The sequence below is a fragment of the Micromonospora sp. DT53 genome, from assembly GCF_049841535.1.
Lineage (GTDB): Bacteria > Actinomycetota > Actinomycetes > Mycobacteriales > Micromonosporaceae > Micromonospora.
This window is the reverse complement of sequence record NZ_JBNCKM010000012.1, coordinates 221768-275875: the sequence shown is the minus strand read 5'-3', so window position 1 is coordinate 275875 and position 54108 is coordinate 221768. Positions and strand designations below refer to the sequence as shown.

Genomic DNA, 54108 nt, shown 5'->3' with positions numbered 1-54108 from the left:
GGCCACCGGGCGGAGGAGTTCGAAGCCGAGGAAACCGGGGGAGTTCTCCACAGTGCCGGCCCGGGCGGCGAACCGCTTCTCCAACTCCGCGCCGCCACCGGGCGGGACGTCGATTGCGTTGATTTTCACGACTGCCATCTGCCCACCCTAGCCAGCGGACGCGGCACCAGGACGGCAGCCCGCGGCACCAGGACGGCAGCCGGGACGACCGGGCGGGCTCAGAACGCCTCGACCGCCGGGACCAGGTCGGCGTCGACCACGATCGGCGCGTGGTCGGAGGGGCCCTTGCCCTTGCGGGCCTCGCGGTCCACGTACGCGGAGCGGACCGCTCGGGCGAACGGCGCGGACGCGTACACCAGGTCGATTCTCATGCCCTTGTTCTGGTGGAACATGCCGGCCCGGTAGTCCCAGTAGGTGAAGGGGTGCGGGCCCTTCATCGGGGTCGGTACGACGTCGCTGAGCCCCAGGTCGCGCAGCGCCGCGAGGGCCGCCCGCTCGGCCGGGGTGACGTGCGTGGAGTGGGTGAAGACCGCCGGGTCCCAGACGTCGGCGTCGGTCGGGGCGACGTTGAAGTCACCGCAGACCGCCAGCGGCAGACCGCCGGCCAGTTCGGCGTCCAGCGCGTCGCGCAGCGCCGCGAACCAGGCCAACTTGTACGCGTAGTGCGGGTCGTCAGGCGTTCGGCCGTTGGGCACGTACACCGACCAGACCCGCACCCCGTCGCAGGTGGCGGAGAGGGCGCGGGCCTCGGGCTCGGGAAAGCCGGGTTCGGCGGTGAAGCCGACCCGGACGTCGCCCAGCCCGACCCGGGACAGGATGGCGACCCCGTTCCACCGGCCGTCGCTGTGGCTGGCCACGGTGTAGCCCAACTCGCCCACCTCGGTCACCGGGAAGGCGCCGTCCGGGCATTTGGTCTCCTGTAGGCAGACGACGTCCGGCCCGGTGTCGGCCAGCCACTCCAGCAGCCGGGGTAGGCGGGCCTTCACCGAGTTGACGTTCCAGGTCGCCAGGCGCATGCCCCCAGCCTGCCGCATCCGCCGCCGCGACGCCGGGTCAGCTGCCCGGGGTGTCGCCGGGACGTGTCTGTTCGGCCAGGAACCGTTCCAGTTCCGCGCCGAGCTCGTCGGCCGTGGGCAGCGGGCCGGCGTCCGGGGCGAGCAGGCTCTTCTCGCCCCGACCCCGGGCGAACGCGTCGTACTGCTCCTCCAGGGCCTGGACCAGGGCTGCGGCGTCCTCGGTCTGCGCGACCTGCCTGTCGATCTCCACCCGGACCACCTCGGCGGCCGAACGGAGCCCGTCGCCGGGCAGCAGCAGCCCGGTGCTGCGCGACACCGAGGTGAGCAGCACCTCGGCGGCGGCCGGGTACTCGGTCTGCGCCACGTAGTGCGGCACGTGGGCGGCGAAGCCCAGCGCGTCGCGACCCTGCTCGCCGAGACGGAACTCCAGCAGGTGACCGACGCTGCCGGGAACCTGGACGCGTTGCAGCCAGGGCTCGTAGCCGCCGATCAGCTCGGGGCGGGTGGCGTGCGCGGTCACCCCGGTCGGTCGGGTGTGCGGGACCGCCATCGGGATCGAGTTGAGGCCCACGGTGAGCCGGACGTCCAACCGGGCGGCGAGCCCGGCGACGGCGGCCACGAAACGCTCCCACTGCAGGTCCGGTTCGGGGCCGGTGAGCAGCAGGAACGGGGTCTCGTCGTCGTCGTGCAGCAGGTGCAGCTCCAGCGTGGGCGCGTCGACGCTCTCCCAGTGGTCCTCGACGAAGGTCATCACCGGTCGTCGCGATCGGTAGTCGAAGAGCTGGTCGACGTCGAAGGTCGCGATCGGCCGACCCTCCAGCGAGGTGAGCAGCTGCTCACGCGCCAGTCGGCTGGCGTTTCCGGCGTCCACGAACCCGGTGAGGGCCTGGATCAGGACCGGCTGCCCGAGGTCGGGCAGATCGTCGGTGAGCTGGTAGAGCTCGTGTGGGTCGAGCACCGGTGCGGACCTCCCTGAAATGTGCCTGTGGGGCGCCGTCGCGACGGAGGGCACCCGTTCGGGCAACGTACCCGCCATCCTGGTGCATTCCTGCGCCGGGCGATCCGTTGGCCGGGCGGTGGGAGCGACCGGACTAATCGCCTGTTTACGCCACCAGGCCGAGCCCCCTGGCCGATCGACCGAGGGGCGGTTCGGCCCAAAGGCCGAGTTTGTCGATCATGTCAGGCTCGACGGTCGGATGTCCGGCCCTGTCACGGGCCGTGCCGGTCCGCGTGCGGCGCCAGCTTCATCCGGTACGCGAGGTCCGTTCCCCGGGCGGGTCGACCCGTCCAGGTCGTCCACCAGTCCGGGGTGAATCTGTGTCGATCACCACGTGATCACCGTGCGTGATCGGGGTTTTCACCTGCCTAGCCTCGGTTGATGCGTGACGACGGCACCCTCGACGACCCGTACGCCCCGAGCAGGCCCACGACCGATACGGAGGATGGCACCTCAACCGAACGGACAACCGCCGCGAGCCGGCTCCGGGCGTACGCCCGGGACCTGACCGGTCGACGTCGGGCGCAGCTCGCGCTGGCCACCGGTGTGGTGTGCTGCCTCGGTCTGGCCACGGTCGTCCAGGTGCGGAACGAGGACGCCGACGCGGCGACCCGAGGTGGATCGCTGTCCAGCTCCGAGCTGGCGCAGCGCGCCGAGCAGCAGCGCGCCTCCCGTGGCTTCGACCGCACGGCTGCCCCGAGTACGTCGGCCGCTGCCCCGTCCGCCGCGGCGAGCTCCGCCGACCCGGACACCACCGCGCCGGCCCGCAAGGTCGCCCCGGCGCGCCCGACCGACCCGGCACCGGTCGCCGGGCTGGACGACGACCAGATGGAGAACGCCGAGGCGATCGTCCGCACCGGCCGCAAGATGGGGGTGCCGCGCCGGGGTCTGGTGATCGCGGTGGCCACCGCCATGCAGGAGAGCAACCTCTACAACGTGGCCAGCGGCGTGCTGCCCGAGTCGCAGGACTATCCGCACCAGGGCGTCGGCTGGGACCATGACTCGGTCGGGTTGTTCCAGCAGCGTTCCAGCAGCGGCTGGGGCCCGGTGGGGCGGCTGATGGACCCCGAGTTCGCCACCCGGCAGTTCCTCAGCGCGCTGGAGCAGGTGCCCGGCTGGGAGCGGATGCGGCTCACCGACGCCGCTCAGGCGGTGCAGGTCTCGGCGTACCCCGAGCACTACCAGCAGCACGAGTGGCGGGCCACCCGGGTCGTTGACGCCATCGTGCCGGCGGGGCGGTAACCTTCCGCCCACTGTGGACGGTCAGGGTTGAGGCTGTCGCATCCCGGGTACATGTGTTGCGGGTTCCGGGTACACATGACTACGGGACCACCGACAGGAGGACGCCATGTCACTGATGCAGCGGATCACCACGTTCCTGAGATCGCCGAAGGGGCAGCAGTTGGTCGAGCGAGGTCGTCGCGAGATGGCCAAGCCGGGCAACCAGCAGAAGCTGAAGGGGTTGGCGGCCCGGCTGTCCAACCGCCGCCGCTGACCGCTCCATCGGCCGCCCTGTCCACCGTTCCCACCCCTGGGGAGACCTGGTGACCGACACTCCGCCCGCCGGCGGCCAGCCCGCCGCCCCTACTCCGCAGCCGTCCGTCGACCTGCCGGCAGGGCCGGTGGACGCCCCCGAGGGTCCGCCGGCCCGTCTCTGGGACCGGATGCGTGACGACCCGCAGTACGCGCCGGAGCACCTTGCCCTGGAGGCGGTGCGCCGCCTCGGGCCGGAGGCCGTGCAGTGGGCCGGCCGTGCCCGGGCCGAGCAGCCCGGGGTCTCCGCCGACGCCCTCGCCGACCAGGCGGCCCGCAAGTTCGTCAACCTGGCCCGACTGTCCGGCGCGGTCTCCGGCGCGGCCGGGCTGCCCGGCGCAGTGATCGACGTGGGCGTGCTGGCCTGGACCCAGGCGCGGATGGTGCTGCACGTCGCCGCCGCGTACGACGTCGACCCCCTGCACCACGATCGGGCCACCGACCTGCTGGTGCTCCAGCGGGTGCACAAGGTCGCCGAGAGCGCCCGGCTGGCGCTCGGTGTGGCCGCCGGCCGGGAACGTGCCGATGCGCTCTTCGGCCTGGGCGGCCAGCGTCCGCTCGGTCGGGTCATGCTGCAACTCGGCGTCCGGCTGGCCCAGATGGCCGGCGTCCGGGCCGCGAAGCGGCTGGTTGCCAAGATCGTTCCCGGTGCGGCCATCGTGCTCGGCACCTGGGCCAACTCGTCGGCCACAAAGGATCTCGCCCAGCGCTCCCGGGCTCTCTACCGTTCCCGGGGCAACGCCGTCCCGGAGCCGCGCCAGCCCTGACGGCCCGCCCTGTCCTCAGTTGGCCAAGCCGGAGGAGCGCCAGGTCACCTCGGCGATCCGGCCTTGGCCGGTGGCGTTGGGGTGGAACCAGTCCAGCGGGTTGAGCAGGTCCAGGGTGAACCGGACCTTGTGCAACGCGCCGCCGTCGTGCCGGCACCGTGATCCGTACGCCCGGCAGGCCGCCGTCAACTCGGCGTTGTAGGCGTCGATCCGGGCCCGGACGGCGGCCCGGCGGGCCCGGTCGGCGGGCGCGGTCGACGTCGCCTCGGCCAGCAGGGCCGGGCAGATGCCCCGCCGCCACGCGCGGGCCGCCCGGGCGTCGTCGTGCCCGACCTCCCAGAGCCGGTACAGGTCGGGGATGCTCACCACCAGCACCCGGGCCTTCGGCCGGCCGGTCCGCAGGACCCGCAGCCCCCGGTCGACGTCGGCCCGGAACTGCGCCACCGGCGTCATCGCGTCCACCCCGCCCCGACAGATGTCGTTGGCGCCGATCAGCACGGTGACGTAGTCGGCGCGGTCGCGTACCGCCGCCTGGGCCTGGCCAACGAGAGCGTCCGCGCGGGCGCCGGGACGGGCGTGGTTGTACGTCCGGCCGCGGATCGCCGAATTCTGTTCGAGCAGCCGTCGGTAGTGGCTCTGCACCCGCAGCCCGTCCCCGGTCGACCAGGAGTTGCGCTCGCAGGAGGTGAGCACCAGGCAGGAGGCGAAGCCGGTGCTTATCGAGTCGCCGAGGGCGGCGATACCGCCGGGCCCGCTCGACGGCGCGGCGCTCGTGGTGGGGCGGGGTGTCGCGGAGGTGCCACCCTCGCAGGCCAGCGCGACAAGCGCCGCGAGACAGGCCAGGGCGGCGACCCAGCGTCGAGGCATGACGTCTCCCGTTCCCGCAGCACAGAGCGACAGCGCGGTAACTCTATGCGTAGGACGGGGTTTGCCGGGAAGTTGCTGTCGGGTATGCGGCAGAACGCCGACGCGAGAGCCGCCGGGGTGCTATGCGTCGTCCCGCCAGGGCGCCGGGGTGCTACGCGTCCTGCCAGGGCGCCGGGCTGCTAGGCGTCCCGCCACGGCGCCGGGTGCTAGGCGTCCCGCCACGGCGCCGGGTGCTACGCGTCCCGCCACGGCGCCGGCTGGCCGTGCAGCCACCAGTGCAACGCCCGGGTGATCCGGGGCAGCACCAGATAGGTCATCAGCGGCGTCAGACAGAGCGTCATCAGCAGCACCCGGGCCGCCAGCGGCACCGCGTCGAGGAAGCGGCTCGTCAGCAGGGTGGCGGTCAGACTCAGTGGGAAGAACGCCAGCCAGATGGTCACCGCCTGCTTCCACCGAGGCGGCGACGTGGGTGGGACCGGCTCCACCGGGTCCACCGAGTGCTCCAGCGGCCTGTCGAACCAGCCCTCGATCCCGGTACGCCGCTCGACCCGGGTGTGCTCGACGATGCCCTGCGCCGAGCTGAGCCACCAGTGCCGCTGCGGCGACTCCTCCCACCGGCGCAGCGTCTCGGCGTCGGCGAAGCGATAGAGCATGTGCCACTCCGGCGAGCCGGGGCCGCTCTGCACCCAGCCGGCGCCGAGGAACCCGGGGAACGCCTCGGCCAGCGCGGTGCCGGCCCGCATCCAGGCCACCATCTCGCTGGCCCGGCCGGGGTCGACCCGGCGGGCGATGGAGACGGTCACCGGCACGGCGAGGGTCACTGACATGCGCCCATCCTGCGGTCGCCGGGGCCCCGGCGCGAACGGATGTGCCGGAGCACACCGGCGCGTCCGGGCGTGGAAGCGCGCCGTACCGGTTAACCGGGCCGATCGGGGGTAGGTCGGTGGGTATGACGAGATCGCAGCCCCGGCGCGCCCGTGGCACGGTCGGCCACGCGAACAGCGCGTTGAACCTTCGGCTCACCCTTGCCAGCTTCGGGCTGGTGATCATGGTGCTCTTCGCGGTGCTGGCGTTCTGGGCCGGCATCGCCTGGCTCGGCGTACTCTGCGCGATCCTCGCCGTGGTCGCCGTGGTCGACCTGGTCGTGATCCAGCGCCGCCGCGCCGCCCGCCGCCGCGAGGAGCCGGGCGTTCGACACTCGTTGTTCGAGTGACAGGAGGACGAGATGCCCCACATCGCCACCACCAACCCCGCCACCGGACAGGTGCTCAAGACCTATGAGGCGATGTCCACCGAGCAACTCGACGACGCCATCGAGCGCACCGACCTCGCGTTCCAGCAGTTGCGGGGGACGACCGTCGACCAGCGCGCCCGGTGGATGAACGCCGCGGCCGACCTGTTGGACGCCGAGCGCGACGAGATCGCCCGCATCATGACCACGGAGATGGGCAAGACGTACGTCGCGGCGCAGGCCGAGGTGACCAAGTGCGCCACGGCCGCCCGCTTCTACGCCGACAAGGCCCCCGCGTTCCTCGCCGACGAGCCGGCCGACGCCGCCGCCGTGAAGGCGATCCGGGCGTTCATCCGCTACCAGCCGATCGGCGTGGTGCTCGCGGTGATGCCGTGGAACTTCCCGCTCTGGCAGGTGATGCGCTTCGCCGCCCCGGCGCTGATGGCCGGCAACACCGGCCTGCTCAAGCACGCCTCGAACGTGCCGCAGACCGCGCTGCTGCTGGAGGACGTGTTCCGGCGGGCCGGCTTCCCCGAGGGTGCCTTCACCACAGTGCTCGTCGACTCGGAGGCCGTCGACCACATCCTCAGTGACCCCCGGGTCCGCGCCGCGACGCTCACCGGCAGCGAGCCCGCCGGTCGGTCCATCGCGCAGATCGCCGGGCGGGAGCTGAAGAAGACAGTCCTCGAACTCGGCGGCAGCGACCCCTTCGTGGTGATGCCCTCCGCCGACGTGGACCGGGCCGCCGAGGTGGCCACCACCGCCCGCTGCCAGAACAACGGCCAGTCCTGCATCGCCGCGAAGCGGTTCATCGTGCACACCGACGTGTTCGACGCCTTCGCCGAGAAGTTCGCCGCCAACATGGCCGCGCTGCGCGTCGGCGACCCGATGGACCCGAACACCGACGTCGGGCCGCTGGCCAGCGCGCGTGGCCGCGACGAGGTGCACGCCCAGGTCCGCGACGCGGTGGACCACGGCGCGACGGTCCTCTGCGGCGGCGAGCCGCCGACCGGCGACGGCTGGTTCTACCCGCCGACAGTGGTCACCGACCTCACACCGCAGATGCGGATGTGGTCCGAGGAGGTCTTCGGCCCGGTCGCCGGCCTGTTCCGGGTCTCGTCGTACGAGGAGGCCATCGAGGTGGCCAACGGCACCAGCTTCGGGCTCGGCTCGAACGCCTGGACGCGGGACCAGGCCGAGCAGGAGCGCTTCGCCACCGACCTGGACGCCGGCAACGTCTTCATCAACGGGATGACCACCTCCTACCCGGAGTTGCCGTTCGGCGGTGTGAAGAACTCCGGTTACGGACGGGAGTTGTCGGCGTTGGGCATGCGGGAGTTCTGCAACACCAAGACGGTCTGGGTGGGCGAGGGCGCCGCCTCGGCCGGCGCCGGCGCGCACGCCGAGTAGTCCGGGGCGCGGCACGCGTCAGCCGGTGCCGTCGTGGGTAGGAAGTGTGCCCATGACGTCGTTCGGTTTCCACGCCTCGCATGAGCAGATCGGTCCGCGCGCCCTGTTGGAGGCGGTGATGCACGCCGAGCGGGCCGGCTTCGACGCCGCCATGTGCTCCGACCACTTCTCCCCGTGGAGCGCCCGGCAGGGTGAGTCCGGCTTCGCCTGGTCCTGGCTGGGCTCGGCGTTGCAGGCCACCGGCATGCCGTTCGGCGTGGTCAACGCACCCGGCCAGCGGTACCACCCGGCGATCATCGCGCAGGCCATCGGCACGCTCGGCGCGATGTACCCGGGCCGGTTCTGGGCGGCCCTGGGCACCGGCGAGGCCAGCAACGAGCACATCACAGGTGATCCGTGGCCGCGCAAGGACGTGCGCACCGCTCGACTGCGCGAGTGCGTGGACGTGATCCGGGCCCTCCTCGCCGGCGAGGAGGTCAGTCACGACGGTCTGGTCCGGGTGGATCGCGCCCGGCTGTGGACCCGCCCCGAACAGCCGCCCGCGCTGGTCGGCGCCGCCGTCAGCGTGGCCACCGCCCGCTGGTGCGCCGAATGGGCGGACGGACTGATCACCGTGAACGCCCCGGTGGCGCACCTGCGCGAGATGATCGACGCGTACCGGGACGCGGGCGGGCGTGGGCCGCTGCACCTCCAGGTGCACGTCTCCTGGGCGCCGGAGCAGGCGCAGGCCGAGGCGCTCGCGTACGACCAGTGGCGCAGCAACGTCTTCGCCCCGCCGGTCTGCTGGGACCTGGAGACCGTCGAACACTTCGACGCGGTCTCCGCCGACGTGCCGGCGCAGCGGATCGCCGAGGTGGTGAACGTATCGGCGGACCTGGGCCGGCACGTCGGCTGGCTGGAGGGGTACGCGCAGCTCGGCTTCGACCAGATTGCCCTGCACCACGTCGGGCAGGAGCAGCGCGGCTTCATCGACGCGTTCGGCGCGGAGGTGCTGCCGAAGCTGCGCCCGGGCGGCTGATCGAGGCCGGATAGGCGTACCCCTAGGCTCGTACCCCATGGAAAGCCTGTTTCCGGTCGTCGTCTTCCTGGCGATCGCCACCCTGGGCGCCGCGTTGGCCCGCCGGCTCGGCCTGCTCGCCCCGATCGTGCTGGTCGTCCTCGGCCTGGCGCTCTCGTTCGTGCCGGGCTTCCCGCAGGTGGAACTCGACCCGGAGTTGGTGCTGGTCGGCATCCTGCCGCCGCTGCTCTACGTGGCCGCGCTGGAGACCTCGGTGCCGGCGTTCAAGAACAACATCCGGCCGATCCTGCTGCTCGCGGTCGGCCTGGTGTTGTTCACCGCGTTCGTGGTCGGGTTGGTGCTGCACCTACTGTTGCCGCAGCTGCCGTTCGCGATCTGCCTGGCCCTCGGCGCGGTGGTCGCCCCGCCGGACGCCGTGGCCGCCACGGCCGTCGCCCGCCGGGTCGGGCTGCCCCGCCAGGTCGTCACCATCCTGGAGGGCGAGAGCCTGGTCAACGACGCGACCGCGCTTGTGCTGCTGCGAGTCGCGACGATGGCCACCATCGGCTCGGCCGTCGGCACCGACAAGATCGCCATCGAGGTGCTGCGGTCCACCGGCGGCGGCATCCTGATCGGGGCGCTCGGGGCGCTGGTGTTCGGCTTCCTGCATCGACGGATCACCGACCCGCTGCTGGACAACGCGCTGTCGCTGATCATCCCGTTCGCTGTGGTGTTCACCGCCGAGCACCTGCACGCCTCCGGTGTGGTCGCGGTGGTCGTCACCGGTCTGGTGCTCGGGCACAAGCTGCCCCAACTGCTGTCGGCGGCGTCCCGACTGCAGATCGGCGCGTTCTGGCGGCTGGTCCGATTCCTGCTGGAGGGCCTGGTCTTCCTGCTGGTCGGGCTCCAACTGCGGGAGGTGCTCCGTGACCTCGACGAGCCGATCGGCTCGCTCATCCTGATCACCCTCGCAGTGCTCGCCACCGTCTTCGTGACCCGGTTCGTCTGGCTCTTCCCGGCCACCTACCTGGCTCGGTTGGTGCCCCGTGTCCGCCGACGTGACGCCCGACCCTCACCGAAGTTCCCGATCATCATCGGCTGGGCCGGAATGCGAGGCGTGGTGACCCTGGCCGCCGCGCTGGCCCTGCCGCTGACCCTGGCCGGCGACGAGCCGTACCCCCGGGCGTTGTTCATCTGGCTGGCCTTCGCCGTGATCGTTTTCACCCTGGTCGGCCAGGGCGCCACCCTGCCGCTGGTCGCCCGCCGGTTGAAGCTTCCGCAGGACGACCCGGTGCAGGACGCGCTCTCCGCCGCCGGGGTGCAGCAGCAGGCCAGCAAGGCCGCCCAGGACCGCCTCGACGAGTTGGCCGACAGCGCACCGGATACGGTGGTGGACCGGCTGCGCCGAGCGGTGGAGGACCGTACCAACATGGCGTGGGAACGACTCGGCGGCGACGAGCGGGAAACCCCGTCGCAGGCGTACGGTCGGCTGCGACAGAAGATGATCGACGCCGAGCGGGATGTGTTCCGGGCCGCCCGGGACTCCGGTCGGATTCCGGAGGAGGTCCTCGTGCGCGCCTATCGTGACCTGGACCTGGAAGAGTCGTTGCTGCGAGAGGTTGAGAAGTGAGCTGTCAGCACCTGACCGAGGCCGGTGCCGCCGAACCGCGCACCCCCGACGAGTGCGCGGACTGCGTCGCCACCGGCGACACCTACTGGGTGCACCTGCGCACCTGCCTGAGCTGCGGGCAGGTCGGCTGCTGTGACTCGTCGCCGAACCAGCACGCGAGCAAGCACTTCGCGTCCACCGGCCACCCGGTGATCCGCTCGGCGCAGCCCGGCGAAGCCTGGCGCTGGTGCTTCGTCGACGAGGAGATCGGGTGACGGTCAGCCCGGGTGCGGTGACCGGTGGGCGCGGTCGGCCAGGGCGCGTCGGGTGAGCGGTGGCACGGCGAGGCCGGTGAGCGCGAGCAGCCCCGCCAGCGCCAGCCAGCCGACTGGGCCGCCGTCGATGATCAACCAGGTCAGCAGGGCCGGGCCCGCCGCGCGGACCAGCCCGGCGAGCAGTCCGTCGACCCCCTGATAGGCGCCGAGGGCGTCCGGTGCGGCGAGGTCGTAGGCTAGCGTCGCCCCGGCCCCGGCGTGCCACAGGTCGCCCACGGTGTAGATCACCGTCGCGCCCAGCAGCAGGCCGACCGCCACAGTGCTGGGCACGACGGCGCTCGCGGCCCAGAGCAGCATCCCGGCCGCGAGCACCAGCCCGGCCCGGCGCATCGTCGTCGCCGCCGGCACCGCGTGCCGGGCCCTCCCGCTGAGCCGTACGGCGAGCAGCACGGTGAGCAGCGTGTTGACCAGCAGGAAAGCGGAGACCGTCACCAGCGGCGCGTCGGTGTGCGCCACCACCCACAGCGGCAGCACCAGCGTCAACGCCACGTGGTGCACGGAGAGCACCGCCGAGGCACCGACGACCGCGAGGAACGGCCCGTCGCGCAGCGCCCGGCCGGCTCTCTGCCGCAGGGGTCGCCGGGCCGGTGGGTACGCCGGGAGTCGCATGATCAGCGCCGCCGAAACCAGATAGGTGGCGACGTTGCCGAGCACCAACAGTCGGTACGCCCACCCGGTGTCCGCCACCAGCGCGAACGCGGCCAGCCCCGCACCGAGCGCCACGCCGAGGTTCGCCACCGCGCGCAGAGTGGCGAAGGCGTGCACCCTGCCCCGCGGGCCGCCCACCGCCGCGACCAGCGCGGCGCGGACGGCGAGGTTGCCGGAGATCAGCAGAGCGTCCAGTGTGGCCACGAGCAGAAAGACCGGGAAAGAGCCGACCAGCAGGTACGCGGCGGCGACAACCGCCTGCGCCAGTTGCAGGACGGCGCGCAGGCTCCGCGGGTCACGCTGGTCGGCGAGCCCGCCGAGCGGCACGCTGGCAGTGAGCCCGACCAGGCCGGCGAGAGTAAGACCGAGCCCCACCTCCGTCGGGGTCAGCCCCACGGCGCGGGTGAGGTAGAGCGCCGCACCCGCCACCCACAGCCCGGTGCCGACCGTGTTGGCGAGGGTGGCCAGCGACAGGGTGCGCAGCCGTCCGGGTGGCGGCAGCGGCGCCAGCGACCGCCGGCGGCCGCGAACCTCCGCTGTGGTGCCCATTCACCGACCCTAGAGCCGCCGTCTGCTCATCGATGCTCCGCGTGGTGTGGTGCCCGTCGCATTCCGGGTCCAGGCCGATCTCGGGTGGGCTCAGCACAAAGATCCACTCGTCTTGCCTGACCACAGCCATCACCTTGTTGCCGTGATCGGGTCGGCCGTCCTCCCCGGCCGCCCAAGCGGAACTGACGAACCGGACCTTTCCGCCAGTTGACCATGACCGTCCGCCCTGGCCGCGTGGCCTGTCACCTCCTGATCGGCAGGGCACGGTCTTGGGGAGGTCACGTCCTCCGGTGGTACTGGTTGCGGCGAGGGAGCCGGTCCGGGTCGAGCCAAGCCGGCGGAACGAATTCGGGGTGACCGTCGCCGTCGAGCCGGACGGTCCACTCACCATGGTGGACGTGTCGGTGATGGTGGCCGCAGAGCAACACGGCGTTGGACAGGCTGGTGCTGCCGCCGTCGGCCCAGTGGTGGATGTGGTGGGCGTCGCACCAGCGGGGCGGGCGGTCGCAGCCGGGAAAGGCGCAGCCTCGGTCGCGCAGGACCAGAGCGCGTCGCAGGGGACCGGTGATGAGCCGGCGTTGCCTGCCCACGTCGAGCGTCTGGCCGCTGCCGCCAAGGACGGCGGGCAGGATCGCGGCGTCGCAGGCGAGGCGGCGGACCGTCTCCGGGGTGAGGTGCAGGCCGGTGTCGAGAGTGCCGGCGCCGAGCCGCTGGGCCAACGTCTCGAAGCTGGTGGTGACGACGACCTGGGCGGGTTCGCCGCCGTGCTCGGGCAGCTCACCGGTGCGCAGGGCAAGCCGGCAGAGGTCGGCGAACGCGTCGTGCCGGCGTTGCCCGGGAGAACGCGGATCGTCTGGGCCGGACGGTGCGGTCAGCGGGTCGATCGCGGCGCGCAGCAGGCCGGCCGCCTCGCCGTCGAGGATGCCGGACAGTCGCAGTCGGCCGTCCCGGAGCTCGGACAGCGTCACATGGCGGTCTCGGCAGGTTCGGCGGGCTTCGGCCTCCATCGCGGCCTTGGCGGCGGCATCGGCGACCTCGGGGGCGACGTGGTCGAGGATCCGGGTGCTCAGCTTGCGCAGCAGGGTCGGCTCGAACTGCCGGGCCCACTCGACCAGGACACCGACCGCCTTCTCGGCCGCCTCGGCGCCAGCGGCCGTGTGCACAGTGCTGACCGTGTCGCCGATGACCCGGACCTGCTCCACGTCGACCGATCCACCGGCCAACGCATCCCGCACACCGACCGGGGCGGCATCGAGCGTCGCCCCCAGTTCGACCAGACGACGGGCGGCACCAACCCCGAGCCGCAACCGGTCCCGCAACCACACGGCAGTCGAGGACGCGCCCTGCGCGGTAGCGGTGCCTCGGCCGTCAAGCTCCCGGACGAGGGCCAGCTTGACCGCGGCCAGACGCTGCTCAAGCCGGTGCGCGGTGTCGAGTGCCGCGACGAGGTCGTGCTCCGGAAGAGCCCAGGTCGACGCGTCGAGGCAGTCGCCGACTGCCGCCTCCGCCCGCGCCAACCCTTCCAACATGGACCGACGATAGAACAGGTGTACGACAACTCCGGGCTCGGTTGGCAGGCCACGTTCGGTCGCTTCCGGCAGCGGCGACGGGCGCCCACTGTGGTCGTCGTCAAGCCCGACTCAGCGGCTCATGCCGTCCACAAGACGTTCGGTGGCGAGGCAGGAGACGAGACAGCGCTCCTTCGCGTCACCGCTCAATCGGGAGGTCCAGTCGGTGAGGCCGCCGTCGCCGACCTCCAGGCTGCCGTCGTGGACGGTGATCCTCAGGGCGCACCCCGTGTAGTAGCCGCGACCGCGAGACCTCTCGGGTTCGTCCACGAGCGGCACCACGTCCCCGTCGAGTGCCGGGCGGACGGTGTCGGCCAGCCGTTCCCGGACGAGCCGGTCGTCGAAGGTCGTGACGTGCAACTGAGGCGCGGCGGTGGGTGCCAACTCGGCGAGGACGGTCCGCCAGTAGGTGAGGTGCCGGACCAGCAGCCGGGCCTGCGTGCCGCCCGAGCCAGTGTCCCGAGCGCTGGACACCAGGGCGAAGAGCCGGAAGTGCGCCGACGCGCCGCTGCCGAAATCCTGCGCCCGCAGCACCCGATGGGCGGCGGCCAGGTGCACCTCGCTCTGTCGACGGCGACGCACGGACGCCTCGACGGCGAGGGCGTTGGTGGGGTCGCTCAGCACCTCGCTGGCGCGCGCGGTGGTGACGATCCTGTTCTGGCTGACCGGTGCGACCGCCGAGCAGGTGCCGAGCGGTACGACAGGTGACAGCTCCACTCCGGCGACGTCGGCGGGCAGCAGCTGCCACATCCGGGCCTCCACCCGTGCCAGCACACGGGGGTCGGCACGGGCCGGGCGGACGAAGCGATCCTCGCGCCAGCGGCGCGCCACCTCGGACGGGCGCACGGTCGCCGCCCGATCGCGGGCCACGCTCAACAGGAGACTGCGCAGGTCCGCGCCGGACAGCCCGGCAAGCGCCGCCCGCGTCCCCGCCGGCATCGCCGCCCACACCCGACGCTCCGCGCCGGCCAGTTCGCCGCCATCCATGGCGTCACCATGGCTCACCAGGCGCGTCCGAGCCATCGGTTTTGCGGGGCGTCCGGCCGCTCGTACCCCGTCTATGCTTCGCCGACGGTGCGAGCGTCGGCAGGGGACGGACATGATTGACACGATCTTCTTCGATGTTGGTGGGACGATTCTCGACGAGTCTCACGAGTTCGCCGCCTGGGCCGACTGGCTCGGGGTGCCGCGGCACACGTTCTCGGCGGTCTTCGGCGCGGTGATCGCCAGGGGTCTGGACTATCAGGAGACGTTCCGGGTCTTCCGGCCCGATTTCGATCTGACGGCCGAGCTGGAGCGTCGGGCGGCTGCCGGCCAGCCGGAGTCGTTCGCCGAGGAGGATCTCTACCCGGACGCGCGAGTTTGCCTGGAGTCCTTGAAGGACCAGGGTCTGTTCGTGGGCCTGGCCGGTAATCAGCCAGCTCATGCGGAGGCGACCCTGCGCGCTCTCGACCTCCCCGTGGACGTCATCGGCACGTCGCACGGCTGGGGCGTGGCGAAGCCGGCACCGGCGTTCTTCGAGCGGGTCGTCGACGCGGGTGGTGGTGTCGCGTCGTCGATCCTGTACGTCGGCGACCGGCCCGACAACGACGTACGCCCAGCCCTGGAGGCTGGCATGAAGACGTGCCTGATCCGGCGTGGCCCGTGGGGGCACATCCTCGACCCCTCGACCGTGGCCGAGCGGTGCTTGTTCCGGATCGACTCGCTGGACGAGCTTCCCGGCCTGGTCGCGAAGCACAACGCGGCCGGCGGTTGACCCGCCGGCCGCGTGTTCGTGCGGTCCTGGTGGCCGCCTTCCCCGGGCGGCCACCAGGACCTGGCTCAGCTCAGCGAGCAGGCCGCTCCGTTGACGGTGACCAGGCCGGGGCTCGGGTTGGCGCCCCCGCCGGTCGTCGCGTTGAAGCCGAACGTCACAGTGCCGCCGGGTGCGATCTTGGCGTTGTACGACTCGTTGCGGGCGGTCACCGTCGCGCCGGACTGGGCGACCTTCGCCAGCCACGCCTCGCGCACCCGCTGGTCACCGGTGAACGCGAAGCGCACGCTCCAGCCGTTGACCGCGGTGGCACCCGTGTTCTGGATGGTCAGCTGCCCGGTGAACCCGGTGCCGCCCTGCCAGGCGCCGTAGTTGACGTAGCGCGCCGTGCAGGTGGTGGCCGGGACCGCGCCGGCGTCACCCTGGTCGGCCAGGAACGAGGAGATCCAGGCCAGCGCCGAGTTCCAGTTGATCGCCACCTCGTTTGTCGAGTACGAGTTGATGTCGTCGACGTAGCAGAACATCGGCTCGCAGCCGGCTAGCAGTTGTGCCACGAACGGGTCCTGGAGGGCCGCGTTCGGGCCACCGGCGAGGGAGCCGGCGGGCGGTCGGGGCAGGTTCGGGTCGAGCTGGTGGCCGAAGATGCGGCTGTGCTGGTTCTGCGCGGCGTGCTCTCCCCACCCGGTCACGTAGGAGATGTTCAGGGCGTTGCGACCGAGGATGTAGTCCATGGCCTGTACGGCGCCGTCGCGGTAGGCCGGGTTGCGGGTCAGGTCGAACGCGGTGGCCAGCACCACGGCGTTGTTGATGACGTTGCTGTTGCCGCCCCAGAAGTAGCTGTTGGCGTCACCGGGCATCGGCAGCCCGTACGCCTGCCGGCGCAGCTCGGCCAGGTAGGTGTCGGCGGCGGCGGTGACCGAGGAGCGGACCCGGGCCAGATCGGCGGCGGGCAGCCCGTTCGGCACGGTGGCCAGGTCGAGGCGGCCCAGCGCGGCGACGCTCTGCCAGCCGAAGCCCCGCGCGTCGAACACGTTTCCGGTGTGGTGACTTGAGGCCGTCAGGTCGGCCAGGTAGTTCTGCGCCCCGGTGGTCAGGTACAGCTCGGCCGCCGCCCAGTAGAACTCGTCGGTGACGTTGCTGTCGTCGTACGCGCCGCCGCCGGTGCCGTCGGTCGGGCTGGCGTACAGCACCGGGTGGGTCTTGGCCGCAGCGTAGGCGGTCTTCGCGGCAGTGCCGCAACGGGTCGCGAACGCCGCGTCGTAGGGGGCGAAGAGCCGGGCGCACTGCGCGGCGGTGGCGGCGAGGTTGAGGGTGGCCGCGGTCGACGGCGGGTGCAGCTCGCGCGGCTGCGGGTCGTCCTGCGGGGCGAGGGGCAGCCCGGTCCAGTTCTGGTCGTGGATCTTGTGGTGGACCATGCCGGCGAGCGGCTTGCCGGCGGGCACCTGCATGCGCAGCAGGAACTCCAGCTCCCAGCGGGCCTCGTCGAGGATGTCCGGAACCCCGTTGTCGCGCTCGGGCACCCGCAGCGTGCCGTCGGCGAGTTCCGCGCCGCCGTTGGCGGTGGCCGCCGTCCTGGTCCGCTCGAAGGTGCTCAACAGCTGGTAGGTGGCGATGCCGCCGTTGACCACGTACTTGCCGTGGTCGCCGGCGTCGTACCAGCCGCCGCGCACATCAAGGGAGTAGTCGCAGATACCCGGCTGGCAGGGCACGTTGGTGTCGCCCTTGTTGGGTGCGACGTCGAGGTGGCCGGCGGGTCGGGCGTACTCGTCGCCGATCAGGTCGCCGTCGATGGCGATGCCGCTGCGCTGGGCGTAGAAGAACTGCAACGAGTCGGAGCGCAACTGGTCGTAGAGGGCGCCGGAGATGTCGAACGGGTGGCTGGTCTCGCCGTCCACGGTGAGCGTGAGCCCGGTGCCGGGGGTGCGGTAGCCGGAGAAGTCGACAGTCTGCACGTTCTGCCCGGAGGCGGCGTCGACACCGCGTGCGGTGGTGGTGCCGCTGGCCACGACGGCACCGGCGGCGCTGCGCAGCTGCCAGGGCAGCGGTTGGGTGGCCTCGGTGACGACCGTGGCGTTCTTCGGGCCGCTGGGAAGGTAGCCGACCTGGTTGACCCGCACCCGTGGCCCGGTGTCCGGCTCGTACGGCTCGGGTGGCTCGCCGCCGCGCAGCGAGACGTCGTCCAGGCAGATGGTCTGCGCCTGGGCCGAACCGCCGACCTGGAAGATCAGCTGCGCGTTGGGGTTGTCGTCCGGGACGGTGAAGGTCTGCTCGACCCGCTGGAGGGTGCCGGTCGCGGTGGCGTCCACTGCCGCGTACGTGGTGTACGGGGCGCTGCCGAGCTGCAGCACGGCCTTGACCGCGGCGCCGGGGGTGGCGGAGACCGCGAAGCCGAGGGTGTATTCGGCGCCGGCGGTCAGCGGTACGCCGTCCTGGCCGATGCCGGCGTCCCACGGGTTGGCCAGCCCACCGGCGACGGTGGTGCAGAGCTGGCCGTCGGTGACCGCCAGCGCGCCGGTGCCGAAGGAGAACCAGGGGCTCACTCCGGCGCTGAAGTCGCCGTTGTCGATCTGCTCGGGGGCGTCCGGTGGTGGGTCGGCGTGGGCCGCGCCGGCGCCCGCGCCGGTGAGGGCCAGAGTGGTCGCCGCAGCCAACAGGAGGCGGCGTCGGGATGACGTCACGGGGAGTCCTTCCGGGACGGAAAGTGGGACGGTGGCGGTGACAGGTGTGGTCGAGGAACCTGGGAGCGCTCCCAGGTGTCTGCTCGATGTTTCCAGTGCCGGTGCGCCATGTCAATTGATCTGGTTGGATGGGTTCTGGCGTCCGACGAGGGCGGTCAGCCCGGATGGCGCCCCCGGACGCGGCGCCACCCGAACGTGAGATTGGCCGCGCCACGCGCCGTCGTCCTGATCTCCTAGAGACAACTGCGCCCTTCGCCTGGCAGGCTGCCTCCCATGACCCTGAAGCTGCGTTCCGTGGGAACGAGCGACCGTGGGCTGATCCGCAGCGGAAACCAGGACGCCCTGCACGCCGGCACCTGGCTCGTCGCCGTCGCCGACGGCATGGGCGGGATGGCCGCCGGCGACCTGGCCAGCGCCCTCACCATCGACGCGGTCGCCCCGCTGGACGTGGAGACACCCGAGGACGCCCTGGTGGCCGCGCTCGAGGGTGGCATCGCGCTGGCCACCTCCCGGATCCGACAGGCGGTCGCCGAGGATCCCGAGCGCCAGGGCATGGGCACCACGCTGACCGCCCTGCTCTTCGCCCGCACCGGCAGCTGCCTGGCCCTCGCGCACGTCGGCGACTCCCGGGCCTACCTGTTCCGCGAGGGCGTGCTCAAGCAGGTCACCCGGGACGACACGTTCGTCCAGATGTTGGTGGACCAGGGTGTGATCACCGCGGACCAGGCCAGCAGCCACCCGCGCCGCGCCGTGGTCACCCAGGCGCTGCAGGGCGACGAGGTCTCCCCGTCGTACGCGACAATGGTGCCCCGGGCCGGCGACCGGTGGCTGTTGTGCAGCGACGGCCTCTCCAACGTGGTCCGCCCGGACACCCTCAACGAAGTGCTCACCGGCTATCCGGACCGGGACGCCTGCGCCGCCAAGCTGATCGACCTGGCGCTGCGCGCCGGCGCGCCGGACAACGTCACAGTCGTGGTGGCCGACGTCGTCGAGGAGTAGGCCGGCGCTCAGCGTCGGCGTGGCGTGGCGCGCCGGGTGGGTGTCGCCGTTCCCGGATCCTCCGGCCACGGGTGCCGAGGATAGCGTCCGCGCAGCTCGGAGCGGACCTGCGGATAGCCGGTACGCCAGAACGACGCCAGGTCGGCGGTGACCGCCACCGGCCGGCCGGCGGGGGAGAGCAGGTGCAGCAGCACCGGCACCCGACCGTCGGCGATGCGGGGGGCCGCAGCCCAGCCGAACGTCTCCTGGAGCTTCACGGCGAGCACCGGCGCGGCCGGGTCGCCATAGTCCAACCGGATCCGAGAACCACTCGGCACCTCGATCCGCTCCGGGGCCAACTCGTCGAGGCGGGCGGCCTGCGCCCAGGGCAGCAGCCGACGCAGCGCCGACGACACGTCCACTCGCGCCAGGTCCGCGCGGCGTCGCGCGGCGGCCAGCTCCGGGCCCAGCCAGCTCGGCGCGGCGTCGAGCAACGACTCGTCGCCGACCTGCGGCCACGGATCACCCAGGTGGTGCCGGAGGAACGCGAGCCGCTCGCGCAGCGCCCGCGCCGCCGGCGTCCAGGGCAGCAGCCCCAGCCCGTCCTGACGCAGGCCGGTCAGCAACGCGGCGGCCACCTCCGCGCGGTCCGGCCGGTCCAACCGCCGCTGGACCAGCTCGATCGCACCCAGCCGGGTGATCTCCCGGGCCACCACGTCCCCATCGGACCAGTGGACCTCGCGGCCGGTGCGCAGCAACGGACCGGCCGCCTCCCGGGCCGTCGCCTCGTCCACCGGGGAGGCCCGGCGGATGCGGGCCGACGGCGCGCCGGGGGTGCGGTCCGCGACGGCCACCGCCAGCCAGTCGGACCCGGTCAGCCCCGAGCCGGCCGCCAGCTCCGCGGCGGTCCCGCCGGTCATCAGGTACGCCGAACCGCCCGGCCGCCGCACCCGGGCCAACCGCTCCGGGTACGCCAGACCGACGAGCAGCCCGGCGGCGAGATCGTCGCTCAGCCCACCCGAGCCGCTGTGACCGGTGGCAGCGGCCCGGCCCTTCGACGGCGGGCCGGTGGGCAGCGCGGCGCGCAACCGGCGTACCTCCGTGCGCCAGCGGGCGGTCGCGCCCGCGTCCACGCCGGTGCGCAACCGACGCCACCCGGCGACCAGATCGTCACCGGGGCCGGCCGCGCTCTCCTCGGCGAGGAGGGCGACCACCTCGGCCGCGCGGTCGGCGCCGACCCGACCGGCGCCGTCGAGCAGCGCCCGTGCCAGCCGTGGGTGCGCCCCGGCGGCGGCGATCGACCGCCCCCGCGCCGTGATCCGACCGTCGGCGTCGACCGCGCCCAGGGTCGCCAGGGTGTCCCGGGCCACGGTCATCGCGGCGACCGGCGGCGCGTCGGGCAACGCGAGCCCGACGCCGTCCGGGCGGCCCCAGGCGGCCAGCTCCAGCGCGAAACCGGTCAGGTCGGCGGTGGCGATCTCCGGTGCGGCGCGGGCGGGCAGCCGCTCGTGGGTCGCCGCCGACCAGCAGCGGTAGACGAACCCGGGGGCCTCCCGGCCGGCCCGGCCAGCCCGCTGGGTGGCGGCCGCGCGGGAGACCGGCACGGTGACCAGCGCGCCCAGCCCACGGGCCAGGTCGATCCGGGGCACCCGGGAGAGCCCGGCGTCCACCACGATCCGCACGCCCGGGACGGTCAGGCTGGTCTCGGCCAGCGCGGTGGCCAGCACGACCCGCCGTCGGTCCGCGCGCCGCAGGGCGGCGTCCTGCTCGGCGCCGCGTTGACGGCCGTGCAGCGGCAGCAGGGCTACCGCGTCCCGCAGGTCGCTCAGGCGGCCGGTGACCGCCGCGATCTCGCCGGCCCCGGGCAGGAAGACCAGCACGTCGCCGTCGTGCTCGCGCAGCGCCCGCCGGACGGTGGCGGCCACGTGGTCGAGCAGGGCCCGGTCCACCGGCCCGGCCCCGGGCGGGGCGAGGGGGCGTGCCGGGGGCACCCAGATCCGCTGCACCGGGTGCAACGCCGAGTCGGCCCGTACCACCGGGGCCGGGGTGGACCCGCCCAGCAGCGTGGCGAACCGGTCGGTGTCCGGGGTCGCCGACATCGCCAGCAGCCACAGGTCCGGTCGGAGGGCGGCACGCGCCTCCACGGTGAAGGCCAGCGCGAGGTCGGCGTCGAGTTGGCGTTCGTGGCACTCGTCGAGCAGCACGGCACCCGTGCCGGGCAGCTCCGGGTCGTGGTGCAGCCGGCGGACCAGCAGGCCGGTGGTGACCACCTCGATCCGGGTCGCCGGGCCCACCTTGCGCTCGCCGCGCACCGCGTAGCCGACCCGCTCACCCACCCGTTCGCCGAGCAGCTCGGCCATTCGCCGGGCAGCGGCACGAGCCGCCACCCGGCGGGGTTGGGCGATCACCACCCGGCCGGTCACCCGGTCGGCCACGGCCAGCGGCGCGAGGGTGGTCTTGCCGGTGCCCGGCGGGGCCACCAGCACACCGGCGCCGGCCGCGTCGAGTGCCGCGACCAGCGCCGGCAGCACCGGGCGGACCGGCAGGTCAAGTGTTACGTCGGAGAGCACGGCCCAGTCTCGCACCGGCGCGGGTGCGTCAGGAGCGACGGACCTCGCCGACCCCGAGCACGAAGGCCCGCCAGGTCGCCGCGTGGAAGGCGAGCACCGGCCCGGAGCGGTCCTTGCTGTCCCGGACGGCGACCTGACCGTCGACTGTCGCGACCTCCACGCAGTTGCCGTTGCCGCTGCTGCGCGTACTGGTGCGCCAGTCCACTCGGGTCAGGTCGTACGCCGTCATCCGCGGTACCTCTCGTCTGCGTCGGCGTGCCGCAGAAGCGGTCACGCAAAGTTACGAGAAGCCTGCTCAAGACGGGTCATCGACGCCGTCGGATCGAGCGCCATCCGGCACAGCTCCTCGTGCAGAAGGCTATACCCGAGCACATGATCGGCATCCTCCAGAGCCAGTCCCATCGTGAGGTTATCCAGGTAAACCACGGACGCGTCGGCGGCATCGGCGAAGTTGAGGATCACGTACGGGGTGCTCATGGCCGGATGCCCGCCGACCGCGAAAGGAAGTACCTGAATTGTCACGTTGGGTAGTTGCGCGATCCGGCTCATGTGGACCAGCTGTTCGGCCATCACCGCGGGGCCGCCGACCGGGCGCAGGAGCACCGCCTCGTTGATGATCACCGACAGGTCCACCGGGTCCTCGCGGCGCAGCACCTCCTGCCGGTGCAGTCGGGCGGCGATCTTGCGCTCCAGGCCGTCCTCGCCGGCGGTGCGCCGGAAGATCTCCCGGGCGTACGCCTCGGTCTGCAACAGCCCGGGCACCGACTCGGCCTCGTAGGTGCGCAGCGTCGCCGCCTCGGCCTCCAGCCCGACGTAGAACTCGAACCACTCGGGGAGCACGTCGCTGTAGTTCTGCCACCAGCCGCGCTGCTGTGCCCCCCGGGCGATCTCGATAAGCGCCTCGGCATCCGAGCCGGTCACCTCGTAGAGCGCCAGTGCGGCCCGGACATCGCGCGGTTTGATGCCGATCTGGGCGGTCTCGATCCGGGAGAGGTTGCTCTTCGACATGTCGAGCTGACGGGCAGCCACATCGAGGGTCATGCCCGCGCGTTCCCGGAGTTGGCGGAGCTCCCGCGCGATGCGGCGCCGCCGCACGGTCGGGCTGGCGGCGGGTCGGATGGTGGGAGTGGCGGTCACCGTCCGAGTCTGCCACGACAAGATCCGCAGGTCGCGCCTGCACGGAGTGCAACTTTCGAATCTGGGAGTTGCGTTGCAGTAGCTGTCGGTGCATCCTTTCCCGGTCGCGATCACTGTGGACACACCTGTGCGGGAGGACCGTTGCTCATCGCCGACGAGTTCTTCCTGATCGCACACAACGACAGTCGCGGCAAGGCAAAGCTGCACCCGGCGGCGACCGGGCTCGGGCTCGCCGGTGGGCTGCTCGGCGAGTTGATCCTTTATGGACACATCACGGTGTCGGCCGGGCAGGTCACCGTCATCGACCGACGCCCACCAGCGGACGCGCTGGCACACACCGTGCTGGACCAGTTGATCGGCGAGTCCCAACACCGGGAGTTGCGCACCTGGCTGAGCTTCCTCGCGCAGAGCGCAACGGCCTCGGTGGGGGAGCGGCTGGCCCGCGCCGGCGTGCTGCGCCGCCAGGAGAGTCGCCGGTTGCTGCGTACCACGGTCAGCTACCTGCCGATCGACCTGAACGCGGTGGCCTGGCCGGCCACCCGGCTGCGAGCCCTACTGGACCGTCCCGACCCGCCGGGCGTGCCGGACGCCCTGCTGCTCGGCCTGGTCGTGGCCGCCGGGCTGACCCGCGAGGTGCTGTGGAGCGCCGGCCCTCGCGCGCACCACCGGCTGAACGTCCTCATCCCCGCGCTGCCGGCACCCCTCAAGGAACTCGTCGGGCACACCGAGGCCGCCGTCGGGGCCGCCGTGCTGCGCGGCATCCCCTGATCCCCCGGCAACCCCAACCCTCCCCTCGACCAATCGGAGTAGTCGCATGCCCCCGACATCGACAGTCGACCGACCCAGCAACGTCTCCGAGGCCCTGGCCCGAGGCCGCCTCGGCATCCCGTCGGTGATCTTTTTCGTCCTCTCCGCCGCCGCGCCGTTGACAGTGGTGGCCGGCGTCGTCACCACCGGCTACGGCGTCATCGGGGTGACCGGAATCCCGCTGGCCTTCCTGCTGATCGCCGCGGTGCTCGCCCTGTTCTCGGTGGGCTACGTGGCGATGTCCCGCCGGGTGGAGAACGCCGGCGCCTTCTACGCCTACGTCTCCCGGGGGCTCGGCCGACCGGCCGGCGTGGGCGCCGCCTGGGTGGCGCTGATCGCCTACAACGCGCTGCAGGTCGGGTTGTACGGCACGATCGGCGTGGCGGCCGAGCCGGTGCTCGACCGGATCTTCGGCGGGCACCCGCACTGGGCCGTCGTGGCCCTGGTGGCGTGGGCGTTGGTCGGCCTGCTCGGCCTGCTCCGGGTCGACCTCAACGGCATGGTCCTGGCCGCGCTGCTGGTCGCCGAGATCGTGGTGGTCCTCATCTTCGACCTGGGGCAGATCGGCAACCCGGCCGACGGTCAGGTCAGCTTCGCCTCGTTCTCGCCGGACAACCTCTTCGTGCCGGGCGTCGGCGCGGTGCTGGTGCTGGCCGTCCTCGGCTTCGTCGGCTTCGAGTCGGCGGTGGTCTTCAGCGAGGAGAGCAAGGACCCGAAGCGGACGGTGCCGCTGGCCACCTACCTCTCGGTGGCGATCATCGCCGGGCTGTACGCGCTGTCGTCCTGGACCATGACGGTCGCCGTGGGGCAGGACCGGATCGTCGCCGAGGCCGGCGAGCAGAGCGTCGGGCTGATCTTCAACCTGGCCGCCGCGCAGCTCGGCGACACCGCGGTCACCATCGGGCAGGTGCTCTTCCTGACCTCGGTGCTCGCCGCGATGATCTCGTTCCACAACACCACGGCCCGCTACACGTTCGCGCTCGGTCGGGAGCGGGTGCTGCCGGCGGTGTTCGGAAAGACCTCGGCCCGTACCGGGGCGCCGCGGGCCGCCTCGGTGGCCCAGAGCGTCCTCGGACTGCTGGTCATCCTGCTGTACGCGGTCAACGGCTGGGACCCGGTTGTCCAGCTGTTCTTCTGGGTCGGCACCACCGGCGGCTTCGGCGTCCTGCTGCTGATCGCGACCACCTCGGTGGCGGTGATCGCCTACTTCGCCCGCTCCGGCGGCGGCGAGAACCTGTGGCGGCGGGCCATCGCACCCGGACTGGCCACCATCGCGCTCTTTGTGATCATCTGGTTGGCCGTGTCGAACTTCGCCAACCTGCTCGGCGTCGCGCCGGACTCCACGTTGCGGTGGGCGCTGCCCGCCGCGTACCCGGTGGCTGCCCTGCTGGGTATCGGCTGGGCTCTGCTGCTGCGCAGCAACCGCCCGGACACGTACGCCCGGATCGGCCTGGGCGCGGCGAGCGCCGCCAGCGTCGTCAAGCCGGAGGCCCCGGCGGCCGTGGAGGTGACCCGATGAGCCTGGTCATCGAGCAACTCGGGCCGGAGGAAACCACCCTCGTGGCGGGCCGGATCGCCGAGGCGTTCACCGTCCTGGAGGTGACGTACTGGCTGGTCCCCGACCCGAGCAAGCGGGAGGCCGTGCTGGCCGGCGACTTCGAGATCCTGGTCGGGCACGCGATGCGGCACGGCATGGTCCACGCCACGGCGGACCGGGCCTCGGTCGCGGTCTGGTTTCCGTCGGTCGGCGAGCCGGCCCCGCCGCCGGCGGACTACGACGCCCGACTGGCCGCCGCCTGCGGCGAGTGGACCGACCGGTTCCAGTACCTGGACGAGCTGTTCGCGGCGAACCACCCGCATCCGGATCACCACCACCTCGCGTTCCTGGCGACCCGGCCCGACCGGCAGGGGCAGGGGTTGGGTAGCGCGCTGATGCGGCACCACCACGCCTGGCTGGACGCCAACGGGATGCCGGCGTACCTGGAGGCGAGCAGCCCGCGCAGCCGGGACCTGTACGCGAAGCACGGCTACCTGGCCGGTGAGCCGTTCCGGGTGCCCGACGGCACGCCGTTCTGGCCGATGTGGCGGGAGCCCAGCGGTCGCTGACGCGACAGCACTGGTACGTACTGCGGACGTGTTGTCACGCTCACGTGACAACACGGACAGAGGGAAGGGCCGGGTCCACGGACCCGGCCCTTCCCTCGTGAACTGGTCAGTACGTGCCGTCGAGCTGGCCGCGCAGCTTGGTCAGCGCCCGGGTCAGCAGTCGCGAGACGTGCATCTGCGAGACGCCGATCTGGTCGGCGATCTGCGACTGGGTCAGGTTGCCGTAGAAGCGCAGCGTGAGGATCTTCTGCTCGCGCTCGTCGAGGGTGGCCAGTGCCGGGCCGAGGGCGACCCGCAGCTCAGCCAGCTCGAACTCGCTGTCCTCGCCGCCGAGCATGTCGCCCAGCTCGGTGGCGCGCTCGCCGTCGCCGGTCGGGGTGGACAGCGACACCGCGTTGTACGCGCGGGCGCCTTCCAGGCCCTCCAGCACCTCTTCCTCGGTGAGCTTGAGGTGCGCGGCGATGTCGGCGACCGTCGGCGAGCGGCCGAGGGTCTGCAGGAGCGAGCTGTTGGCGTCGGAGATGGCCAGCCGCAGCTCCTGGAGCCGGCGGGGCACGCGGATGTCCCAGGTGCGGTCCCGGAAGTGGCGCTTGAGCTCGCCGATGATGGTGGGGATCGCGTAACCGGCGAAGTCGACGCCGCGCGAGGGGTCGAACTTGTCGATGGCCTTGATCAGGCCGATCGCGGCGGTCTGTGCCAGGTCGTCGTTCGGCTCGCCGCGCCCGCTGTAGCGGTGGGCCAGGTGGTTGGCGAGCGGCAGCCAGGCCTCGATCGCCCGGTCCCGCAGAGCGGCGCGCGACGGGTGGCTGGCGGGCAGCGCCGCCATCGCGTTGAGCAGGTCGGCGGCGCTGTCGGTGAGAGCGCGCGGGTCGAGCTTGGTGGTGGCCTTGACGGCGGCGCTCGGCTGCTCGGTGATCGTTGGCGCGGTCATGGGTGGTCCTCCCTGCACCTCGTCCGCGGACAAAAAGACGTGACGCTTTGGTTTAGCTTCCATTGGGCCGTTCGGGAGTCACCTTAACCTGATCGTCTCCCCGAAATCTAGCCGAAAGGTTGATGTACTTAAGGCGTGTCGCGCCACAAAGAGGGCAAATCACCCAGAAATTGGGATGGTTGTGAGGACCCTTACCCGGTTTACCGGCCGCAGCCCGCTGTCCGGTCGACCGATCGGTCCGACCGATCGGGTCCCCCGGTCGCGTCGACTGGTCAACATGAAATCCGACAAGTCGGCAGGAGTGTCGACTATCCGTCGTTGTCCCGCTGGCGGGACCGGCCGTAGCGTCGCGTGTACGACACCCGGTTCGGAGGCACCGTGCTCGATCCAGCCGCTCCCCAGCTCGTTGTGAACAGTCGCACCCTCTACTTCAGCTGGCTGCCGGCGGATCCCGACGCGGTCGCCGCGCTGGTCCCCCCGGGGCTCTGCCCCCGCCCCGACCGGCAGGTCTTCCTCAACCAGTACATCGTCGACGACGAGACGCAGACCTCCGGCTTCGGCGCGTACTCGCTGACCTACCTCGGCGTCTCGCTCCTCGGCGTCGACGCGCCCGGCGGCCTCAACGCGGGTGGCTGGTGGACCCACTACGTGGCCTCCAGCCGGCGGGTCCGTGAGTACGCTGTCGCCCGCGGCGCCCCGGTGCTCGCCGGGGGCACCCGGATCGACGTGAAGGGTGAGGACCTGCTCTCCGAGACGGAGATCGACGGCGCGACGTTGGTCCGGGCACGGTGTCGCGTGGGGGAGACCGGGCACGTGATCAGCAGCGGGCACCACCGCTACTTCACCCGGCGCGACGGCCAACTGCTCAGCTCGGCCTACCCGTTCGTCGCCGAGCCGGTCGCCCCGTTCGAGATCGAGTCGGTGGAGTTCCTCCAGCCCGGCCACCCGATGTACGCGCTGCGCCCGGCCAACCCACTGACCATCGGCTTCGGGTACTACTCACCGCGCTCGTCGTTCGCCTACCCCGGCGGGCTGAACGTGCACGCGGTCGCCGAGCCGGAGCCGGCCCGACCGCTTCACCAGGTGCCGGCCAGTCTCGCGCGCAGCGGTCTGCCGTCCGGGTCGTAGACCAGCCGGTACACCGGCAGCGCCCAGGCCCGGGTGTACCACGGCAGCCGCTCCGGGCGGTGCGGGCGCAGCCGCCCCGGCGGTCGCTCTCCCACCTGGCCCTCGTCGTACCACTGCTGTAGCGCGTCGGCGGCGGCCGTGACGGCCGCGACGGCGTCCACCGGGTCCAGCAGATCGGCGTCGTCCGCGCCGTCCGGGTCACGGTCCAGGTGCTCGCGCCACAGCCGCAGCCGCAGATCCCGGGCGAAGGTCCGCGCACCGTCGCCCCGCCCGGCGGGGTCGGTGGGCTCCCGCTGGTCCGCGGTGTCGTCGAGCACCGCGCAGGACAACTCGCTGTCGTGCGTCCAGGACCGCCGGTTGAAGTTGTCGCTGCCCACGCTGGCCCAGACGTCGTCGACCACACACACCTTCGCGTGCACGTAGACCGGATTTCCGGAGTGGTTCTCCACGTCGAACACGTGCACCCGGTCCGGTGCGGCCCGCTCACACAGCGACAGCGCCTGCTCGCGCCCGACCATGTTCGGCGGCAACGCCAGCTTGCCGTCCACGTCCGGGTGACGGGGGACGACGGCGATCAGGTGCAGGTCCGGGTTGTCCCGCAGCGCGTGCGCGAACAGGTCGGCGACCTCGGCCGACCAGAGGTACTGATCCTCCAGGTAGATGAGTCGGCGGGCGCGGCGTACCGCCTTGGTGTAACCCCGGGCCACGGTCCGCTCCCCGTCCGGTGCGAACGAGTAGCGGGGGCGGACGGCGGGGTACGTGCGCAGCACCTGGATCTGGTGCGGACCGCAGGGCGGCGGATCGGCGGGTTGCTCGGGCAGCGGGTCGGGGCGCAGGTCCGAGCCGCGCAGCCGATCCCGCAGGTAGGCCATCGGGTTCTCGGAGTCCAAAGGCATCGGGTCGGTCCAGCGTTCCCGGAACAGGGTGTCCAACGCGCCGACCACCGGCCCGCGCACCGCGAGCTGCACGTCGTGCCAGGGCGGATTGGGTCCGTACCGGGAGGACATCTGCACCGGCTGCGGATCGCCGTGGTGGGCGGCGTCGTCGCGGCGGCTGTGGCACAGGTCGATCCCGCCGGCGAAGGCGACGTCCCGCTCGGGCGCCCCCAGGTGCCGCAGCACCACGAGCTTCTGATGGTGCGAGCCGCCGCGCCGGACCCGTTGGTCCAGCAGCACCTCCCCACCGGCGGCCGAGATCGTCTCGCTGAGGTCGCGGTTCTCCGCCTCGCTGTAGGCCAGCACGTCGAGGTGCGAGCGCCAGATCAACCCCTTGACCACCACACCGCGCTGGGCCGCCTGGGCGAAGAGCTGGGCCACGGTCGGACCGTCCGGGCGCAGCCGCTGGTCCGGGTCGCCCCGCCAGTCGGTGAAGAACAGATGGTCGCCGGAGCCCAGAGCCTCGACCTCGTCGACCAGCCGGTCGAAGTACGCGGCACCGTGAATCAATGGCTCGGCGAGGTTTCCCGTGGTCCATACGGGTATGCCGGAGACCGGGTTGGCACGTTCCTCTGCGGTGAGAAACCAGTCCTGCAATGGCACCGTCCAGCCCCCCTGGAGGTCGGCAACGTCCTCACGGTAGGACCCCCGACGTGGGTCCGCACGCCAGGCCGACAGACCGGTGACCTGGCCAACGCCATCGGAAGCGACGCGACAACAGCCGAGGAGGCCACACCATGCCCCGCGACACGACGAATCCCGTGACCGAGAACCGCGAGCCGGCGGTGGAGAGCGAACGGGGTGCGCTGGTAGCGGTGTTGGTGATGGTGATTCTGGGAGTCGCCGGGATCTTCGCGGTTTCCTGAGGCGGCGCCGACGCCTTCGGGGTCAACCGGAGGCGTCGGCGCCGATCTCAGCGGTCGACCGTGGTCAGGGGCGGGCGCCCTGCCCGCCGGTGTGCGGGAGGCGCTCGGTGGGGATCACGCCGAGGCGACCGGCCTGGAAGTCCTCGAACGCCTTGAGCAGCTCGTCCCGGGTGTTCATCACGAACGGGCCGTATTGTGCCACCGGCTCCCGGATCGGCTGACCACCCATGATGTAGAGGTCCAGTGCCGGCGTGTTGCTGTCCTGGGCGGTGTCGGCGCTGAATCGCAGCGCGTCACCCGGGCCGTGCACCGCGAGCTGGCCGGTACGCACCGGCCGCCGGTCGCTGCCGACCGTGCCGCGACCGCCCAGCACGTACACCAGGGCGTTGAAGTCGGGCCGCCAGGGCAGGTCGACCTGCGCGCCCGGCTGCACGGTGACGTGCGTGATGGTGATCGGGGTGAATGTCGAACCCGGGCCGCGGTGCCCGGCGACCTCGCCCGCGATGACCCGGATCAGCGCCCCGCCGTCGGGCGTGGTGAGCAGCGCCGACTCCCGACCCCGGATGTCCTGGTAGCGGGGTGGGTTCATCTTGGCCGAGCGGGGCAGGTTGACCCACAGCTGGGTGCCGTGGAAGAGCCCGCCGCTCACCACCAGGTGCTCCGGCGGCGCCTCGATGTGCAGCAGGCCGCTGCCTGCCGTCATCCACTGGGTGTCGCCGTCGGTGATGGTGCCCCCACCGCCGTTGGAGTCCTGGTGGTCGAAGACGCCGTCGATGATGTACGTGACGGTCTCGAAGCCGCGGTGCGGGTGCCACGGGGTGCCCTTGGGCTCGCCCGGCGCGTAGTCGACCTCACCCATCTGGTCGAGGTGGATGAACGGGTCCAGGTCGGTGGTCGACACCCCGGCGAAGGCACGACGGACCGGGAAGCCCTCACCCTCGAAGCCGCTGGGCGCCGTGGTCACCGTGCGGACCGGGCGGATCGTGGTGGTCTCGTCGAGGAGGGGCAGGCGGGGCAGGACGAGAACGTTGTCGACGGTGATCGCGGGCATGTCGCGGCTCCTAGCGTGAGGCGGGGGTGGTCGAGCTGGCCCGCGATGCCCGCAGGCGCTCGCCGAGCCGGTCGAAGACCCGGGTGAGGCAGGCGACCTCGGCATCGTCGAGGTCGTCCATGAGATGGGTACGCACCGACGCCAGATGGTGGGGTGCGGCTTCCCGCAGGGCGAGCAGCCCGGCGGCGGTGAGCACCGCCTCGCTGCCGCGCCGGTCGTCCGGGCAGGGCTCCTTGCTGACCAGGCCACGACGCTGCATGGAGGAGACCTGGTAGGTGAGGCGGCTGGGCGAGAAGATCAACCCGCTGGCCAACTCGCCCATCCGTAGTCGCTGACCGGGTGCCTCGGAGAGCAGGACCAGCACGTGGTAGTCGGCGAAGCTGAGGTCGCTGTCGACCCGCAGGTCCTCCTCCAACTGGGTGTAGAGACGCTGGCTGGCCTCGATGTAGGTGCGCCAGGCGGCCTCTCGGGTGCTGTCCAGGCTCTCGGTCATGCCCACGACGATAGCACTATTTCAAAATTTAACTAACGTCGTTGAGCGTTGCCTGGGTCACTTATTCGCGCCCTCGCGGCCGAATCGTGCAGCTTTGAAGGAAGTCCGCGGTAATCCGGCGGCGCGGAGGCCGCCGGTTGTGCCAGACTCCGGCCTCGTGGAACACGTGGAGCTCGCCGCCGCCGACCTGTTGCTGCGCCCCTGGCGAGACGAGGACGCTCCGGCGGTGCGTGACGCCCTCCGGGACCCGGCGATCGCCCAGTGGAACCCGCAGGGCGGTGACCCGATCGACGACGAGGTCGCACTTCTCTGGGTGCGCCGCCGAGCCGACTGGTCCACCGGCGGCCATGCCTCGATGGCGGTCACCGCGGCGGCCGACGGCACACTGCTCGGCTCGGTGTCGCTGCACCGCATCCACGAGGGCGACGCGTCCATCGGCTACTGGACGGTGCCGGCGGCGCGGGGGCGTCAGGTGGCGGTGCGCGCCGTCGTCCGGCTCACCGCCTGGGCGTTCGCGGATCTCGGGCTGCACCGGGTGGAGCTGTGTCACGCCGTGGCCAACCCGGCGTCCTGCCGGGTCGCCGACCGTGCCGGCTACCCGGCCGAGGGGACCCTGCGCGAGTCGTACCGGTACGGCGACGGCCGCCGCTACGACGAGCACCTGCACGCCCGCCTCGCCACCGATCGCTAACCGGCGCGGACCGGGGTCCACACCTGCTTCGACGTCCCTGTAGAGCTGCCCCGGCAGTGGGGCAGTGGGGCAGTGGGGCAGTGGGGCAGGGGCGTCTCCGGGGCGGTCCGAGCGACGGGGCGGTCGGCCCAGATATGGGGCAGCTCTACAGGTTGAGATCAGGGCAGTCCCGGTCCCGCCGGTCGCGCCGGTCGCGTCGGTCGCGCCGAACCGTCACTCGGTGACCTTGCGCAGGAACGCCGCGAGGGCGGTCCTGACGCGGTCGATCCGCTCCGGCAGGGGCAGCGGTTCGGGCGCGGGGGGCCCGGCGTGCTTCTTCCCCCGCAGATACAGCGAGCAGGCCAGGTCGGAGCACAGGTACGTGCCCACGGAATCGCCCTGCCGTCCGCTCGGACCGGCCTTCGGGGCGGTCATCAGCGAGACGCCGCCGCCGAGGTGGGTGGTCAGGCAGAACGAGCACATGCTGTGCCGCACGCGCCCCGTCTGGTGCGCCGCGGCCCGCAGCACCACCCCGGTCAGCTTGCCGTCGGTCTCGGCGACCAGATAGGCCCGCTGCGGCGCGGAGGGATCCCGCCAGCCGAGGAAGTCGAGGTCGTCCCAGGGGCGCAGCTCAAGATCGTTCGGTACGGCCAGCCGCTTGGCCTCGCCCCGGCTGCAGTTGACGAAGGACGCGCGGATGACGGATTCGGTCAGGACCAACATAGGTAGTAGCCTAGCTCTCCTAGGCAAGCGATTATTACCGCTAGGTTGGGAGTGTGCCGCATGGCACGTGCCGGGTTGACCATCGAGCGCCTGACGCTGGCCGCCGCCGACCTGGCCGACCAGGTGGGCGTGGAGAACGTCACAGTTGCCGCGCTCGCGCGCCACTTCGGGGTGAAGGACGCCAGCCTGTACTTCCACCTGAAGAACGCGTACGACCTGCGGGTCCGGATCGCGCTGCTGGCGCTGGCGGAGCTGGCCGACCGGGTCGCCGCCGCGCTCGCCGGCCGGGCCGGCAAGGACGCGCTGGTGGCCTTCGCCGACGCGTACCGCGACTACGCGCGGGAGCACCCGGGCCGCTACGCCGCCATGCAGATCGACCTCGACCCGGAGACCGCCGCCGCCAGCGCTGGGCTCCGGCACGCCGAGATGACCCGGGCGATCCTGCGCGGCTACCGGCTCTCCGAGCCCGACCAGACCGACGCGGTGCGGATGATGCACAGCACGTTCCACGGGTTCGTGAGCCTGGAGCGGACCGGCGGCTTCCGGCACACCCAGCGCCCCACCGACGACTCGTGGTCGCGCACCCTGGACGCTCTCGACGCCGTCCTCACCAACTGGCCGTCGCGCTGAGGTGCCGCAGCGCCACCGCATAGGCTCGGTGGCGTGGATGATCTGGAGTTGGCCGACTGGCGGGAGCGGGTCGCCCGGCTGTACCTGTCCGACGTCGACCTGGCCGGCTTCCGCGCCGGCCGCGACGAACTCTTCGCCACCCACCCGCAGAGCCCGATCCCGCCGACAGAGCGGGCCGGTTTTGCCGGGGTGCGCTACTTCCCGCCGAATCCCGAGGCCGTGGTCGAGGCGCCCCTGCGAGCGGCCAGCGGCGAGCTGCGCATCGACACCGGCGGGCCGGACGGGGTGGTCGCGTACCGGCGGGTCGCGGTGGCCGATTCGCCGTGGGGGCCGCTGACCCTGTGGTGGATCGAGGCGTACGGGGGCGGGCTGTTCGTTCCGCTGCGCGACGGCACCTGCGGGCAGGAGAGCTACGGGGGAGGGCGGTACCTCACCGACACGGTGAAGGGCACCTTCGGCCGGGGCGTCGAGCTGCTGCCCGGCGACCGGGTCCGGCTGGACGCCAACTACCTCTACAACCCGAGCTGCGCCTACGACGACCGCTGGGCCTGCCCGCTGGCACCCCCGGAGAACCGGGTCGACGTGCCGCTACGGGCCGGTGAGCTGGCGTACCACGACTGAACGACCGCCCGCCCCGAGTGTTGCCGGGACGGGCGGTCGATCGTCGTCGCTCAGCGGGCGTTCGCCGCCGGGCTGGGCATCTGCATCCGACCGAGCAGCTGTCGCGCCTGGTCGGCGAGCTGTGCGTCGACGGTCACCGCGTACTGGCCGGCGCGCAGTGAGCTGGCTGAGGTGAAGTCGCGCTGCCCGCCCGTCATCGCGTGCGCGACGGCGCCGAACACGGCGCCCCAGATCGCACCGATGACCAGCCCGACCAGGATCACCGCCAGCCAGTTGCCGACGGTGAAGATGCCGAACAACAGGCCGATGAAGAGCCCGAACCAGGCGCCGGTGCCCGCGCCGAGCAGGCCGGCTCGACCGGTGGTCATCCGCCCGAGCACCGTCTCCACCAGGGTGAGGTTGGTGCCGACGATGGCGCTGTGCTCCACCGGAAAGCGGTTGTCGGCCAGGTAGTCGACCACCCGCTGCGCGGTCGGATAGTCCGGATACGAGCCGATCGTCACGGTCGGCGGGCCGCTCTCCGGCCCGTGGCCGTCCCCGGCCGGTGTCGCAAGGCGGCCGGCCGGCCCGGATGGAAGCAGGTCGCCACCCTGTGTGCCGGACCGCCAGGCGGCGGTCGGCCCCGAAGCTGACGTCATGAGCATCCTCCCTCGTCAGCTCCCGGCGTTCCCCTCCAGGCCGGCCGGTAACGCGTGCCCGTCGTCGGGCAGGAGGGGAATGGGCCCTGACTCCCCGGGTAGGCAGTCAGGTGGAGAGCGGACAGATCAGCGACTACGGGTTCCTCGCCGACGGACGCAGCGCGGCGTTGGTGGACGTGTCTGGCTCGGTGAACTGGTGGTGCCCGGGCCGGTTCGACGCCCCGTCGGTGTTCGGGCGGCTGCTCGACGACAACGCCGGGCACTGGTCGATCCAGCCCGAGGGCGACTACCGCGTCGAACGCTGCTACCTCGAGGACACCCTGGTGCTGCGGACGGTCTTCCACACCGCGCAGGGGGAGGTCGCGTTGACCGACGCGCTCGCCTTCGAGCCCGGCTCACGCGGTCACGACATCGGTCTGCACTCGCCGCAGGTGTTGGTCCGTTCGGTGGAGGGGCTGTCCGGCTCGGTGCCGATGCGGGTGCACTACCGGCCGCGTTTCGAGTACGGCCGCACCATCGCGTACCTGATCGAGCGGGAGGACATGCTGGAGGCCATCGCCGGGGCCGCCCGACTCACCCTGCGCGGCAGCGTGCGGTTGACCCCCGGCGACGGCGAGGCCACCGGGGCGTTCACCGCCCGCGCCGGCACGAAACACAACTTCACCCTCGGGTACGCCCCGACCTACGACGCCCCGCTGCCCGAGGTGCCGGACGCCGACCAGACCATCGCCGACACCGTCGCCGGCTGGCGGTCCTGGTCGGCCGGACACCCCTACGACGGGCTCTACCCCGAGCAGGTGCGGCTCAGCCGGCTGGTGGTGCAGGGCATGACGTACCGGCCCAGCGGCGCGGTGGTGGCCTCGGTGACCACCTCGCTGCCGGAGAAACTCGGCGGGGACCGCAACTACGACTACCGCTACGTCTGGGTGCGCGACTTCAGCCTGACCCTGCGGGCGCTGTGGCGGACGGCGTGCCTGGACGAGGTGCAGCGGCAGTTCGCCTGGTTGGGTCGGGCGATGGGCCGCGTCGACGACAAGCCGGTGCCCATCATGTACGGGGTGCTGGGGGAGCGGGACCTCACCGAGCACCGCCTGGAACAGCTCGGCGGCTACCGCGACAGCCCACCTGTGGTGATCGGCAACGACGCCTGGCAGCAGCGGCAGACCGACATCTTCGGCGAGGCGATGGATGCCGCCTGGCTGATGCGCGACAAGCTGGAGCCGCTGGACCCGGAGGTGCGGCACGTCCTCCGGGTGCTCGCCGACCAGGCCGAGCGGGACTGGGCGTTGCCCGACGCGGGCATGTGGGAGGAGCGCGGCGCCCAGCACCACCACGTGTCCTCGAAGGTGCAGTGCTGGGTCGCCCTGGATCGGGCGGTCCGCTTCGGTGACAACCTCGGCGAGCCGCAGGACGTGGCCCGGTGGGCGGCCGCCCGCGACGCGGTGCGCGCGGAGGTGCTCGAGCGGGGCTGGAACGAGCGGCTCCAGTCGTACACCGGGAGTTTCGAGTCCGACGACCTGGACGCCTCGGTGTTGGTGATGCCGCTTGTCGGCTTCCTGCGGGCCGACGACCCACGGATGCGCTCGACGACCCGCGCGGTGGAGGATCGGCTCTCCCACGACGGCCTGCTGCGGCGCTGGGACGGCGACCCGGCGGGGTTTCTCATCTGCTCGTTCTGGCTGGTGTGTTGCCTGGCGCTGGCCGGTGAGCGGGACCGGGCGCACGAGATGTTCCGGGGTTTGGCGGAGCGGGTCAACGACCTCGGCCTGTTCGCCGAGCAGATCGACCCGCTGACCGGGGAGCAGTTGGGCAACTTCCCCCAGGCGTTCTCGCACATCGGCCTGATCAACGCCGCCGGTGTGCTGACCGACGTCGAGCGGGACCCGACGCTGCGTCAGTGCGGAATGCCGCCGGCGTACTTCTCTCCGGTGGTGCGTTCCTGAGCGGACTTCCGTGTAGACCGTCACGACTGTTCGGCCCCGACGGCCACCCACCGACTGCGATCTTGCACTTGCTGTCGCTGTTCTGTGCCTTGTGCGCACTTATGTCGCAACCGAAAGTGCAAGATCGCGGAGGGATTACTGGCCCCGGCCGGTTTTGGCCTGCAACTCGTCGATCTGCTTGGACGCCTCGGCCTTGGTGAGGTCGTCCGGGAGGTCGGCATGGGCTTCCCGGGCCAGCGTGCTCAGGTAGGACTCCTGAGCGGCGGTCGGCGGCTCGTCGCCGGTGACCCACTCGTCCGGGTCCTTGATCGCGGCGTTCTGGTCGGCCTGCTCGCTGCGGTGGTCCGTCATCATCATCACCCTCTCCTTCGAACAGGTGTGCCAGTACCCCGATCATTGGTGGTTCATGCCCGCTCGCCGCCACCTACGATCACCGGATGAGAGTGGACCGGTCGAGGGTCGTGGTGGTCGGGGCGGGCATCGCCGGGGTGGCCTGCGCGGTCGAGTTGACCCGGGCCGGGGTGCCGGTGCGGGTCCGGGAGCGCGGGCACGTCTGTGGCGGCCGGATGGCCAGCAAACGCTTCCGGGGCCGGCCCGCGGACATCGGCGCCGCCTACTTCACCGCCAGCGACCCGGACTTCGCCGCTCTGGTCGAACAGTGGCGCGCCGCCGGCCTGGTCCGCGAGTGGACCGACACCTTCCAGGCGTACGACCGGAGCGGGAACCGCGAGGTGCCCGGGCCGATGCGCTTCGCCGCACCCCGTGGGCTGCGCTCGTTGGTCGAGCACCTGGCCGGCGCGGTGCCGGTGACCGTCGACCGGCTGGTGCTCACCGTGGAGCCCGGGCCGGTCGCGGACGGGGAACCGTGTGCGGCCGTCGCCCTGGCCATGCCGGGCCCGCAGGCCGCCCTGCTGCTCGACCCGGCCCTGACCGACGCCACCCGGGTCGTGCAGGCGCAGCACTGGTCGCCGTCTCTGGCCGCGGTGCTGCGCTTCCCGACCCGGCGCTGGGCGGATTTCCGGGGCGCGTTCGTCAACGAGCACCCGGTCCTCAACCTTGTCTGCGACGACGGCGACCGGCGTGGTGACGGCGCGCCGGTGCTGGTGGCGCACACCGTGCCGGAGTTCGCGGCCGGGCACCTGGCCCAACCCACCATGGCCGGCCCGGCGATCGAGCAGGCCGTCCGGGACCTGCTCGGGCTGCCCGAGCAGGCCGTCGACGTGCACGTGCACCGCTGGACGTACGCGAAGCCGACAAGCGACGCCGGCGGCGCCACGCACCACCTCGACGCCGACGGGATCGGCCTGGCCGGCGACGCGTTCGGCAAACCCCGGGTGCAGAGCGCCTGGCGCTCCGGCCGGGACCTGGGCCGTGCCCTGGCCGCACGGCTGGCCTGAGCTCAGGCGCTCAGGCGCTCAGGCGCTCAGGCGTGCCCGGCTGCGGCGACGGGCCGAGCCTCGGCGTCCCGCTCGGCCGGGTCGGAGCTCCGCTCGCCCTCCCGGTCCAGCAGCTGCATGACCGGGGTCGCCGTGATGCCGTGCACCACGACGGAGACGAGCACCACCAGCCCGACGGTCGCCCAGAGCAGCTCGGCCTGCGGGAAGTCGGCCTTGGTGGTGGCGTACGCCAGGTAGTAGAACGAGCCGACGCCGCGAATGCCGAACAACGAGATGACCCAGTGCTCGGCCGGGCGTCCCGGGGCCCCGCGCAGCGACAACCAACCGATAAGCGGCCGCACCAGGAACACCAGCGCCAGCCCGACGGCGGCCGCCGGCCAGGTCAGCGGAGCCAGCAGACCACCCACGATCGCGCCGCCGAGCAGCAGCAACAGCACCAGGGTGAGTAGCCGTTCGACCTGCTCGGCGAAGTCGTGCAGCACCGAGTGGAACTCGTGGGTTCGCTCGGCGGCACGGATGGCCCGGGCGGCCACGAACACCGCCAGGAAGCCGTACCCACCGACCACTTCCACCAGCCCGTACGCCAGGAACGTGGCGGCCAGCGCCAGGAAACCCTCGGCGTGCCGGGCCAGCCGAAGCTCGCTGGGTGCGCGGAAGAACAGCTTGCCGAGCAGCCAGCCGATGAGCAGGCCTCCGCCGACGCCGACGCCGATCTTCCAGAGCACGTCCACGGTGAACCACTCGGCCAACCAGTCGCCCGGGGCGAGGCTGGTCGAGGCGATGGCGATGGCGGCGTAGACGAACGGGAACGCCAGCCCGTCGTTGAGACCGGCCTCGGAGGTCAACGCGAAGCGGACCTCGTCCTCGGAATCCTCCACGTCGGTCGGCTCGCCCACCTGCACGTCGGCGGCGAGCACCGGATCGGTGGGCGCCAGCGCGGCACCCAACAACAACGCCGCGGCCGGCACGAGCCCCGCCCACCACCAGCCGAGCAGGGCCACCGCCGCGATGCACAGGGGCATCGCGATCGCCAGCAACCGCCAGGTGGACGACCACCGCCGCCAACTCAACGGCCGGTCGATCTTCAGCCCGGCGCCCATCAGCGCGACGATCACCCCGATCTCGGTGAGGTGGGTGGTCAGCTCCGGGTGGGCCAGGGGGTCCGGTGACGGCAGCCCCACCGGCAGGAGGAACACCACCATGCCGAGGGCGAGAAAGGCGATCGGCATGGACAGCGGGCGCTGCTCCAGCACCCGCGGCAGGATGCCCGCGAGCAGAGCGCCCAGGCCCACAAGCGCGAACGCCACATCTACCGGCTCCACGACACCACCCTCCAGCCGCACCCGCGCGGCGCGGGCAGGTGGTGACAGACCTTGCCCCGCAAGGGTCCCGGCTATGCGCGTACGTGCCGGTGGACCCGAGTGATCCTCATCGGGGCCGGGAGAGCGGCGAGTCCGCCAGCTCGTTCAACAGCGCGGCCGGGTCGTCGTACACCGACACGGCCCCCGCGCCGGCGAGCTCGCCGCGGCTGGTGCCGCCGCAGGTCAGGCCCACGCAGGGAATGTTCAACGCCCCGGCCGCGACGACGTCCCACACCGAGTCGCCGACGAAGACCACCCGCTCGGCGGCCAACCCGGACTGCTGCAGCGCGGCGACCAGGATGTCCGGTGCAGGTTTGCTCTGCTGGGCGTCCGCGGAGGAGGTGATCGTGTCGATCACGTCGTCGGCGGCCAGCGCCGCACGCAGCGCGGCCACCTCGGGTTCCGAGGCGGAGGTGGCGAGGACCACCCGCAACCCCCGCTCGGCGCAGGCACGCAGCAGGTCGGCCGCCCGGGGCAGCGGCGTGAGCCGTTCCCAGTACTCGGCGTAGAGGGTGTCGTGCGCGTCGCGCAGCTTCGAGTCGGCGTCGCGGTCCCGCTCCGGGCCGAGGAGGTGGTCCAGGAGTTTGTCCGAGCCCATCCCGATCGAGCGGTGCACCACCGCCATCGGCACCGGCTGATCGGTCTGCCGTAACGCCTCCCACCAACTCACGGTGTGCAGGTAGGTGGTGTCGACCAGGGTGCCGTCGACGTCGAAGAGGACTCCGGCGGGCCGGTCGGTAGCCATGAGCGTCCTCCACACCGTTGCGGTGGTCTCAGGGGTGCGCGGCCGGCGGCGTGAGGATCTCGAACCAGACCGTCGAGCCGCGCACCGACGGGTCGGTGCCCCAGGCGTCACTCAACTCCTCGATCAGGCCGAGGCCGCGCCCACGACTGCTCAACGTGTCGGTACGGGCCCGGGTCACGGTGCCCCGGGTGCCGGAATCCGCGACCGAGACGAGCAGCCGCTCGGCGCTGAGGTCGATCTCCACCCGGGCGGCCGTGCCGGCGTGCAGCAACGCGTTGGTGGTCAGCTCGCTGGTGCAGAGCACCGCCGCCCCGATCACCGACTCGGGCACCTGCCACTCGGTGAGCTGGCCGGTCAGCCAGTGCCGGACCCGGCTGGGCGCGGTCGGCTCGGCGGGCACCTCCATGCTCGCCGACCGACTCGGTTTGAGCGCGTGCTCGACCGCGAGCACGGCCACGTCGTCCTCCGTGCCGCCCGGGACCGCCGCGGTGGCCACCGCGCAGAGCGCGCGCGGGTCGCCACTGCCGGCCTTGGCGACGGCGTCGCTCAGGGTGGCCAGCCCGGCGCTCAGGCTCTGCCGGCGACGCTCCACCACCCCGTCGCTGAACAGCAGCAGCGTGTCGCCGGGACGGAACGCGACAGTCGTGGTGCCCGGTCGAACGCCCAGCCCCAGCGGCGGTCCGGGCGGGACGTCGACGTACTCGGCGTGGAACCGGCCGTCCGGGTCGCCACGGCGGATCAGCGGCGCGGGATGACCGGCGCTGGACAGGGTCAGCTCCCGCCGCTTCGCGTCGATCACCCCGAACGCCACGGTGACGAACAACTCGTGTGTGCCGGCCTCCGCGCCGAGGCTGGTCACCAGTCGGTCCAGGCCGGCCAGGACGGCGTCGGGCGTCGGGTCGGCCAGGGCCAGGGCGCGCAGCGCGGCCCGGACCTGCCCCATCCGCGCGGCGGCCTGTACGTCGTGCCCGGCGACGTCGCCCAGCACCACCCCGAGCGAGCCGTTGGGCAGCAGGAACGCGTCGTAGAAGTCACCGCCGGCAGCGTTGCCGTCCACGCCCGGGTCGTACCGGGCCGCGATCCGCAACCGGGGCAGATCCGGCAGGTGCTCCGGCAACATGCTGCGTTGCAACAGTTGGGCCGTGCCGTGCTGGGTCTCGAACCGGCGGGCCCGTTCCGCGGCCTGGCCGATCAGCTCGGCCGAAGCGGCCAGCAGCGCCCGCTCGGCGGGCGACCAGGTGTGCGGGGCCTGGTAGCCGACCGCCAGCCCGCCGCGTACCACAGAGGTGCCCAGGGGCAGGGCCGCCATCGCCTGGACCTTCTGGTCGTGGCGGTCCACGGCGGTGTCCCGCAGTGGTTGCCCGTCCCGGATGAACGACGGGCCGCCGGAGCGGGCCGCCTGCACCACGGGGGCCGCCCAGTCCGCCGGCGCGCGCCGCCAGAGCGGGGGAAGCCGCTCGTCGGCCTCGTCCAGCAACTCGCCACGAACCCGACGCACCATGCGCCAGCCGCCGCCGCCCTCGTCGACCGCGAACGAGGCCTGGTCGGGGTCGAACGTGGTGATCGCGTACCGCAGCGCCACCCGGGCCACGTCGTCGAGGGTGAGGGTGCCGGCGAGCGCCGCGGCCACCTCGCTGAGGCTCTGCAACTGCTCGGTGACGTGGGTGGTCTCGGCCGCGACCGTCAACACGCCGACGATCTGCCCGGCGCTGTCGCGCACCGGCGAGTAGCCCCGGGTGAAGACCGCCTGCTCCACCGTCGAGGAGTGCCCACGGACCAGCGGCAGGGTGGACTCCTTCTCCAGGAAGGGAACGCCCTGCCGGTAACAGCGCTCGATCACCGCGCCGACGCCCGGCAGCGCCCAGATCTCCGCGAACACCTCGGCGGCCGGGCGGCCGAGGGCGCTCGGGTGTTTGGTGCCGAGCAGTTCGGCGTAGCCGGTGTTGTAGAGCAGGACGAGGTCGTCGCCGTACGCCAGGGCCATCGGCATGGGCGAGGCGACGATCAGCTCCACCACGGCGCGGAGGGCGACGTCCCACCCGTCGGCGGGCCCCAGCGGCGTGTCCGCCCAGTCGTGGGCCCGCACGCCGACGGCCGGGCCGGACCCGGTGGGTGCGCCCGGGCCCGGAGTTGCTGGCGTGGGGACCCGCCCGACCATTCCTGGCATGTTCGCAGCCTAGTCGGCCGATCGGAAAAGGCATCCGACCACGGCGGCAGGCCGGCGCCGCGGCGGCCGTTCGGGCAGTTCAGACCGCCTGTCCGGAGGTCAGTCGCGAAAAACGCCGCACGCTGCGCGGACTGCCGGACCGGTTGCCGGGTATGCGCCCGGCGCAGTCCATGCGACAGGAGGGACATCATGCTGAAAACCCTCGCGGTCCGGCAGGCCGACATCGGCGATGCCATCGCCGACACCTGGAGGTCGGTGCTGCTCTTCATCCCGAAGGCAGTGGCCTTCATCGTCATCCTCGTGGTCGGCTGGCTCATCGCCAGAGCCGTCCTCAAGATCGTGGATACGGTGCTGGAACGGGTGCGTTTCGACCAGGCGGTCGAACGCGGCGGCATCAAACGGGCCCTGGAGAGAACGAAGTACGACGCCAGCGACATTCTGGCCAGACTGGCGTACTACGCCGTACTGCTGTTCACGCTGCAGTTCGCCTTCGGAGTCTGGGGGCCCAACGCGATCAGTGACCTGATCAGCGGCGTGGTGTCCTGGTTGCCGCGCGCGTTCATCGCGATCGTCATCGTGGTGGTGGCGGCCGCGATCGCCAACGCTGTGCGGGATCTGGTCACCGGGGCGCTGGGAGGGCTCTCGTACGGCAAGGTCCTGGCCGACCTGGCGGCGATCTTCGTCATCGCGCTCGGTGTGATCGCCGCCCTGAACCAGGTGGGTATCGCCACCACGGTGACCACTCCGGTGCTGATCGCGGTGCTCGCCACGGTGGCCGGCATCCTGATCGTCGGCGTCGGCGGTGGTCTCGTGAAGCCGATGCAGAACCGCTGGGACGGCTGGCTGGACCGGGCGGCCCGGGAGGCCCGGGCTGTGCAGCAGCAGCGTCAGGCCAACGCGGCCGGGCGTAGCGACGTGGAACGGCAGATGGCCGACCGCGGGGGTGACCGCACCCAGGCCATGCCTCGGGTGGACGAAGCCCAGCAGTACCGCTCGTAGCGGGGCGTAACGGCACGACGGGTGGGGAGGGTGTTCCGCGTACGGCGCGGGGTGCCCTCCCCTCGCGTGTCAGTCCCGGTCGAGCGCGCGAGCCAGCGCGCAGACCGCGACCAGGCGGGTGAGCAGCCACTCGGGTTCGCTCCAGTCCACCGGCGCGCTGGGCGGTGTCCACCCGTGCTCCAGGGCGGCGGCGCGCACCCCCTCGGCATAGCCGGCGAGCGCGGCGGAGGTCAGCGGCGTGCGGTCCCCGTCGAGGCTGTCCCGGACGGCCGCCGCGTGCTGGTCGACGAGGGCCAGCAGCCCCGGTCGCGCGGCGGCGGCGGTGAGCCCCACGGTGCCCACGGAGACGGTGAGGGCGGCCAGGCTGGACCGCGCCGAGTCGACGGCGGTACGGGGGGCGACCCGGTTGAACGGCACACGCATGGTGACCGAGGCTATCCGACAGGTGACCGCGTCGACCTCGTCCGCTCGGTGGATGTCGGCTGCGCCACTGGGGCGATCGCCGCTGGCCGCGGGGGTTGATCCGGCACAGACGGGGCAGCAGGAGAACCGGCCACGGACGACAGCACCCGGCACGGAGGCAGGGATGGGACAGCAGGCGGACGGACCCGACGAGCGGCACCGGCGGCCGGACGGGGTCAGTGACGCGACGGTCGCCGCGCTCGGCAAGCTCAGCGAGGCGCTGGAGTGTGTGGAGCGGGCCCGGGGGCACCTCTACTCGATGCACCAGTTGATCGGCCATGCCGACCTGATGCTCGACGACGCGGTGGAGCAGTTTCGCGCCGCCGGGCATCCGCGCCTCGCCGACCGGATCGGCACGGAGCTGCGGGGCCGCAACGTCATCGCCGGACGGTGGACGTTCCAGATCGTCGAGGACTTCGACGACGGCTACCACGCGCTGTTCCGGGAGTTGGACCAGCAGGCCCGCGACGAGCTGGTGGGCGGGCGGCGTCACCTCTACGAGGCGGAGATGAAGGAACGCCGGCGGAGCCGGGGCCGGCCGGGTCACGAGGCCCGGCCGGACGGCGGAGGCTAGTCGCTTGTCGCGTCGGCCGGGCGTCGCCGTGCCGCGTCGTCAGCGATGATCACGGTGGCCACCATCAGCGCGACGCACAGGCTGAACAGCCACGACTCGTCGGCGACGAGCCAGGCGGACACGGGTGCCTGGAGCGCGGCGAGCAGGAAGCCGAGCCAGGCGAACCGGCGCTGACGCGGGGAGAGGATTCCGGAGCCTTGATGCATCCCGAAATTCTTACGCGAACGCGCCGGCTTGCCGTCCTCCGATCGGCCGATTCTGGATGAGCTGTCCGTTTTCTCGACCGTACGGACACCACTTCTTCGCGCGGCGAGCGAGCGGGTGCCGACGCCGCTAGGGTGCGTTGCGGCAGGATGGTGCCTCGTGTCCACCGCGCCCGCGCGTCCCCGCGCCTCGCTGCTCCTGCTGGCCTACCTCGGGTTCGTCAGTCTCGGCCTGCCCGACGGCCTGCTCGGCGTGGGCTGGCCGTCGATCCGGGGCGACTTCGACGTACCGACCGAGGCCGTCGGGTGGGTGCTCACCGCCGGCACCGTCGGCTACCTCACCTCCAGCGTGCTGGCCGGCTTCACCCTGGCCCGGGTCGGTGTGGGCGCCCTCCTCGCCGGCAGCACCCTGCTGGCCAGTCTGGCCCTGACCGGCTACTCGGTGAGCCCGGTGCTGGCGGTGCTGGTGGGCTGTGCGCTGCTGCTCGGGCTCGGCTCCGGCGCGGTCGACTCCGGGCTCAACGCGTACGCCGCCGGGGCCTTCGGGCCCCGCCACATGAACTGGCTGCACGCCTTCTTCGGTCTCGGCGTGGCCATCGGTCCACTGATCATGACCGCGGTGCTCAGCGCCGGTCTCGCCTGGCGCTGGGGGTACGGCATCATCGCCGCCGCCCAACTCGTCCTCGCCACCGCGTTCGCGCTCACCGCGCGGGCCTGGCACCGCAGCGCCCCGGCCAGCGCCGAGGCGGGTGCCGCCGTCGAGGCCGCGCCCGCCGCCCCGGGTGCCGCTGTCCGGATTCCGGTCCTGGACACGCTGCGGCTGCCGGCGGTCTGGTCGGGGACGCTCGCCTTCGCGCTGTACGTGGCCATCGAGGTGTCCGCCGGCCTGTGGGCGTTCCTGCTGCTGACCGAGGGGCGTGGGGTGAGCGCGGCGGCGGCCGGTGGCTGCGTGTCCGCGTACTGGGGCAGTCTCTTCGTCGGCCGGATCGTGCAGGGTCTGGTGGCAGAGCGCCTGGGGGCGGGTCTGGTGCTGCGCGCCAGCCTGGCCGGAATGGCCGCGGGCGCGACGCTGATCGCCGTTCCCGGGCCGGCCGTGCTGGCGGTGCTCGGTCTGGTGGTGGTCGGCTTCGCCGCCGCACCGGTGTTCCCGCTGCTCACCCTGACCACCGCCGAACGGGTCGGCGCGGCGCACGCCGACCGGGCCATCGGGCTGCAGATCGGCGCTTCGGGCGTCGGCGCGGCGCTCGTCCCGGCCGGACTGGGCGTGCTGATCGGCAACACGTCGGTGCAGGTGCTGGGCTCGGCCCTGCTGGCGCTCGCGCTGGGGCTGATCGCGCTCTACGAGTGGGGCGCGGGTCGACCCACCGCCGGGCCCGCCGTGCCGGTGTCACCCGCCCAGCCCGGGAGCGAGGGTCAGACGTCAGGCCCGGTGCGCCCGGTGGTGGACGGGCGGTAGGCGCGCTGCGGGTCGGTGGCCTCCCGGCTGTTGCCCCGGGCCTTCCCGTCGCGGTCCGAAGCGGCCGGCCCGTGCCCGAACGTGGCCTCCTCGCCAGCGTCGTTGCCCGTCACGTCGTCGGCCTGCCCGTCGAGGCTGGAGCCGGACACGGCGCGCTCCAACTCCCCCAACGGAAGCCGTTCCTCGTCCCGCCACACCCTGATGTTGTCGTCGGTCATACCTTCAGCCGTACCCGGGCCCGATGATCGCAAACGGGCTCGGACACGGCGATGGCCGCCGGGATTCCGGCGGCCATCTCAGGTCACTGCTCAGGGTCACGGCTGCGGACGGTCCACCTGCCCGCGCCACGCGCCGGTCTCCTGGCCACGCCGCTCGATGTAGGTCTTGAACCGTTCCAGGTCGCCCTTGGCCCGCCGGTCGACGATGCCGAGCTTGTCGCCGGCCTGCTCGACCACACCGTGCGGCTCGAACTCGAGCTGTAGGGTGACCCGGGTCTTGTCCGGGTCCAGTCGGTGGAAGGTCACCACGCCGGCCTGCTGGGTGCCGTCGGTCGAGCGCCAGGCGACCCGCTCGTCGGGAAGCTGTTCGGTGATCTCGGCGTCGAACTCGCGCTTCACCCCGGCGATGTCCACCGTCCAGTGGGTCATCGTGTCGGAGAGCTGCCGGACCTCGCGCACGCCCTCCATGAACTCGGGGAACTCCTCGAACTGCGTCCACTGGTCGTACGCCGTGCGTACGGGCACGGAAACGTCCACGTGTTCGGTAACGCCACTCATCGGGGAACCTCCTTCAGCCGGTGGTGGATTGCCGGATCGGGGGCGATCCTGCTCACCAGCGAGTTGTCTCGTTCTTGTTGCCCAGCGCGGCCCACACCTCGGACACCGTCTGGTAGACGGTGCCCTCGGGCAGCCGTTCCAGCGCCCGAACGATGTCGTCCGGCGCCTCGTTCTCACGGGCGCTGGCGATGAGCACCAGACGGTCGCCCGGCAGCGCGCTCATCGAGATGAACCGGCCGAGCCGGCTGCGCTGCTCGACATCGGTGGAGCTCATGCCCTGTGGGGTGCCGGTGCGCAGGTCGCCGGCCGGGGCAGTCGTCGTCTCCGGCTGGTCCTCGCCAGCCGGTTCCGGCACCCGCGACTCGTCGACCCGAGAGCCACCGGTCCCCGGCCCCTGTACGAGGCCGCTGACCTCCTGACTCATCTGTTCGTCGATCCTCGGTCCGTGCTTGCTGTTGCCACGCTCCATGCCTTCTGCGCTACCCGGCACCCCACCCGATAAACCGGCACCGGGCCACGAACCGGCCCTCGGTCCGACTCTCGTTGCGGCTCTCGTCCCGACCAGTGACCGGACATCAGGGCCGAAAACGGAGGCTCAGTCGTCGGCGGGCCGGCGCGGCGGCAGCACCGGCTCCTCCGGGTCCGGGTCGCCGGCCTGCAACTGCCGCCCGCGCTGCACCTCGGCGTTGATCTGCACACCCAGCATCAGCGCCGAGTTGGACAGGTAGAGCCAGACCAGGAACGCGATGGCCGCCCCGAGGCTGCCGTAGGTGGTGTCGTACGAGCCGAAGTTGGCCACGTAGATGCCGAAGCCGAAGGAGGCCGCCGCCCAGGAGACCAGGGCCACCGCGCCGCCAGGGGTGAGCCAGCGGAACCGGGGCTGGCGCACGTTCGGCGCGATCCAGAACAGCAGGGACAGCAGCACCATCATGATCATGGCGAGGATCGGCCACTTCGCCACGCTCCAGGTGGTGCGGGCCAGGCCGCCGGCGTTGATCAGGTCACCGACCGCGTCGGTGACCGGCCCGCTGACGATCAGGCCGAGAGCGACCACCGCGAGCAGCACCAACGTGATCGCCGCCAGGCCGATCTGCAGCGGCCGCAGCTTCCAGACCGCGCGGCCCTCGGTCACCCCGTAGATGGCGTTGGAGGCCCGGGTGAACGCGCCGATGAAGCCCGACGCGGACCACAGCGCGCCGAGCAGGCCGAAACTCAGCAGCAGCTTGGGGTTGCTCTGCTGGAGCACCACGCCGCGGATCACCCCGACCACGCCGTTCTCGTCGTCGGTCAGCACCGCCCCGGCGCCCACCTGGTTGGCGAGGTCGACCACGGTGTCGACGGTCCGCTCGCCGCTGGAGACCAGGCCGACCAGGGCCACCACCACGATGGCTGACGGAAAGAGCGCCAGGACCCCGTAGTAGGTAAGCGCCGCGGCCCAGTCGGAACAGTTGTCGTTGACGAAGTTCTGCACGCTGCGGACCAGCACCCCGCGCCAGGTCCGCCAGCTCAGCTGCCGCATCCGCCGGGGCACCCGGGCGCCCGGTGTGCCGTCGAGCGTCGTACCGGGCTCCGTGGTCGTCATGCCCGCTCCCTGCGCCCCGGCCGCCGGATGACCGGTCGTCCGGTCTGGCCTGGCCCGGCGGTACCCGGATGGTGAAATCGACAAACCCACCCCGTCCCCGACCGCCGCCGCTATGGTTTGCGGCCCGGTCACCGGGGAACGGTCACAGTGACCCTGTCGACACGGAGGAGGACGAGATGCCCGGGCGCGAAGACCTGCCCAGCACGCTGCGGCGCTCCCCGGATAAGGCGCAGCGCACGTGGGAGAAGACACACGACTCAGCGGTGGAGACCTACGGCGAGGGGGAGCGGTCACACCGCACCGCCTTCGCCGCGGTGAAGCATCAGTTCGAGAAGGTGGGCGACCACTGGGAGCCGAAGGGCCGCAAGGGCCCCAGCGACCAGCAGGCCGCCGGTGGCGGGCCGGAACGACGGGCACCCACGGCGGGCGGCGTGGACGCCAACGCCACAAAGGACCACCTGATGTCGGTGGCCCGCAAACTCGACGTACCCGGCCGGTCCGGCATGACCAAACCGGAGTTGGTCACGGCCATCGAGAAGGCCAACGACCGCGCCACCCGTAAGGCCCGCGGCGACTGATCGCCGCCGCACCGGAACACCACCGACGCGGTACGGGCGGACGCGCCACCCCTGCGTCCGCCCGCGCCGTTCACCAGTGCCCGCCGCCCGGCGCCTCGATGTGCACCGCCTTCGTGGCGGTGAACTCGTCCAGCAGCTCCGGGCCGTACCCGAAGCCCTGTCCGCTGGCCCGGCGCGGATGCGCGGCTCCGCCCGGCGCGCCCCCGAACACCGCGTTGACCTTGACGGTGCCGACCGGCAACTCCCGCCAGGCCCGCTGCGCGTGACTCATCGACGGGGTCAACACGGTGGCGGACAGCCCGTACGGGGAGTCCGCCGCGCAGCGCAGCGCCTCGTCGAACGAGTCGACCACCACCACCGGGGCGACCGGCCCGAACGTCTCCTCCCGGACCAGCGGCGTGTCGTGGCGGCAGTCCGTGACGACTGTGGCCGGGTAGAACGCTCCCGGCCCGTCCGGCACCGCACCGCCCACCCGCACCCGAGCGCCGTCCGCCACCGCGGCCGTCACCTGCCCGTGCACGTGGTCCCGGTGCCGGCGGTCGACAAGCGGGCCCAACTCGGTGCCCGGGTCCCGGCCCGGCCCGAGCCGCAGCGCCTCGGCGCGTCGTACCAGCGCGGCCACGAAGTCGTCGGCCACCTCCCGGTGCACGTAGAGCCGCTCCACCGCCACGCAGATCTGCCCGGCGTTGGCGAACGCGCCGAGCGCGGCCTGCTCCGCCGCCCACTCCGGGTCGACGCCCGCGTCCACGATCAACGGGTCACTGCCCCCGTTCTCCAGGAGCACCTTGGCGCCGGTGCGGGCCGCGGCGGCGGCGATCGCCCGCCCGGTCGCGGTGGAGCCCACGTGCGCCACCACGTCGACCTCCTGCGCGGCCAGCGCCGCGCCCACCTCGGGGCCGCCGGTGAGCAGTGACAACACGCCGGCCGGCAGTGCCTGATCCAGGGCCCGGGCCAGCAGCCAGCCCGTCGCCGGTGTCCGTTCGCTCGGCTTGTAGAGCACCACGTTGCCGGTCACCAGGGCGGCGCCGAGCAGCCCGCAGGAGACCGCCACCGGGTCGTTCCAGGGGGTGATCGCCGCGACCACGCCGCGTGGTTGCGGGGTCAGGAAGTCCAGCGCGTCGGTTCCGCCGTTCAGCGTGCGCCCACCACGCAGCGGCGCCAGCTCCGCATACTGTCGCAGGGTGCCGATCCCCGCCTCGACGCCGCCACGGGCGTCCGCCAACGGCTTGCCCATCTCCGCGGTGACCGCCGCCGCCAACTCGTTGACGACCGCCGCCACCGCGTCCGCGGCCCGGTGCAGCGCCGCCGCCCGTTCGGCCGGTGCGGTCGCCGCCCACTGGGCCGCCGCGTTGCGGGCCGCCTGGGTCGCCTTGCCCACCTCGTCGGCCGTGGCCACCGGCGTCGTGCTCACCGGCGTGTCGTCCGCCGGATCACGCACGACCAGTTCGCCGCCGTCGCCGCCCGCACCCCACACCCCGCCCACCAGCTGCGCAACCGTGTACATGCGGCGCTGGATGCCCCGGCCCCGGCGAGGCAAACGCGTTTCGCCCGGTTGCGCGCCGGGTAGGCGGATCCGATGACAACCACCGTCGCGCAGAGCGCGGACGCCGTCATCGTCGGCGCCGGGCACAACGGCCTGGTGGCGGCGAACCTGCTGGCGGACGCCGGCTGGGACGTGGTGGTGCTGGAGGCGACCGCGGTGCCCGGCGGCGCGGTCCGCTCCGCCGAGGTCACCGCGCCCGGCTACCTGAGTGACCTCTACAGCTCGTTCTACCCCCTGGGGTACGCCTCGCCGGTGCTGGGCGGCCTCGACCTGGGTCGGCACGGGTTGTCCTGGCGGCACTCGCCGGACGTGTTGGCGCACCTGCTGCCGGATGGTCGAGCCGCGGTGATCAATCGGGATCCGGACGTCACCGCCGCGTCGCTGGAGCAGTTCGCGCCCGGGGACGGCAAGCGGTGGCTCAACGCGTACACCGACTGGCTCGACGTGGCCGAGCCGATGCTGGAGGCCATCACCTCCCCGTTCCCGCCGGTACGCGGAGGGCTGGGCCTGCTGCGTCGGTTGCGCGTCGCCGGCGCGCTGCGACTCGCGCGGCGGCTCGTCGTGCCGGTCCGCAAACTTGGCGACGAACTCTTCGACGGTGCCGGTGGGCCGGCCCTGCTGGCCGGCTGCGCCCTGCACACCGACCTCTCCCCGGAGGAGGCCGGCTCCGGGGTGTACGGCTGGCTGCTGGCCATGCTCGGCCAGCAGGTCGGCTGGCCGGTGCCCAACGGCGGCGCCCAGCAGATCACCAACGCGCTCGTGGATCGGCTACAGGCGCGCGGCGGAACGATCGTCTACGGCGCCCGGGCCGACCGGGTGCTCACCGCCCGGGGTCGGGCGATGGGGGTCCGGACCGTCGGCGGCACGCTGTGGCGGGCCCGGCGGGCCGTGCTCGCCGACGTCCCGGCGCCGGCGCTCTACCTCGACCTGGTCGGCGCGGCGGCACTGCCGTCCCGGTTGGTGGAGGACCTGGCGCACTTCCGGTGGGACGGCTCGACGCTGAAGGTGGACTGGGCGCTCTCCGCGCCGGTGCCGTGGACCAACCGGCAGCTCGCCGGCGCCGGCACGGTGCACCTCGGCGCGGACCTCGACGGGCTCACCCACTACGCCAGTGAGCTGGCCCGTGGCGAGCTGCCCCGCGACCCGTTCCTGCTGGTCGGGCAGATGTCGGTGGCGGACCCGAGCCACTCCCCGCCGGGCACCGAGTCGCTCTGGTCGTACACCCACCTGCCGTTCCGAAGGAACTGGCGGGCCGAGGAGGTCGCCGGGCACGTGCAGCGGATGGAGGACGTGCTGGAGGCGGCGGCCCCGGGCTTCCGCCGCCTGATCGTGGGCCGGCACGTGGCCGGGCCGGCCGACCTGGAGAAGGGCAACCCGAGCCTGGTCGGTGGCGCGCTCGGCGGCGGGACCGCCGCCGCGTACCAGCAGCTCTTCCTGCGCCCGATCCCCGGCCTGGGGCGGGCGGACACCCCGGTGGACCGGCTCTTCCTGGCCAGCGCGTCGGCGCACCCGGGCGGCGGTGTGCACGGCGCGCCCGGTGCGAACGCGGCCCGTGCGGCGCTGGCCCGTGACCGCGCGCTCACCGGTCGCGCCTACGCCGCAGCCATCGCCACCGCCCACCGCGCCATCTACCCCACCTAACACCCACCCACCCCACCCACCACCCACCCCGCCCAACCCCACCACCCACCCCACCCCACCACCCCGTCCGGTCGATCAAGGAGTTGTGGTGGGTGACAAAGCGCTCGCTGGGGCTCCAAACGGGCACCACAAGTCCATGATCGACCGGAGCGGGGGCGGGGGCGGGGTGGGGTGGGGTGGGGTGGGGGGTTAGCTGGTTATGTTGCGGTGTTTGCTGCGGAGGCGGAAGGGCATGAGCGCGCTCTCCACCTTTGTCGCGGTGGTCATCTTGGAGACGCCGTCGCGCCGCTCCTCGAAGCGGATCGGCACCTCCAGGATGGTGTGCCCCAGCTTGGTGGCGAGATAGTGCATCTCCACCTGGAAGCTGTACCCGTTGGACTGCACCCGCTCCAGGTCGATGTCGAGCAGGGCGTCGGCCCGCCAGATCTTGAAGCCGGCGGTGAGGTCCCGGATGCGTACCCGCAGCAGCGTGTGCACGTAGAGGTTCGCCCAGCCACTGAGCGCCCGGCGGTAGAGCGGCCAGTTCTCGTCCAGCTCGCCGCCGGGCACGTACCGGGAACCGATCACCACGCTGGCCTGGGTGGAGAGCAGCGCCCCCAGCATCCCCGGCAGCGCCTCCGGCGGGTGCGAGAGGTCGGCGTCCATCTGCGCCACGTACTCGGCGCCGCCCTCGATCGCCCGACTCATCCCGTCCACGTACGCCCGGCCGAGGCCCTCCTTGCCGGCGCGGTGCACGACCTCGATCCGGTCGGGGTGCTCGATGGCCAGCTTGTCCGCCACCTCCCCGGTGCCGTCGGGGGAGTTGTCGTCGGCGACGAGGATGCGCAGCCCCGGCAGCGGCAGCGCGAGCAGCCGCTCGACCAGCGCCGGGAGGTTGCCCGCCTCGTTGTAAGTGGGCACGACGACGGTCAGGCGTGCGTCCCGCCAGGGCGACGGCAACTGCACCGGCTTGATCATGTCGGTCATCCTCGGTTTGCGGACAAGGGTCATGTAAAGGGTATCCAGTTGCCGCATTCGGTCCGAGGGAGGCACCCCTCCCGGGCGTTGCGGACCCTCTCCGCCCGCCGGAGGCGGGTGTCGAGGACCTGGTCAGGGACGGTGCGCTGGTCAGCGCCGACGGCGAGCGACCGCGGTGAGGGCGAACGCCGCGACGGCGAGCGCGACGCCGGAGAGCGCCGGTTTGTGCGTGCCGACCCAGAGCGCCGCGGAGCGGTCCCGCGCCTGTTCGAGGAACACACCCGCCGTGCCCCGGTCCGTGTCCGCATCGCCCGGGTGATCCAGATTGTCCCGCCAGGTCGCCGGATCGATCTTCTCACCGGTCTGCTGACTGTCGTAGCCGTCGCGGGCCAGCTTCCGGTCGAGCAGACCGGGGAACAGGGCGTCGGCCAGCCGGGCCCGCCAGGTCGGGCCGCCCACGTTCAGCTCCCTGGTGCCGCGGTCGGCGGCCCAGACGATGGCCCGGGCGGCCAGCTCCGGAGTGAAGATCGGCGGCACCGGCTGCGGATGCCGGGGCAGCCGGGTACGAACCCAGGAGAACTGCGGCGTGTTGAGCGCGGGCAGCTGCACCATTGACAACTTCACACCCGGGCAATCGTGCAGCAGCTCGGCACGCAGCGAGTCGTTGAACCCCTGGACGGCGTGCTTGCTCGCGCAGTACGCCGACTGCAGCGGGATGCCCCGGTAGGCCAACGCCGAGCCCACCTGCACGATCGTGCCCCGCCCGTGCGCCCGCATGTGCCGCAGCGCGGCGAGGGTGCCGTGCACCGTGCCCAGGTAGGTGACCTCGGTGACCCGGTGGAACTCACGCGCCGGGATCTCCCAGGCGGGCGCGAACACCGACGTCATCGCGTTGTTGATCCACACGTCGATGCCGCCCCAGCGGTGCACCACGTCGTCGGCGGCCTGCTGCACAGCGCCCGCGTCGGCCACGTCGACCCGGTACACGCGCACGTCGGTCGCGCCGCGCAGTCGGCACTCCCGCTCGGCGGCGACCAGACCCGCCTCGCCCCGAGCCAGCAATGCCAGCCGGGCGCCGCGCGTCGCGTACGCGTGGGCGACGGCCCGGCCGACGCCGGCGCTCGCGCCGGTCACCACCACGGTCCGGGTCACAGTCATCCCTTCTGCCGAGTGGCGATGTCGGCGAGTCGGGCCAGCGTCTCCCGGTTCCGCCGGTGCAGCACCAGATCGTTGATCTTGTTGTGGACCCAGCGCAACGGGCCGGCGGCGAAGTCCTCCCCGAGGCGCACCCGGGTGGCGCCCTCGGCCACCGGTTGCAGGGTGAAGGCCACGATCGCCTCGCCCGCCGGCCAGAGGCCGGCCTTGAGCACGAGCCGGTGCGGCGGCTCGCAGACCAGCACCGTCGAGGCGTCCTGCAACGAGAGCGGCCAGGGCCCGGCCCGGTGGTGCAGTTGGCTGCCCACCCGGGGCCAGGCGTCGTCC

The 54108-nt window shown here is 72.4% G+C and carries 57 protein-coding genes (2 of these 57 only partly in view); 25 read left to right on the top strand and 32 right to left on the bottom strand.

Translation table 11 applies throughout. The features are described from left to right. The 3 genes from ACLQ3B_RS31070 to ACLQ3B_RS31060 all read right to left on the bottom strand — a co-directional run. On the bottom strand, positions 1-138 hold the beginning of the coding sequence (locus ACLQ3B_RS31070) for an antibiotic biosynthesis monooxygenase family protein (protein ID WP_210781367.1). The gene continues 180 nt to the left of window position 1, outside the view; the window shows 138 of its 318 coding nt (coding positions 1-138); it begins with the start codon at positions 136-138; the stop codon falls past the left edge of the window. Positions 139-218: 80 nt separating this feature from the next. Continuing rightward, positions 219-1016: an exodeoxyribonuclease III gene (locus ACLQ3B_RS31065; RefSeq protein WP_425784227.1), complete on the bottom strand. Its 798-nt coding sequence runs from the start codon at positions 1014-1016 to the stop codon at positions 219-221. A gap of 37 nt (positions 1017-1053) precedes the next feature. Further along, positions 1054-1974, bottom strand: a complete 921-nt coding sequence (locus tag ACLQ3B_RS31060; protein ID WP_425784226.1) for a proteasome assembly chaperone family protein — start codon at positions 1972-1974, stop codon at positions 1054-1056. Between the two features lie 420 nt (positions 1975-2394). Here ACLQ3B_RS31060 and ACLQ3B_RS31055 point away from each other — a divergent pair, with 420 nt between their 5' ends. From ACLQ3B_RS31055 to ACLQ3B_RS31045, 3 genes are all read left to right on the top strand, one after another. Next, positions 2395-3255, top strand: coding sequence for a peptidase M23 (locus tag ACLQ3B_RS31055; protein WP_425784225.1), 861 nt, complete (start codon positions 2395-2397; stop codon positions 3253-3255). A gap of 106 nt (positions 3256-3361) precedes the next feature. Further along, positions 3362-3508 carry a hypothetical protein gene (locus tag ACLQ3B_RS31050; RefSeq protein ID WP_167457721.1) on the top strand — a complete coding sequence of 49 codons (147 nt, stop codon included), beginning with the start codon at positions 3362-3364 and terminating at the stop codon, positions 3506-3508. A 49-nt stretch (positions 3509-3557) separates the two neighbouring features. Further along, a complete protein-coding gene (locus tag ACLQ3B_RS31045) occupies positions 3558-4313 on the top strand; it encodes an EcsC family protein (protein ID WP_425784224.1) in 756 nt (251 codons plus the stop codon). Between the two features lie 15 nt (positions 4314-4328). Here the strand turns inward: ACLQ3B_RS31045 and ACLQ3B_RS31040 are convergent, their stop codons facing one another. Both ACLQ3B_RS31040 and ACLQ3B_RS31035 read right to left on the bottom strand, forming a co-directional pair. Continuing rightward, positions 4329-5180, bottom strand: coding sequence for a GDSL-type esterase/lipase family protein (locus ACLQ3B_RS31040; RefSeq protein ID WP_425784223.1), 852 nt, complete (start codon positions 5178-5180; stop codon positions 4329-4331). Between the two features lie 233 nt (positions 5181-5413). Then, positions 5414-6007, bottom strand: a complete 594-nt coding sequence (locus tag ACLQ3B_RS31035) for an antibiotic biosynthesis monooxygenase (RefSeq protein WP_425784222.1) — start codon at positions 6005-6007, stop codon at positions 5414-5416. Positions 6008-6129: 122 nt separating this feature from the next. Here ACLQ3B_RS31035 and ACLQ3B_RS31030 point away from each other — a divergent pair, with 122 nt between their 5' ends. The 5 genes from ACLQ3B_RS31030 to ACLQ3B_RS31010 are packed head-to-tail and all read left to right on the top strand — an operon-like array spanning position 6130 to position 10702. Further along, entirely contained in the window at positions 6130-6393 is a 264-nt protein-coding gene (locus ACLQ3B_RS31030) for a DUF6343 family protein (protein WP_238677198.1), read from the top strand. 12 nt (positions 6394-6405) lie between these two features. Further along, on the top strand, positions 6406-7821 hold the full coding sequence (locus ACLQ3B_RS31025) for an NADP-dependent succinic semialdehyde dehydrogenase (protein WP_425784221.1): 1416 nt from the start codon (positions 6406-6408) through the stop codon (positions 7819-7821). A 52-nt stretch (positions 7822-7873) separates the two neighbouring features. Continuing rightward, positions 7874-8839, top strand: a complete 966-nt coding sequence (locus ACLQ3B_RS31020) for a TIGR03885 family FMN-dependent LLM class oxidoreductase (protein WP_425784220.1) — start codon at positions 7874-7876, stop codon at positions 8837-8839. Between the two features lie 37 nt (positions 8840-8876). Further along, positions 8877-10448 carry a Na+/H+ antiporter gene (locus ACLQ3B_RS31015; protein WP_425784219.1) on the top strand — a complete coding sequence of 524 codons (1572 nt, stop codon included), beginning with the start codon at positions 8877-8879 and terminating at the stop codon, positions 10446-10448. Beyond that, positions 10445-10702 carry a UBP-type zinc finger domain-containing protein gene (locus ACLQ3B_RS31010; protein WP_238682894.1) on the top strand — a complete coding sequence of 86 codons (258 nt, stop codon included), beginning with the start codon at positions 10445-10447 and terminating at the stop codon, positions 10700-10702. Before ACLQ3B_RS31015 ends, ACLQ3B_RS31010 begins: the two co-directional genes overlap by 4 nt. A 3-nt stretch (positions 10703-10705) precedes the next feature. Here the strand turns inward: ACLQ3B_RS31010 and ACLQ3B_RS31005 are convergent, their stop codons facing one another. From ACLQ3B_RS31005 to ACLQ3B_RS30995, 3 genes are all read right to left on the bottom strand, one after another. Continuing rightward, positions 10706-11959: an MFS transporter gene (locus ACLQ3B_RS31005; RefSeq protein ID WP_425784218.1), complete on the bottom strand. Its 1254-nt coding sequence runs from the start codon at positions 11957-11959 to the stop codon at positions 10706-10708. A gap of 278 nt (positions 11960-12237) precedes the next feature. After that, positions 12238-13488: a DUF222 domain-containing protein gene (locus tag ACLQ3B_RS31000; protein ID WP_425784217.1), complete on the bottom strand. Its 1251-nt coding sequence runs from the start codon at positions 13486-13488 to the stop codon at positions 12238-12240. Between the two features lie 111 nt (positions 13489-13599). Then, complete coding sequence (locus ACLQ3B_RS30995; RefSeq protein WP_425784216.1) at positions 13600-14514, bottom strand: hypothetical protein; 915 nt, start codon at positions 14512-14514, stop codon at positions 13600-13602. A 112-nt stretch (positions 14515-14626) separates the two neighbouring features. Between ACLQ3B_RS30995 and ACLQ3B_RS30990 the strand changes: the two genes are divergently transcribed. Next, on the top strand, positions 14627-15283 hold the full coding sequence (locus ACLQ3B_RS30990; protein ID WP_425784215.1) for an HAD family hydrolase: 657 nt from the start codon (positions 14627-14629) through the stop codon (positions 15281-15283). A gap of 65 nt (positions 15284-15348) precedes the next feature. Here the strand turns inward: ACLQ3B_RS30990 and ACLQ3B_RS30985 are convergent, their stop codons facing one another. Further along, positions 15349-17958, bottom strand: coding sequence for a glycoside hydrolase family 9 protein (locus ACLQ3B_RS30985; protein ID WP_425784214.1), 2610 nt, complete (start codon positions 17956-17958; stop codon positions 15349-15351). A gap of 273 nt (positions 17959-18231) precedes the next feature. Here ACLQ3B_RS30985 and ACLQ3B_RS30980 point away from each other — a divergent pair, with 273 nt between their 5' ends. Then, positions 18232-18957: a PP2C family protein-serine/threonine phosphatase gene (locus ACLQ3B_RS30980; protein ID WP_425784213.1), complete on the top strand. Its 726-nt coding sequence runs from the start codon at positions 18232-18234 to the stop codon at positions 18955-18957. A gap of 8 nt (positions 18958-18965) precedes the next feature. Here ACLQ3B_RS30980 and hrpB read toward each other — a convergent pair whose 3' ends face one another. From hrpB to ACLQ3B_RS30965, 3 genes are read right to left on the bottom strand one after another with little or no spacing between them, the layout of a single operon-like run. Beyond that, entirely contained in the window at positions 18966-21506 is a 2541-nt protein-coding gene (gene hrpB, locus ACLQ3B_RS30975) for an ATP-dependent helicase HrpB (protein WP_425784242.1), read from the bottom strand. Between the two features lie 28 nt (positions 21507-21534). Continuing rightward, entirely contained in the window at positions 21535-21735 is a 201-nt protein-coding gene (locus ACLQ3B_RS30970; RefSeq protein WP_425784212.1) for a DUF397 domain-containing protein, read from the bottom strand. 41 nt (positions 21736-21776) lie between these two features. Beyond that, positions 21777-22601, bottom strand: coding sequence for a helix-turn-helix domain-containing protein (locus ACLQ3B_RS30965; protein WP_425784241.1), 825 nt, complete (start codon positions 22599-22601; stop codon positions 21777-21779). Positions 22602-22784: 183 nt separating this feature from the next. Here ACLQ3B_RS30965 and ACLQ3B_RS30960 point away from each other — a divergent pair, with 183 nt between their 5' ends. Genes ACLQ3B_RS30960 through ACLQ3B_RS30950 form a run of 3 tightly spaced genes read left to right on the top strand, consistent with a single transcriptional unit; the run spans position 22785 to position 25556 of the window. After that, positions 22785-23411 carry a GOLPH3/VPS74 family protein gene (locus ACLQ3B_RS30960; RefSeq protein WP_425784211.1) on the top strand — a complete coding sequence of 209 codons (627 nt, stop codon included), beginning with the start codon at positions 22785-22787 and terminating at the stop codon, positions 23409-23411. Between the two features lie 46 nt (positions 23412-23457). Next, positions 23458-24969, top strand: a complete 1512-nt coding sequence (locus ACLQ3B_RS30955; protein ID WP_425784210.1) for an APC family permease — start codon at positions 23458-23460, stop codon at positions 24967-24969. Next, positions 24966-25556, top strand: coding sequence for a GNAT family N-acetyltransferase (locus tag ACLQ3B_RS30950; RefSeq protein ID WP_425784209.1), 591 nt, complete (start codon positions 24966-24968; stop codon positions 25554-25556). The genes ACLQ3B_RS30955 and ACLQ3B_RS30950 overlap by 4 nt, the downstream gene beginning before the upstream one ends. A 106-nt stretch (positions 25557-25662) precedes the next feature. Here the strand turns inward: ACLQ3B_RS30950 and ACLQ3B_RS30945 are convergent, their stop codons facing one another. After that, complete coding sequence (locus ACLQ3B_RS30945; RefSeq protein ID WP_425784208.1) at positions 25663-26487, bottom strand: SigB/SigF/SigG family RNA polymerase sigma factor; 825 nt, start codon at positions 26485-26487, stop codon at positions 25663-25665. Positions 26488-26865: 378 nt separating this feature from the next. On the opposite strand from ACLQ3B_RS30945, the gene ACLQ3B_RS30940 reads away from it, so the two are divergent. Continuing rightward, positions 26866-27615, top strand: a complete 750-nt coding sequence (locus ACLQ3B_RS30940; protein WP_425784207.1) for a hypothetical protein — start codon at positions 26866-26868, stop codon at positions 27613-27615. On the opposite strand, the gene ACLQ3B_RS30935 is transcribed toward ACLQ3B_RS30940, so the two are convergent. Then, a complete protein-coding gene (locus tag ACLQ3B_RS30935; RefSeq protein WP_425784206.1) occupies positions 27564-29153 on the bottom strand; it encodes a phospholipase D family protein in 1590 nt (529 codons plus the stop codon). The two genes, ACLQ3B_RS30940 and ACLQ3B_RS30935, sit on opposite strands and share 52 nt — an antisense overlap. 134 nt (positions 29154-29287) lie before the next feature. Between ACLQ3B_RS30935 and ACLQ3B_RS30930 the strand changes: the two genes are divergently transcribed. Next, positions 29288-29416: a hypothetical protein gene (locus ACLQ3B_RS30930; RefSeq protein WP_256441970.1), complete on the top strand. Its 129-nt coding sequence runs from the start codon at positions 29288-29290 to the stop codon at positions 29414-29416. A 64-nt stretch (positions 29417-29480) separates the two neighbouring features. On the opposite strand, the gene ACLQ3B_RS30925 is transcribed toward ACLQ3B_RS30930, so the two are convergent. After that, a complete protein-coding gene (locus tag ACLQ3B_RS30925; RefSeq protein WP_425784205.1) occupies positions 29481-30467 on the bottom strand; it encodes a pirin family protein in 987 nt (328 codons plus the stop codon). 10 nt (positions 30468-30477) lie between these two features. Beyond that, positions 30478-30960 carry a MarR family winged helix-turn-helix transcriptional regulator gene (locus ACLQ3B_RS30920; protein ID WP_425784204.1) on the bottom strand — a complete coding sequence of 161 codons (483 nt, stop codon included), beginning with the start codon at positions 30958-30960 and terminating at the stop codon, positions 30478-30480. Positions 30961-31117: 157 nt separating this feature from the next. Here ACLQ3B_RS30920 and ACLQ3B_RS30915 point away from each other — a divergent pair, with 157 nt between their 5' ends. Beyond that, the gene (locus ACLQ3B_RS30915; protein WP_425784203.1) at positions 31118-31651 is read left to right on the top strand and encodes a GNAT family N-acetyltransferase; all 534 of its coding nucleotides are present in this window, start codon (positions 31118-31120) and stop codon (positions 31649-31651) included. Positions 31652-31864: 213 nt separating this feature from the next. Here ACLQ3B_RS30915 and ACLQ3B_RS30910 read toward each other — a convergent pair whose 3' ends face one another. Then, positions 31865-32353 carry an FBP domain-containing protein gene (locus ACLQ3B_RS30910; protein WP_425784202.1) on the bottom strand — a complete coding sequence of 163 codons (489 nt, stop codon included), beginning with the start codon at positions 32351-32353 and terminating at the stop codon, positions 31865-31867. Positions 32354-32413: 60 nt separating this feature from the next. Between ACLQ3B_RS30910 and ACLQ3B_RS30905 the strand changes: the two genes are divergently transcribed. After that, the gene (locus ACLQ3B_RS30905) at positions 32414-32983 is read left to right on the top strand and encodes a TetR/AcrR family transcriptional regulator (RefSeq protein WP_425784201.1); all 570 of its coding nucleotides are present in this window, start codon (positions 32414-32416) and stop codon (positions 32981-32983) included. A 33-nt stretch (positions 32984-33016) separates the two neighbouring features. Continuing rightward, positions 33017-33604 (top strand): DUF1684 domain-containing protein, encoded by a 588-nt coding sequence (locus ACLQ3B_RS30900; protein ID WP_425784200.1) that lies wholly within the window; start codon positions 33017-33019, stop codon positions 33602-33604. Between the two features lie 50 nt (positions 33605-33654). Here the strand turns inward: ACLQ3B_RS30900 and ACLQ3B_RS30895 are convergent, their stop codons facing one another. Beyond that, positions 33655-34242: a general stress protein gene (locus ACLQ3B_RS30895; protein WP_425784199.1), complete on the bottom strand. Its 588-nt coding sequence runs from the start codon at positions 34240-34242 to the stop codon at positions 33655-33657. Positions 34243-34352: 110 nt separating this feature from the next. Here ACLQ3B_RS30895 and ACLQ3B_RS30890 point away from each other — a divergent pair, with 110 nt between their 5' ends. After that, positions 34353-36185, top strand: a complete 1833-nt coding sequence (locus ACLQ3B_RS30890; protein WP_425784198.1) for a glycoside hydrolase family 15 protein — start codon at positions 34353-34355, stop codon at positions 36183-36185. A gap of 135 nt (positions 36186-36320) precedes the next feature. Here ACLQ3B_RS30890 and ACLQ3B_RS30885 read toward each other — a convergent pair whose 3' ends face one another. Next, positions 36321-36542: a DUF3072 domain-containing protein gene (locus ACLQ3B_RS30885; protein ID WP_425784197.1), complete on the bottom strand. Its 222-nt coding sequence runs from the start codon at positions 36540-36542 to the stop codon at positions 36321-36323. Between the two features lie 80 nt (positions 36543-36622). On the opposite strand from ACLQ3B_RS30885, the gene ACLQ3B_RS30880 reads away from it, so the two are divergent. Continuing rightward, positions 36623-37582, top strand: coding sequence for an NAD(P)/FAD-dependent oxidoreductase (locus tag ACLQ3B_RS30880; RefSeq protein WP_425784196.1), 960 nt, complete (start codon positions 36623-36625; stop codon positions 37580-37582). Positions 37583-37608: 26 nt separating this feature from the next. Here ACLQ3B_RS30880 and ACLQ3B_RS30875 read toward each other — a convergent pair whose 3' ends face one another. The 3 genes from ACLQ3B_RS30875 to ACLQ3B_RS30865 form a co-directional block, all read right to left on the bottom strand. After that, a complete protein-coding gene (locus ACLQ3B_RS30875; RefSeq protein WP_425784195.1) occupies positions 37609-38904 on the bottom strand; it encodes a cation:proton antiporter in 1296 nt (431 codons plus the stop codon). Positions 38905-39010: 106 nt separating this feature from the next. Further along, on the bottom strand, positions 39011-39688 hold the full coding sequence (locus ACLQ3B_RS30870) for an HAD family hydrolase (protein ID WP_425784194.1): 678 nt from the start codon (positions 39686-39688) through the stop codon (positions 39011-39013). 28 nt (positions 39689-39716) lie between these two features. Next, positions 39717-41855: a SpoIIE family protein phosphatase gene (locus ACLQ3B_RS30865; protein WP_425784193.1), complete on the bottom strand. Its 2139-nt coding sequence runs from the start codon at positions 41853-41855 to the stop codon at positions 39717-39719. Positions 41856-42044: 189 nt separating this feature from the next. On the opposite strand from ACLQ3B_RS30865, the gene ACLQ3B_RS30860 reads away from it, so the two are divergent. Next, the gene (locus ACLQ3B_RS30860; protein ID WP_425784192.1) at positions 42045-42854 is read left to right on the top strand and encodes a mechanosensitive ion channel family protein; all 810 of its coding nucleotides are present in this window, start codon (positions 42045-42047) and stop codon (positions 42852-42854) included. A gap of 69 nt (positions 42855-42923) precedes the next feature. On the opposite strand, the gene ACLQ3B_RS30855 is transcribed toward ACLQ3B_RS30860, so the two are convergent. Continuing rightward, a complete protein-coding gene (locus ACLQ3B_RS30855) occupies positions 42924-43277 on the bottom strand; it encodes a DUF6401 family natural product biosynthesis protein (protein WP_425784191.1) in 354 nt (117 codons plus the stop codon). 163 nt (positions 43278-43440) lie between these two features. On the opposite strand from ACLQ3B_RS30855, the gene ACLQ3B_RS30850 reads away from it, so the two are divergent. Beyond that, positions 43441-43890, top strand: coding sequence for a hypothetical protein (locus ACLQ3B_RS30850; protein WP_425784190.1), 450 nt, complete (start codon positions 43441-43443; stop codon positions 43888-43890). On the opposite strand, the gene ACLQ3B_RS30845 is transcribed toward ACLQ3B_RS30850, so the two are convergent. Further along, positions 43887-44096: a hypothetical protein gene (locus ACLQ3B_RS30845; RefSeq protein ID WP_425784189.1), complete on the bottom strand. Its 210-nt coding sequence runs from the start codon at positions 44094-44096 to the stop codon at positions 43887-43889. The two genes, ACLQ3B_RS30850 and ACLQ3B_RS30845, sit on opposite strands and share 4 nt — an antisense overlap. A 157-nt stretch (positions 44097-44253) precedes the next feature. On the opposite strand from ACLQ3B_RS30845, the gene ACLQ3B_RS30840 reads away from it, so the two are divergent. After that, positions 44254-45549, top strand: a complete 1296-nt coding sequence (locus tag ACLQ3B_RS30840; protein ID WP_425784188.1) for an MFS transporter — start codon at positions 44254-44256, stop codon at positions 45547-45549. Here the strand turns inward: ACLQ3B_RS30840 and ACLQ3B_RS30835 are convergent. From ACLQ3B_RS30835 to ACLQ3B_RS30820, 4 genes are all read right to left on the bottom strand, one after another. After that, a complete protein-coding gene (locus ACLQ3B_RS30835; protein WP_425784187.1) occupies positions 45507-45767 on the bottom strand; it encodes a hypothetical protein in 261 nt (86 codons plus the stop codon). The two genes, ACLQ3B_RS30840 and ACLQ3B_RS30835, sit on opposite strands and share 43 nt — an antisense overlap. A gap of 96 nt (positions 45768-45863) precedes the next feature. Next, the gene (locus ACLQ3B_RS30830; protein WP_425784186.1) at positions 45864-46325 is read right to left on the bottom strand and encodes an SRPBCC family protein; all 462 of its coding nucleotides are present in this window, start codon (positions 46323-46325) and stop codon (positions 45864-45866) included. 52 nt (positions 46326-46377) lie between these two features. Next, positions 46378-46794, bottom strand: coding sequence for a DUF2795 domain-containing protein (locus tag ACLQ3B_RS30825; RefSeq protein WP_124816596.1), 417 nt, complete (start codon positions 46792-46794; stop codon positions 46378-46380). Between the two features lie 126 nt (positions 46795-46920). Then, positions 46921-47907: a YihY/virulence factor BrkB family protein gene (locus ACLQ3B_RS30820; RefSeq protein ID WP_425784185.1), complete on the bottom strand. Its 987-nt coding sequence runs from the start codon at positions 47905-47907 to the stop codon at positions 46921-46923. A 176-nt stretch (positions 47908-48083) separates the two neighbouring features. On the opposite strand from ACLQ3B_RS30820, the gene ACLQ3B_RS30815 reads away from it, so the two are divergent. After that, positions 48084-48485, top strand: coding sequence for a ChaB family protein (locus ACLQ3B_RS30815; protein ID WP_196927396.1), 402 nt, complete (start codon positions 48084-48086; stop codon positions 48483-48485). A 70-nt stretch (positions 48486-48555) separates the two neighbouring features. Here ACLQ3B_RS30815 and ACLQ3B_RS30810 read toward each other — a convergent pair whose 3' ends face one another. Continuing rightward, positions 48556-49989 carry an aldehyde dehydrogenase family protein gene (locus tag ACLQ3B_RS30810; RefSeq protein WP_425784184.1) on the bottom strand — a complete coding sequence of 478 codons (1434 nt, stop codon included), beginning with the start codon at positions 49987-49989 and terminating at the stop codon, positions 48556-48558. Positions 49990-50061: 72 nt separating this feature from the next. On the opposite strand from ACLQ3B_RS30810, the gene ACLQ3B_RS30805 reads away from it, so the two are divergent. Next, positions 50062-51669, top strand: coding sequence for a phytoene desaturase family protein (locus tag ACLQ3B_RS30805; RefSeq protein ID WP_425784183.1), 1608 nt, complete (start codon positions 50062-50064; stop codon positions 51667-51669). 189 nt (positions 51670-51858) lie between these two features. On the opposite strand, the gene ACLQ3B_RS30800 is transcribed toward ACLQ3B_RS30805, so the two are convergent. The 3 genes from ACLQ3B_RS30800 to ACLQ3B_RS30790 form a co-directional block, all read right to left on the bottom strand. Then, positions 51859-52626 carry a polyprenol monophosphomannose synthase gene (locus ACLQ3B_RS30800; RefSeq protein WP_425784182.1) on the bottom strand — a complete coding sequence of 256 codons (768 nt, stop codon included), beginning with the start codon at positions 52624-52626 and terminating at the stop codon, positions 51859-51861. Positions 52627-52776: 150 nt separating this feature from the next. After that, positions 52777-53784 carry an SDR family oxidoreductase gene (locus tag ACLQ3B_RS30795; protein WP_425784181.1) on the bottom strand — a complete coding sequence of 336 codons (1008 nt, stop codon included), beginning with the start codon at positions 53782-53784 and terminating at the stop codon, positions 52777-52779. Continuing rightward, on the bottom strand, positions 53781-54108 hold the 3' portion of the coding sequence (locus ACLQ3B_RS30790) for an SRPBCC family protein (protein ID WP_425784180.1). It continues 113 nt past the right edge of the window; 328 of the gene's 441 nt are visible here — the last part of the coding sequence; its start codon lies off the right edge, out of view; the stop codon is at positions 53781-53783. Before ACLQ3B_RS30790 ends, ACLQ3B_RS30795 begins: the two co-directional genes overlap by 4 nt.

Bases quoted from the DNA above. Each gene is read 5' to 3' on its own strand.
- ACLQ3B_RS31065 (WP_425784227.1), bottom strand. From the start codon at position 1,016: ATGCGCCTGGCGACCTGGAACGTCAACTCGGTGAAGGCCCGCCTACCC.
- ACLQ3B_RS31055 (WP_425784225.1), top strand. From the start codon at position 2,395: ATGCGTGACGACGGCACCCTCGACGACCCGTACGCCCCGAGCAGGCCC.
- ACLQ3B_RS31050 (WP_167457721.1), top strand. From the start codon at position 3,362: ATGTCACTGATGCAGCGGATCACCACGTTCCTGAGATCGCCGAAGGGG.
- ACLQ3B_RS31040 (WP_425784223.1), bottom strand. From the start codon at position 5,180: ATGCCTCGACGCTGGGTCGCCGCCCTGGCCTGTCTCGCGGCGCTTGTC.
- ACLQ3B_RS31035 (WP_425784222.1), bottom strand. From the start codon at position 6,007: ATGTCAGTGACCCTCGCCGTGCCGGTGACCGTCTCCATCGCCCGCCGG.
- ACLQ3B_RS31030 (WP_238677198.1), top strand. From the start codon at position 6,130: ATGACGAGATCGCAGCCCCGGCGCGCCCGTGGCACGGTCGGCCACGCG.
- ACLQ3B_RS31025 (WP_425784221.1), top strand. From the start codon at position 6,406: ATGCCCCACATCGCCACCACCAACCCCGCCACCGGACAGGTGCTCAAG.
- ACLQ3B_RS31020 (WP_425784220.1), top strand. From the start codon at position 7,874: ATGACGTCGTTCGGTTTCCACGCCTCGCATGAGCAGATCGGTCCGCGC.
- ACLQ3B_RS31015 (WP_425784219.1), top strand. From the start codon at position 8,877: ATGGAAAGCCTGTTTCCGGTCGTCGTCTTCCTGGCGATCGCCACCCTG.
- ACLQ3B_RS31005 (WP_425784218.1), bottom strand. From the start codon at position 11,959: ATGGGCACCACAGCGGAGGTTCGCGGCCGCCGGCGGTCGCTGGCGCCG.
- ACLQ3B_RS31000 (WP_425784217.1), bottom strand. From the start codon at position 13,488: ATGTTGGAAGGGTTGGCGCGGGCGGAGGCGGCAGTCGGCGACTGCCTC.
- ACLQ3B_RS30995 (WP_425784216.1), bottom strand. From the start codon at position 14,514: ATGGATGGCGGCGAACTGGCCGGCGCGGAGCGTCGGGTGTGGGCGGCG.
- ACLQ3B_RS30990 (WP_425784215.1), top strand. From the start codon at position 14,627: ATGATTGACACGATCTTCTTCGATGTTGGTGGGACGATTCTCGACGAG.
- ACLQ3B_RS30980 (WP_425784213.1), top strand. From the start codon at position 18,232: ATGACCCTGAAGCTGCGTTCCGTGGGAACGAGCGACCGTGGGCTGATC.
- ACLQ3B_RS30970 (WP_425784212.1), bottom strand. From the start codon at position 21,735: ATGACGGCGTACGACCTGACCCGAGTGGACTGGCGCACCAGTACGCGC.
- ACLQ3B_RS30955 (WP_425784210.1), top strand. From the start codon at position 23,458: ATGCCCCCGACATCGACAGTCGACCGACCCAGCAACGTCTCCGAGGCC.
- ACLQ3B_RS30950 (WP_425784209.1), top strand. From the start codon at position 24,966: ATGAGCCTGGTCATCGAGCAACTCGGGCCGGAGGAAACCACCCTCGTG.
- ACLQ3B_RS30945 (WP_425784208.1), bottom strand. From the start codon at position 26,487: ATGACCGCGCCAACGATCACCGAGCAGCCGAGCGCCGCCGTCAAGGCC.
- ACLQ3B_RS30930 (WP_256441970.1), top strand. From the start codon at position 29,288: ATGCCCCGCGACACGACGAATCCCGTGACCGAGAACCGCGAGCCGGCG.
- ACLQ3B_RS30925 (WP_425784205.1), bottom strand. From the start codon at position 30,467: ATGCCCGCGATCACCGTCGACAACGTTCTCGTCCTGCCCCGCCTGCCC.
- ACLQ3B_RS30920 (WP_425784204.1), bottom strand. From the start codon at position 30,960: ATGACCGAGAGCCTGGACAGCACCCGAGAGGCCGCCTGGCGCACCTAC.
- ACLQ3B_RS30910 (WP_425784202.1), bottom strand. From the start codon at position 32,353: ATGTTGGTCCTGACCGAATCCGTCATCCGCGCGTCCTTCGTCAACTGC.
- ACLQ3B_RS30905 (WP_425784201.1), top strand. From the start codon at position 32,414: ATGGCACGTGCCGGGTTGACCATCGAGCGCCTGACGCTGGCCGCCGCC.
- ACLQ3B_RS30895 (WP_425784199.1), bottom strand. From the start codon at position 34,242: ATGACGTCAGCTTCGGGGCCGACCGCCGCCTGGCGGTCCGGCACACAG.
- ACLQ3B_RS30885 (WP_425784197.1), bottom strand. From the start codon at position 36,542: ATGATGATGACGGACCACCGCAGCGAGCAGGCCGACCAGAACGCCGCG.
- ACLQ3B_RS30880 (WP_425784196.1), top strand. From the start codon at position 36,623: ATGAGAGTGGACCGGTCGAGGGTCGTGGTGGTCGGGGCGGGCATCGCC.
- ACLQ3B_RS30870 (WP_425784194.1), bottom strand. From the start codon at position 39,688: ATGGCTACCGACCGGCCCGCCGGAGTCCTCTTCGACGTCGACGGCACC.
- ACLQ3B_RS30865 (WP_425784193.1), bottom strand. From the start codon at position 41,855: ATGCCAGGAATGGTCGGGCGGGTCCCCACGCCAGCAACTCCGGGCCCG.
- ACLQ3B_RS30860 (WP_425784192.1), top strand. From the start codon at position 42,045: ATGCTGAAAACCCTCGCGGTCCGGCAGGCCGACATCGGCGATGCCATC.
- ACLQ3B_RS30855 (WP_425784191.1), bottom strand. From the start codon at position 43,277: ATGCGTGTGCCGTTCAACCGGGTCGCCCCCCGTACCGCCGTCGACTCG.
- ACLQ3B_RS30850 (WP_425784190.1), top strand. From the start codon at position 43,441: ATGGGACAGCAGGCGGACGGACCCGACGAGCGGCACCGGCGGCCGGAC.
- ACLQ3B_RS30845 (WP_425784189.1), bottom strand. From the start codon at position 44,096: ATGCATCAAGGCTCCGGAATCCTCTCCCCGCGTCAGCGCCGGTTCGCC.
- ACLQ3B_RS30835 (WP_425784187.1), bottom strand. From the start codon at position 45,767: ATGACCGACGACAACATCAGGGTGTGGCGGGACGAGGAACGGCTTCCG.
- ACLQ3B_RS30830 (WP_425784186.1), bottom strand. From the start codon at position 46,325: ATGAGTGGCGTTACCGAACACGTGGACGTTTCCGTGCCCGTACGCACG.
- ACLQ3B_RS30825 (WP_124816596.1), bottom strand. From the start codon at position 46,794: ATGGAGCGTGGCAACAGCAAGCACGGACCGAGGATCGACGAACAGATG.
- ACLQ3B_RS30820 (WP_425784185.1), bottom strand. From the start codon at position 47,907: ATGACGACCACGGAGCCCGGTACGACGCTCGACGGCACACCGGGCGCC.
- ACLQ3B_RS30815 (WP_196927396.1), top strand. From the start codon at position 48,084: ATGCCCGGGCGCGAAGACCTGCCCAGCACGCTGCGGCGCTCCCCGGAT.
- ACLQ3B_RS30810 (WP_425784184.1), bottom strand. From the start codon at position 49,989: ATGTACACGGTTGCGCAGCTGGTGGGCGGGGTGTGGGGTGCGGGCGGC.
- ACLQ3B_RS30805 (WP_425784183.1), top strand. From the start codon at position 50,062: ATGACAACCACCGTCGCGCAGAGCGCGGACGCCGTCATCGTCGGCGCC.
- ACLQ3B_RS30800 (WP_425784182.1), bottom strand. From the start codon at position 52,626: ATGATCAAGCCGGTGCAGTTGCCGTCGCCCTGGCGGGACGCACGCCTG.
- ACLQ3B_RS30795 (WP_425784181.1), bottom strand. From the start codon at position 53,784: ATGACTGTGACCCGGACCGTGGTGGTGACCGGCGCGAGCGCCGGCGTC.